Annotated in this window: 49 protein-coding genes and 1 pseudogene (2 of these 50 running past the window's edge); 12 read left to right on the top strand and 38 right to left on the bottom strand. The window is 53.9% G+C overall.

Annotation, left to right across the window (positions count from 1 at the left end):
• The 4 genes from JAO79_RS09685 to JAO79_RS09670 form a co-directional block, all read right to left on the bottom strand.
• Window positions 1–468 carry the 5' portion of a chemotaxis protein gene (locus JAO79_RS09685; protein ID WP_199007046.1) on the bottom strand. The gene continues 1,239 nt to the left of window position 1, outside the view, so 468 of the gene's 1,707 nt are visible here — the first part of the coding sequence; it begins with the start codon at window positions 466–468; its stop codon lies off the left edge, out of view.
• A gap of 154 nt (window positions 469–622) precedes the next feature.
• The gene (gene dnaQ / locus JAO79_RS09680; protein ID WP_199007045.1) at window positions 623–1,333 is read right to left on the bottom strand and encodes a DNA polymerase III subunit epsilon; all 711 of its coding nucleotides are present in this window, start codon (window positions 1,331–1,333) and stop codon (window positions 623–625) included.
• Window positions 1,334–1,372: 39 nt separating this feature from the next.
• Window positions 1,373–1,816: a ribonuclease HI gene (gene rnhA / locus JAO79_RS09675; RefSeq protein ID WP_199007044.1), complete on the bottom strand. Its 444-nt coding sequence runs from the start codon at window positions 1,814–1,816 to the stop codon at window positions 1,373–1,375.
• Complete coding sequence (locus JAO79_RS09670; RefSeq protein ID WP_199007043.1) at window positions 1,816–2,616, bottom strand: class I SAM-dependent methyltransferase; 801 nt, start codon at window positions 2,614–2,616, stop codon at window positions 1,816–1,818. Before JAO79_RS09670 ends, rnhA begins: the two co-directional genes overlap by 1 nt.
• A 102-nt stretch (window positions 2,617–2,718) precedes the next feature.
• Here JAO79_RS09670 and gloB point away from each other — a divergent pair, with 102 nt between their 5' ends.
• The 7 genes from gloB (at window position 2,719) to JAO79_RS09635 (ending at window position 11,837) form a co-directional block, all read left to right on the top strand.
• Window positions 2,719–3,513 carry a hydroxyacylglutathione hydrolase gene (gene gloB, locus JAO79_RS09665; RefSeq protein WP_199007042.1) on the top strand — a complete coding sequence of 265 codons (795 nt, stop codon included), beginning with the start codon at window positions 2,719–2,721 and terminating at the stop codon, window positions 3,511–3,513.
• A gap of 177 nt (window positions 3,514–3,690) precedes the next feature.
• Window positions 3,691–5,385, top strand: a complete 1,695-nt coding sequence (locus JAO79_RS09660; RefSeq protein WP_199007041.1) for a LysM peptidoglycan-binding domain-containing protein — start codon at window positions 3,691–3,693, stop codon at window positions 5,383–5,385.
• Between the two features lie 12 nt (window positions 5,386–5,397).
• Window positions 5,398–7,227, top strand: coding sequence for an extracellular solute-binding protein (locus JAO79_RS09655; protein WP_199007040.1), 1,830 nt, complete (start codon window positions 5,398–5,400; stop codon window positions 7,225–7,227).
• 46 nt (window positions 7,228–7,273) lie between these two features.
• On the top strand, window positions 7,274–8,359 hold the full coding sequence (locus JAO79_RS09650; RefSeq protein ID WP_199007039.1) for a microcin C ABC transporter permease YejB: 1,086 nt from the start codon (window positions 7,274–7,276) through the stop codon (window positions 8,357–8,359).
• Between the two features lie 5 nt (window positions 8,360–8,364).
• Window positions 8,365–9,384, top strand: coding sequence for an ABC transporter permease (locus JAO79_RS09645; RefSeq protein ID WP_320158955.1), 1,020 nt, complete (start codon window positions 8,365–8,367; stop codon window positions 9,382–9,384).
• A gap of 1 nt (window position 9,385) precedes the next feature.
• Window positions 9,386–10,984: an ABC transporter ATP-binding protein gene (locus tag JAO79_RS09640; RefSeq protein ID WP_199007037.1), complete on the top strand. Its 1,599-nt coding sequence runs from the start codon at window positions 9,386–9,388 to the stop codon at window positions 10,982–10,984.
• A gap of 67 nt (window positions 10,985–11,051) precedes the next feature.
• On the top strand, window positions 11,052–11,837 hold the full coding sequence (locus tag JAO79_RS09635) for an enoyl-ACP reductase (protein WP_199007036.1): 786 nt from the start codon (window positions 11,052–11,054) through the stop codon (window positions 11,835–11,837).
• 51 nt (window positions 11,838–11,888) lie between these two features.
• Here JAO79_RS09635 and JAO79_RS09630 read toward each other — a convergent pair whose 3' ends face one another.
• Together JAO79_RS09630 and JAO79_RS09625 are read right to left on the bottom strand one after the other, a co-directional pair.
• On the bottom strand, window positions 11,889–12,302 hold the full coding sequence (locus JAO79_RS09630) for a PilZ domain-containing protein (protein WP_227664486.1): 414 nt from the start codon (window positions 12,300–12,302) through the stop codon (window positions 11,889–11,891).
• An 11-nt stretch (window positions 12,303–12,313) separates the two neighbouring features.
• Complete coding sequence (locus JAO79_RS09625) at window positions 12,314–14,140, bottom strand: DUF1631 family protein (RefSeq protein WP_199007034.1); 1,827 nt, start codon at window positions 14,138–14,140, stop codon at window positions 12,314–12,316.
• A 178-nt stretch (window positions 14,141–14,318) separates the two neighbouring features.
• On the opposite strand from JAO79_RS09625, the gene JAO79_RS09620 reads away from it, so the two are divergent.
• Window positions 14,319–15,392, top strand: a complete 1,074-nt coding sequence (locus JAO79_RS09620; RefSeq protein WP_199007033.1) for a 3-deoxy-7-phosphoheptulonate synthase — start codon at window positions 14,319–14,321, stop codon at window positions 15,390–15,392.
• 60 nt (window positions 15,393–15,452) lie between these two features.
• Here the strand turns inward: JAO79_RS09620 and cobA are convergent.
• The 20 genes and pseudogenes from cobA to leuC all read right to left on the bottom strand — a co-directional run.
• A pseudogene (gene cobA / locus JAO79_RS09615) lies at window positions 15,453–16,205 on the bottom strand (uroporphyrinogen-III C-methyltransferase); the annotation flags it as partial.
• A gap of 92 nt (window positions 16,206–16,297) precedes the next feature.
• Window positions 16,298–17,572 (bottom strand): serine--tRNA ligase, encoded by a 1,275-nt coding sequence (gene serS, locus JAO79_RS09610; RefSeq protein ID WP_199007031.1) that lies wholly within the window; start codon window positions 17,570–17,572, stop codon window positions 16,298–16,300.
• Window positions 17,573–17,683: 111 nt separating this feature from the next.
• Window positions 17,684–19,018, bottom strand: coding sequence for a replication-associated recombination protein A (locus JAO79_RS09605; RefSeq protein ID WP_199007030.1), 1,335 nt, complete (start codon window positions 19,016–19,018; stop codon window positions 17,684–17,686).
• Entirely contained in the window at window positions 19,018–19,665 is a 648-nt protein-coding gene (lolA, locus tag JAO79_RS09600) for an outer membrane lipoprotein chaperone LolA (protein WP_199007029.1), read from the bottom strand. Before lolA ends, JAO79_RS09605 begins: the two co-directional genes overlap by 1 nt.
• Window positions 19,666–19,675: 10 nt before the next feature.
• Window positions 19,676–22,258: a DNA translocase FtsK gene (locus JAO79_RS09595; RefSeq protein ID WP_199007028.1), complete on the bottom strand. Its 2,583-nt coding sequence runs from the start codon at window positions 22,256–22,258 to the stop codon at window positions 19,676–19,678.
• 23 nt (window positions 22,259–22,281) lie between these two features.
• On the bottom strand, window positions 22,282–23,505 hold the full coding sequence (locus JAO79_RS09590) for an O-succinylhomoserine sulfhydrylase (protein ID WP_199007027.1): 1,224 nt from the start codon (window positions 23,503–23,505) through the stop codon (window positions 22,282–22,284).
• 27 nt (window positions 23,506–23,532) lie between these two features.
• On the bottom strand, window positions 23,533–25,074 hold the full coding sequence (gene purF, locus JAO79_RS09585; protein ID WP_199007026.1) for an amidophosphoribosyltransferase: 1,542 nt from the start codon (window positions 25,072–25,074) through the stop codon (window positions 23,533–23,535).
• A gap of 34 nt (window positions 25,075–25,108) precedes the next feature.
• The gene (locus tag JAO79_RS09580) at window positions 25,109–25,678 is read right to left on the bottom strand and encodes a CvpA family protein (protein ID WP_199007025.1); all 570 of its coding nucleotides are present in this window, start codon (window positions 25,676–25,678) and stop codon (window positions 25,109–25,111) included.
• A gap of 93 nt (window positions 25,679–25,771) precedes the next feature.
• Window positions 25,772–26,440, bottom strand: coding sequence for an SPOR domain-containing protein (locus JAO79_RS16435; RefSeq protein WP_199007024.1), 669 nt, complete (start codon window positions 26,438–26,440; stop codon window positions 25,772–25,774).
• Between the two features lie 90 nt (window positions 26,441–26,530).
• Window positions 26,531–27,835, bottom strand: coding sequence for a bifunctional tetrahydrofolate synthase/dihydrofolate synthase (gene folC / locus JAO79_RS09570; RefSeq protein WP_199007154.1), 1,305 nt, complete (start codon window positions 27,833–27,835; stop codon window positions 26,531–26,533).
• Window positions 27,819–28,745 carry an acetyl-CoA carboxylase, carboxyltransferase subunit beta gene (gene accD / locus JAO79_RS09565; protein ID WP_199007023.1) on the bottom strand — a complete coding sequence of 309 codons (927 nt, stop codon included), beginning with the start codon at window positions 28,743–28,745 and terminating at the stop codon, window positions 27,819–27,821. Before accD ends, folC begins: the two co-directional genes overlap by 17 nt.
• A gap of 38 nt (window positions 28,746–28,783) precedes the next feature.
• On the bottom strand, window positions 28,784–29,593 hold the full coding sequence (gene trpA, locus JAO79_RS09560; protein ID WP_199007022.1) for a tryptophan synthase subunit alpha: 810 nt from the start codon (window positions 29,591–29,593) through the stop codon (window positions 28,784–28,786).
• A 17-nt stretch (window positions 29,594–29,610) separates the two neighbouring features.
• Complete coding sequence (trpB, locus tag JAO79_RS09555; protein WP_265091662.1) at window positions 29,611–30,819, bottom strand: tryptophan synthase subunit beta; 1,209 nt, start codon at window positions 30,817–30,819, stop codon at window positions 29,611–29,613.
• Entirely contained in the window at window positions 30,812–31,441 is a 630-nt protein-coding gene (locus JAO79_RS09550) for a phosphoribosylanthranilate isomerase (RefSeq protein ID WP_199007021.1), read from the bottom strand. Before JAO79_RS09550 ends, trpB begins: the two co-directional genes overlap by 8 nt.
• The gene (truA, locus tag JAO79_RS09545; RefSeq protein WP_199007020.1) at window positions 31,438–32,346 is read right to left on the bottom strand and encodes a tRNA pseudouridine(38-40) synthase TruA; all 909 of its coding nucleotides are present in this window, start codon (window positions 32,344–32,346) and stop codon (window positions 31,438–31,440) included. The genes JAO79_RS09550 and truA overlap by 4 nt, the downstream gene beginning before the upstream one ends.
• 86 nt (window positions 32,347–32,432) lie before the next feature.
• Window positions 32,433–35,567 (bottom strand): FimV/HubP family polar landmark protein, encoded by a 3,135-nt coding sequence (locus JAO79_RS09540; protein ID WP_199007019.1) that lies wholly within the window; start codon window positions 35,565–35,567, stop codon window positions 32,433–32,435.
• A gap of 282 nt (window positions 35,568–35,849) precedes the next feature.
• A complete protein-coding gene (gene asd, locus JAO79_RS09535) occupies window positions 35,850–36,965 on the bottom strand; it encodes an aspartate-semialdehyde dehydrogenase (RefSeq protein ID WP_199007018.1) in 1,116 nt (371 codons plus the stop codon).
• Between the two features lie 120 nt (window positions 36,966–37,085).
• Window positions 37,086–38,159, bottom strand: coding sequence for a 3-isopropylmalate dehydrogenase (leuB, locus tag JAO79_RS09530; protein WP_199007017.1), 1,074 nt, complete (start codon window positions 38,157–38,159; stop codon window positions 37,086–37,088).
• 17 nt (window positions 38,160–38,176) lie between these two features.
• A complete protein-coding gene (leuD, locus tag JAO79_RS09525; RefSeq protein WP_199007016.1) occupies window positions 38,177–38,824 on the bottom strand; it encodes a 3-isopropylmalate dehydratase small subunit in 648 nt (215 codons plus the stop codon).
• Window positions 38,825–38,841: 17 nt separating this feature from the next.
• Window positions 38,842–40,260 (bottom strand): 3-isopropylmalate dehydratase large subunit, encoded by a 1,419-nt coding sequence (gene leuC, locus JAO79_RS09520; protein ID WP_199007015.1) that lies wholly within the window; start codon window positions 40,258–40,260, stop codon window positions 38,842–38,844.
• A 498-nt stretch (window positions 40,261–40,758) separates the two neighbouring features.
• Here leuC and JAO79_RS09515 point away from each other — a divergent pair, with 498 nt between their 5' ends.
• Window positions 40,759–41,649 (top strand): LysR family transcriptional regulator, encoded by an 891-nt coding sequence (locus JAO79_RS09515; protein WP_199007014.1) that lies wholly within the window; start codon window positions 40,759–40,761, stop codon window positions 41,647–41,649.
• 14 nt (window positions 41,650–41,663) lie between these two features.
• Complete coding sequence (locus tag JAO79_RS09510) at window positions 41,664–42,827, top strand: PilT/PilU family type 4a pilus ATPase (RefSeq protein WP_199007013.1); 1,164 nt, start codon at window positions 41,664–41,666, stop codon at window positions 42,825–42,827.
• A 10-nt stretch (window positions 42,828–42,837) separates the two neighbouring features.
• On the opposite strand, the gene JAO79_RS09505 is transcribed toward JAO79_RS09510, so the two are convergent.
• The 10 genes from JAO79_RS09505 to JAO79_RS09460 all read right to left on the bottom strand — a co-directional run bounded on the left by JAO79_RS09505 (window position 42,838) and on the right by JAO79_RS09460 (window position 53,766).
• The gene (locus JAO79_RS09505; RefSeq protein ID WP_199007152.1) at window positions 42,838–43,980 is read right to left on the bottom strand and encodes an MFS transporter; all 1,143 of its coding nucleotides are present in this window, start codon (window positions 43,978–43,980) and stop codon (window positions 42,838–42,840) included.
• Window positions 43,981–43,998: 18 nt separating this feature from the next.
• On the bottom strand, window positions 43,999–45,093 hold the full coding sequence (aroC, locus tag JAO79_RS09500) for a chorismate synthase (protein ID WP_199007012.1): 1,095 nt from the start codon (window positions 45,091–45,093) through the stop codon (window positions 43,999–44,001).
• A 36-nt stretch (window positions 45,094–45,129) separates the two neighbouring features.
• On the bottom strand, window positions 45,130–46,035 hold the full coding sequence (prmB, locus tag JAO79_RS09495) for a 50S ribosomal protein L3 N(5)-glutamine methyltransferase (protein ID WP_199007011.1): 906 nt from the start codon (window positions 46,033–46,035) through the stop codon (window positions 45,130–45,132).
• Window positions 46,036–46,112: 77 nt separating this feature from the next.
• On the bottom strand, window positions 46,113–47,333 hold the full coding sequence (locus JAO79_RS09490) for a patatin-like phospholipase family protein (RefSeq protein ID WP_199007010.1): 1,221 nt from the start codon (window positions 47,331–47,333) through the stop codon (window positions 46,113–46,115).
• 2 nt (window positions 47,334–47,335) lie between these two features.
• Entirely contained in the window at window positions 47,336–48,250 is a 915-nt protein-coding gene (locus JAO79_RS09485; protein ID WP_199007009.1) for a DUF4892 domain-containing protein, read from the bottom strand.
• Window positions 48,243–49,163, bottom strand: coding sequence for an alpha/beta fold hydrolase (locus JAO79_RS09480; RefSeq protein ID WP_199007008.1), 921 nt, complete (start codon window positions 49,161–49,163; stop codon window positions 48,243–48,245). Before JAO79_RS09480 ends, JAO79_RS09485 begins: the two co-directional genes overlap by 8 nt.
• Before the next feature lie 10 nt (window positions 49,164–49,173).
• Window positions 49,174–49,524 (bottom strand): PilZ domain-containing protein, encoded by a 351-nt coding sequence (locus tag JAO79_RS09475; RefSeq protein WP_114333655.1) that lies wholly within the window; start codon window positions 49,522–49,524, stop codon window positions 49,174–49,176.
• A 107-nt stretch (window positions 49,525–49,631) separates the two neighbouring features.
• Window positions 49,632–50,663 (bottom strand): DNA polymerase III subunit delta', encoded by a 1,032-nt coding sequence (gene holB, locus JAO79_RS09470; RefSeq protein ID WP_199007007.1) that lies wholly within the window; start codon window positions 50,661–50,663, stop codon window positions 49,632–49,634.
• On the bottom strand, window positions 50,660–52,747 hold the full coding sequence (locus tag JAO79_RS09465) for a DUF3488 and DUF4129 domain-containing transglutaminase family protein (RefSeq protein WP_199007006.1): 2,088 nt from the start codon (window positions 52,745–52,747) through the stop codon (window positions 50,660–50,662). Before JAO79_RS09465 ends, holB begins: the two co-directional genes overlap by 4 nt.
• Window positions 52,744–53,766 (bottom strand): DUF58 domain-containing protein, encoded by a 1,023-nt coding sequence (locus JAO79_RS09460; protein WP_413785053.1) that lies wholly within the window; start codon window positions 53,764–53,766, stop codon window positions 52,744–52,746. Before JAO79_RS09460 ends, JAO79_RS09465 begins: the two co-directional genes overlap by 4 nt.
• A 239-nt stretch (window positions 53,767–54,005) precedes the next feature.
• Here JAO79_RS09460 and JAO79_RS09455 point away from each other — a divergent pair, with 239 nt between their 5' ends.
• Window positions 54,006–54,620, top strand: coding sequence for a hypothetical protein (locus tag JAO79_RS09455; protein WP_199007004.1), 615 nt, complete (start codon window positions 54,006–54,008; stop codon window positions 54,618–54,620).
• Window positions 54,621–54,753: 133 nt separating this feature from the next.
• Here the strand turns inward: JAO79_RS09455 and JAO79_RS09450 are convergent, their stop codons facing one another.
• The gene (locus tag JAO79_RS09450; RefSeq protein ID WP_199007003.1) at window positions 54,754–55,554 is read right to left on the bottom strand and encodes a DUF6160 family protein; all 801 of its coding nucleotides are present in this window, start codon (window positions 55,552–55,554) and stop codon (window positions 54,754–54,756) included.
• A 174-nt stretch (window positions 55,555–55,728) separates the two neighbouring features.
• Window positions 55,729–56,307, bottom strand: a complete 579-nt coding sequence (locus JAO79_RS09445; protein ID WP_199007002.1) for a hypothetical protein — start codon at window positions 56,305–56,307, stop codon at window positions 55,729–55,731.
• Between the two features lie 171 nt (window positions 56,308–56,478).
• On the opposite strand from JAO79_RS09445, the gene pabB reads away from it, so the two are divergent.
• A protein-coding gene (gene pabB / locus JAO79_RS09440; protein ID WP_199007001.1) for an aminodeoxychorismate synthase component I crosses the window boundary here: on the top strand, window positions 56,479–57,671 show its 5' portion. 199 nt of this gene lie beyond the right edge of the window; 1,193 of the gene's 1,392 nt are visible here — the first part of the coding sequence; it begins with the start codon at window positions 56,479–56,481; the stop codon falls past the right edge of the window.

Below are 57,671 nucleotides of genomic sequence, written 5' to 3'. Positions count from 1 at the left end.
GAGATCGCAGCAAAAATCCGGACGTTCTCGCACATCGACGTCAAAAAAACACGATTCCGGATATGGCTTTTCTTTACGGGCTTCGCGTAAGTCATTAATAACGGGGAGCAATAATTCTGGGTGATCAACACGCTGTTGATGGTAATACTCCACATAGCGACGCAAGGTGAACAGCGCGCTATTCAGAGTGGTAAGCAAGATGTTTTTGTCGTCGTTGGCACCCACGGGAACGTCGTTCGCCAGATTCACCGCTTCTTGGCAAATCAGCGTTCCACCGCGAAGTTCTACGAGCAGGAAAATACCGCGTAACTGGTTCAGATAGTCGACACAGTTTTGCAGGTCTTCCCCACTTTCCCGATTTTCCTGAAAGCGTTCAAGGCTCGATTCCGCTTGTTTGATGGTCTGTTCAATTTCACCCTTAACCAGATCAAACGACTGCGATTTCGTCGCAAGAGACGATTGGACCATAAACGCTTCCTGTTACGTTGCGGAGACGACCGCTTCCTGTGCATGAACAATCTCAATTCGCATAAAACCCGCGAACTTATCATTACTTATAACATAAAATTCATGTAGCTCAAGAAAGCTGAAATGTAACAATTAGTACAGTTAGATACAGATCTCACTCTGAAGCATTAAGTTTGCTCCACACGGTCTGCCCCGCCTTTTTCTCGATCCGCTCCATCATTTCATTGTGCGCATTGATCTCATCATTCGTGGCCTCGACAACAGGTAAACGGGCCCGTTCCGACGACAGTCTGCGAACCCCGGTAACACCCCCTTCGTCGCCCGAGCCAGCATCCAGTGACAGCGCGGTTTGGCCACCGGTCATCAACAAATAAACATCCGCGAGGATTTCGGCGTCCAACAGCGCGCCGTGCAGCTCCCGGTTGGAGTTATCTACACCGTATCGTTTGCACAGTGCGTCGAGGTTATTTTTTTGCCCGGGATGCTTCTTACGGGCAATCGCCAGGGTATCGACAATGCCGCAATGATCTGCGGTCTTCCGCACTGGTTTGAGGCGGGAAAATTCCGAATCCATAAAACCGACGTCAAACGCCGCGTTATGAATCACCAGTTCGGCCCCTTCGATAAACGCAAAAAATTCGTCAGCGATGTCTGCGAACTTCGGCTTATCCTGCAAAAACTCGTTTGTAATACCGTGAACGGTAATAGCTTCCGCCTCGACTTCCCGCTCCGGATTTATATAGACGTGGTAATTTCGCCCGGTCAATTTGCGCTCAACCACTTCAACACACCCGATCTCGATAATCCGGTGCCCTGCGCTGGGATCAATACCCGTTGTTTCTGTATCCAGTACAATCTGTCTCATGCATTACCTTTCAGAGAACATCAATTGGCAGCTACTACTTTAGCGCCTCATCACGGTTTCGACACCCAAGTTCGCAAGCTCATCTGCCAACTCGTTACCCGGATCTCCGGCGTGCCCCTTAACCCAGTGCCAATTTACATTGTGCCGGGCCGATTCCGCGTCCAGCTCTTTCCATAAATCCGAATTCTTGACCGGCTTCTTCGCCGAGGTTTTCCAGCCATTGCGTTTCCAACCCGCCATCCACTCTGTGATGCCTTTACGGACGTACTGAGAGTCTGTATACAACTCGACATCGCAGGTGCGATTCAATGCTTTCAGGCCCTGAATAGCGGCCATCAGCTCCATCCGGTTATTGGTTGTTTCTGGCTCGCCGCCGTGCATTTTTTTCTCGGCTCCGCCGTAGCGCAAAACAACCCCCCAGCCACCCGGGCCCGGGTTACCTTTACACGCGCCATCGGTGTACATTACTACTTTGCCTGCCATTAGATCTCCGATGAATGGTTGCTGGTATCGAAACGCCGGGGCACCCGGTTCGTGCAACCCCTGGATGCACCGACTGCGCCGGGGAGCGTGATCACCTTGGTTTTGCGCCAGTTTACTCCGCGCTGAATAGGGGCCGGCACACGCTTGCGCGCAAGGATACAGTAATAGGCCCCGACAGGAACAATATTGGCTTTCCCCGAAGGTTCTCGGGTAGTAGTTGAGCCCTGCCGTTTCTGGATCGGTAACCGGCAAAAATAAGTAGCCGAAGACTCCACCGTAAAGCCGAGCAACCGAAGCCAGTCCTCCATGCGCGAGCGCATCAAAAACCGCCCGCCCCATGGCCCTTGGTGATGCCGGGAAAGCAGTTTGCGCGCCCCCCACAACCCAAGCGGATTGAAACCAACCAGAGCCATAACTCCCTCACCTCGCAAAACCCTTGCGGCTTCTCTGAGCACCTGATGAGGATCCTGCGAGAAATCTGCAGCATGGTGCAAAATGGCCAGATCGATAGAATCGGTCGGGAACGGCAGTTCATCCGAATCACATACTGCCACGCCATCCGGCATATTCGGACTCCAGCTCGGCGTGGTAATAATCCTCTGCACGAAGTCGGTACCCGTGGCCAACGGCAACCTGTGGCTCAATCCGACTTGCAGCTGCCGGGCACCGGTCAGGCTGCCCAACTCTCTATCAAGCACACAGCGCTGGCTGGCCAACAAAGCTCGCCCTAGCGGGCTCTGAAACCAGACTTCAAAGCTTTCATGTCGTGCTGAAAAATCGATCGGCCTAGAGTCGTTCACTGTTTATTCCCCTGCTCATGCGACCCTGACATCCGACACCTTGGGATAGGCGCTCTGTTGCTTTATCATAACAGTCACATCCATTAAGCACATGTGGTCAAGATGTTTCGCATTTACCCTATTCCGGCGTTTTCAGACAACTACATCTGGTGCCTTTCAGATAGCTCATGCGGTAAAGCCCTTGTGGTGGACCCAGGGCAGGCGCAACCGGTCGAGGAGTATCTGGAACGGTCGGGCCTGACGCTCGATACGATCCTGGTTACCCATCATCATCCCGACCATGTGGGTGGGATTGCCGAGCTTCGCAAATCGCACCCGGATGTCCGGATTGTTGGCCCGAAAGGCTCACCGTTCACCAATGTGACAGAATCGGTTAGCCACGGCGATCACGTTGAATGGCAATCAATTCGGTTTTCGGTAATGGCAACCCCTGGCCACACCCTGGATCACATTGTCTATTTTACCGAGACCCAGGTGAATAACGCCCCTGTTTTGTTCAGTGGTGACACCCTGTTTATCGGCGGTTGCGGGCGCTTATTTGAGGGCACTCCCGAACAAATGCACCGTTCCCTGAACGCTTTACTGAATCTTCCAGACGACACTGCAATATACTGTGCCCACGAATACACCCTTGCAAACCTTCATTTTGCACGCCATTGGCTGCCCGACGATGCGGGGTTGATCGAGTTCGAGCACAAGTGCAACCAGCTGCGCCAAGCCGGCAAACCCACTGTGCCCTCCAGCCTGAAAAGCGAGAAATCCCTGAACCTGTTTTTGCGCTGGGATGACCCTGCCGTGATCAAAGCCGCCGAAGCTTATGGCGCCGAAAACGGGTTGCCGGTCACCAATCCAACGGAAGTCTTTGCAGCCGTCCGGCATGGTAAAGATCATTTTTAATCCCAAAGGCAATAAAGGCGGTGGTAACAATACCTCTCAAAGCCGTAACATCACGTGCCTTGACCGCCTTAAAACCCGTCCCATAGAATCTCGCTCGAACTGTGTTTGAAGCATTGCATTTATCTTTACGCCGGATCTGGTTACTGACATCCGGCGCAACCTCCCGGAAGCCTAGTTATGCCGGTTAATCGCCTCTCATTGGTCTTGCTCACCACATCCTTAACCGCTGGCTGCAGCAGCAATCCATTATTCGAAAACTGGCACAGCAGCCCGCTCGAGTCTGAACGCATTGTGGTGGCCCAGGGCGACGACGAGCTGATCGCGGCTATCGATTCCGACAAAGATTTATCAGCGAATGCACCGTTGGACGATGCCATTTCAGCAGACCTGAAAGCCAAAGCGAAAGCCGCCCGTAAAAAGCTCGACGAACCCAAGTCCTCCGGGCCAGATGAACTTGTGCAAACAGATCTGTGGAGTCGCATGCGTGCCGGGTTCAAAATGGATCATTCGGTTGATAATCGAAGGATGCAGGCCCAGCTGGATTGGTATGCTCGCAACCCCCGTTATATTCAGCGCGTAACAGAAAGGGGTGCGCGATACCTGCACCACATTCTGAGCGAAGCTGAAGCTCGCGGCCTCCCCACAGAGCTGGCCTTGCTGCCGGTAGTAGAAAGCGCCTTTGATCCCTTTGCATACTCCCACGGGCGCGCAGCCGGGCTTTGGCAGTTTATCCCGTCAACGGGCAAATACTTCGGCCTGACACAGAGCTGGTGGCATGATGATCGTCGCGACGTGCTGACCTCGACCGACGCAGCACTCACCTATCTCGAGCGCCTGGCCAATCGCTTCGACGGTGATTTCACCCTGGCGCTGGCGGCCTACAACTCCGGCGGTGGCACCGTCTCCAGCGCCATGCGTCGCAACAGAAAGGCAGGCAAACCAACGGACTATTGGTCTCTGAGCCTCCCAAAAGAAACCCGGCACTACGTACCGAAACTCCTGGCACTGGCCAAGGTTATCGACAACCCGGACGCCTTTGGCATTCAACTGCCGGAACTGAAAAACGAACCCTATTTCGAAGTGGTCGAGACCGGCTCACAGCTGGATCTTGCGCAGGCCGCCAAACTTGCAGGTGTCGATATCGATGAAATTTACCTGCTCAACCCATCGTACAACCGCTGGGCGACTAATCCAGACGGCCCGCACCGGTTGCTGGTACCTGCACAAAATGCTGATACATTCCGTGCTGCGTTGGCAAATTTCCCCGCCGACCAACGGGTTTCCTGGAAAAACTACAAGGTAACGAAGGGTGATAATCTGGGTAGTATCGCTCGCCGGTTTTCCACCACTACATCGGTTATCCGTCAGGTAAACAAGCTGAACAGCGACATGATCCGGATCGGTCAGCAGCTTCTGATTCCGTCCTCCACCAAAGGCTCTGACGCTTATGCCTTGAGCCAGTCTCAAAGAATTGAGCGCAAGCAGGAGCGGAAACGTTCCGGCAATAAGGTGCGCTACACCGTGCGCCGGGGTGATACCTTCTGGGACATCGCCCGGGAGCACCGGGTAAGCGTGCGAGAGGTGGCCGCATGGAACGGCATGGCGCCAGGCGACCCTCTGCACCCCGGCCGGAAACTGGTGATCTGGAGCAAGGTCAAGCAACCTAAAACCGTCGCCAGCAATGCCAGAAGCAAAGCCATGGTGCGCAAGGTTGGGTATCGCGTACGCAAAGGCGATTCCTTATCGACGATCGCCTCCCGTTTCTCCGTGAATGTGCGCGATATCGCATCATGGAACGATCTTAATACCAACCGTTATCTGCAACCCGGCCAAAGTCTGGTACTCTACGTTGACATAAGAAACAGCCCATAACGTGCGAGAACTATGACAAAAATACGTAAAGCACCGAGCCTCACCGGACTGGTTACGTCACTGGCTCTGGTGGTCACTTCTTTTGTTTCATACGCAGACAATCACTCCCCGGAAGCGCCCGCGCCGATGCACGGCATCGCCATGCACGGGGAGGTGAAATACCCGTCGGATTTCGATCATTTCGATTACGTAAATCCAGAAGCCCCCAAGGGCGGCCACCTAAAACTGAGTGCCGTCGCCAACGGTTTTGATAGCTTTAACCCGTTTGTAGTCCGAGGCGTTGCCGCAGCGGGCATCAGTACCTATGTTTACGACACCCTGATGGTGCCTTCCGACGATGAGCCTTTCTCGGCTTACGGGTTGATCGCAGAAAGCCTGGAAGTACCCGATGACCGAAGCTACGTTATTTTCAATTTACGAAAAGAAGCTCGGTTTCAGGACGGCGAACCCATTACCGCTGAAGACGTTGCCTTTTCCTTCCGCATCCTGACCACGGAAGGCCATCCTTTCTATCGCAATTATTACTCCGATATCGAAAGTGTATCGGTCGAAAGTGATCACCGCGTTCGGTTTGAATTTGGTGATACCGAAAACCGCGAGCTTCCCCTGATCATCGGGCAGATGCCGATTTTACCGGCCCACTATTGGCAAGACCGGGAGTTCGAGGGCAATGGTTTGAATGTGCCGGTGGGGAGTGGCCCCTATCGTATCGGCTCGTTCGATGCAGGCCGCACCGTGACATTCGAACGTTTACCTGATTACTGGGCAGCTGACCTCCCGGTTCGCATCGGTCGCTTTAATTTCGACAAAATCACCTACGAGTATTACAGCGACGATACTGTTGCTCTCGAGTCGTTCAAAGCCGGCAATTTCGACTTCCGGCAGGAAACCTCAGCAAAAAACTGGGCTACGGCCTACACCGGAACACCGTTCGAGAAAGGTTTGATCACCAAAGTCGCAATCGAGCATCACCGTCCGACTGGCATGCAAGGCTTTGTTTTCAATACCCGAAAAGCGGTTTTCAAAGACCCCAAAGTCCGTGAAGCTTTGGCCTACGGATTCGACTTCGAATGGGCAAACCGCAATCTGTTCTATGGCCAATACAGCCGCACAGACAGTTTCTTCGAAAACAGTGAACTCGCGTCTGAAGGCTTGCCTTCCGGGCGCACACTGGAGATTCTGGAACCGTTTCGGAATCATTTGAGCGCTGACGTTTTTAGTAAGGTGTACACACCACCTGACACCGGCAAAAGCCGGACCGTTCGTGACAACCTTAAACAGGCACTGAAGCTGCTGACCGAAGCCGGTTATCGCATTCAAGGCGGTAAGATGGTTCACACAGAATCCGGAAAGCCACTTAAGTTCGAAGTTCTGCTGGCACAGAAAAGCTTCGAGCGTGTGGTGCTTCCGTTCACCCAGAACCTCAAAAAGCTGGGCATTGATGTCACGGTGCGCCTTGTTGACACCAGCCAGTATATTCGGCGAGTTCGCAGTTTCGATTTCGATATGATCACTCAGGTACTGCCGCAATCCGACTCACCCGGTAATGAGCAGCGTGATTATTGGCATTCGTCGAATGTGGATGTACAAGGTTCGCGTAATACGATCGGGGTGAACGACCCAGTCGTCGATGAACTCGTCAATATGGTGATTCAAGCACCGGACAGAGACGAGTTGGTACATAGGGTGCGCGCCCTGGATCACGTGTTGCTGCACGGCCATTACGTCATACCTCACTGGCACCTGAGCAAAGACAGAGTGGCCTACTGGAACCATCTTGAACGGCCGGACGTTACCCCTAAAAGCGGTATCGATCTTAACAACTGGTGGGTTGCCCGCTAAGGAACCCACTCCGAACCAAGCCGTTACGCAAGGATTCCTTCCCTAGATGGGTACATACATACTTCGTCGATTGGCGCTGATCATTCCGACTTTGGTCGGCATCATGTTGCTCAACTTCATCATCGTTCAGGCTGCGCCGGGTGGTCCTATTGAGCAGCTGATAGCCGAAATGGAAGGCCTTGGCGGCAATGCACTAGCCCGAGCCGGTGGCGGCGACATGGGCGGCGAAGTATCGACAGCTTCGAGCGAAAGTCGGGGTGCCCGGGGCTTGCCACCGGAACTGCTGGCCGAAATGGAAACCCGCTACGGTTTCGACAAGCCCGCCCACGAACGCTTTCTGGGAATGCTGAAGGATTACGCCACGTTTGACTTCGGGAACTCCTTTTTTCGAGACCGTTCTGTAGTCGAACTGGTTATTGATAAGATGCCGGTATCCATTTCGCTTGGGCTTTGGTCAACGCTCGTTATCTATCTGATTTCCATTCCACTCGGGATCCGAAAAGCCGTTAAAGACGGCTCCCGTTTCGATGTCTGGACCAGCTCCGCCATTGTCGTCGGCTATGCTATTCCCGGGTTCCTTTTTGCGATCCTGTTGATCGTTCTGTTTGCCGGTGGTAGTTACTTCGACTGGTTCCCGTTGCGAGGCCTTACCTCACCCGATTTTGACTCTTTGAATTGGTACCAGAAGATTGGTGACTATTTCTGGCATCTGGCACTTCCGGTTACCGCCAACGTCATTGGCGGTTTTGCCACCCTCACGTTGCTGACCAAAAATTCGTTTCTCGATGAAATCGGCAAGCAATATGTCGTCACCGCCAGAGCCAAGGGCCTGGATGAAAAACAGGTTCTTTATGGCCACGTGTTCCGCAACGCCATGTTGATTGTCATTGCCAGCTTGCCCGGCGTGCTTGTGTCTTTGTTCTTCACTGGCTCTCTGCTGATCGAGGTCATTTTCTCACTCGACGGCCTTGGTTTGCTTGGGTTTGAAGCCGCTCTGAACAGGGATTACCCCGTCATTTTCGGCACCCTGTATATCTTCACACTTATGGGGCTGCTGCTGAAACTCATCAGCGACATCACCTACGTGCTGGTTGATCCACGCATCGACTTTGAAAGCAGAGAGGGCGCTTAATTGTGATCAAACTCTCTCCCATTCAACAACGCCGACTACGCAACTTTCGAAACAATCGACGCGGGTATTGGTCGCTCTGGCTGTTCCTGCTGATATTCGGCATCAGCCTTGCTGCCGAATTGCTAGCAAACGACAAGCCTTTGGTCGTGTCCTACCAAGGTGACTGGTATTTCCCGGTCGTGCAGACCATTCCAGAGGAAACCTTTGGTGGATTCCTGCCCACGGAAACCGACTACCGGGACAGCTTCATTGCCGACGAAATCAACGCCAATGGCTGGATGATCTGGCCCCCGATACCGTTCAGCTACAACACCATCAACTACGATCTGGATGTGCCTTCACCGGCCCCACCCAGCTCCGTCAACTGGCTTGGTACCGACGATCAGGGGCGCGATGTTGCTGCCAGAGTGATCTACGGATTCCGTATTTCGGTGGTGTTCGGCCTGACACTGACCCTGGTCAGCTGCCTTATCGGAGTCGCAGTAGGTGCCATTCAAGGCTACTTCGGTGGCAAAATTGACCTTCTTGGCCAGCGCTTTCTGGAGATTTGGTCAGGGCTGCCGATGCTCTATTTGCTCATCATCCTGTCGGCCATTGTGCAGCCGAATTTCTGGTGGCTGCTGGGTATTATGTTGCTGTTCAGCTGGATGGGGCTTGTGGATGTGGTTCGGGCGGAGTTTCTCCGGGCCCGAAACTTTGAGTACGTGCGGGCAGCAAGAGCCCTGGGCCTGGAGAACCGGCATATTATGTTCCGCCATGTGCTGCCAAACGCCATGGTGGCCACCCTCACCTTCTTACCTTTTATCCTCGCGGGTGCCATTACCAGCCTCACCTCCCTGGATTTTCTGGGATTCGGCCTGCCTTCTGGTTCGCCCTCTCTCGGCGAGTTGATTGCCCAGGGTAAAGCCAATTTGCACGCGCCCTGGCTGGGCATTTCAGCCTTTGTTTCCTTGTCGCTCATGCTGACTTTGCTGGTTTTTACCGGAGAAGCGGTACGTGATGCGTTTGACCCGAGAAAGAATTGATATGAGTGATTTATTAACCATCTCGGATCTATCCATCCAATTCGATCACGGCCCTCTCGCCGTGCAACACCTTTCGTTGTCGATTGGTAAGGGCGAAACTTTGGCGGTGGTCGGTGAAAGCGGCTCCGGAAAATCGGTTTCGGCGCTTTCGGTGCTTCGCCTGCTGGATGAGCGGCATGTAAGTTACCCCTCCGGCGAAATTCTGTTTGAGGGCATAAATGTGCTTAACGCCCCTGAAAAGGTCATGAAAACCATTCGTGGCCGGAAAATCAGTATGATTTTTCAGGAGCCAATGACATCTCTCAATCCATTGCACACTGTTGAGAAGCAGATTTCAGAAACCTTGCAGGTCCATCTGGGCATGAGAGGCCCACAGGCGCGAACGCGCTGTATCGAACTGCTTGATCTGGTTGGCATCCCGAACCCGGAACAACGCTTGGCGAGCTACCCACATCAGCTATCGGGCGGCCAAAAACAACGGGTGATGATCGCCATGGCCCTGGCCAACGAGCCGGAGCTGCTCATCGCCGACGAACCAACCACTGCGCTGGATGTAACGGTTCAGAAGCAAGTTCTGGAGCTGCTTCAGTCGCTTCAGAAAAAGCTCGGAATGGCCATGCTGCTGATCACTCACGATCTTAGCCTCGTGAGGCGTTACGCCGACCGGGTACTGGTTATGGAAAAAGGCAGCAAAGTTGAGGAAGCGGAAACCGATCGCTTGTTTTCAGCGCCTGAACACCCGTATACGCGCACGCTGATTGATGCAGAACCACCGGAAGAACCTTTAGCTCCGCCTGCAAAAACAAAGGCTTTACTAGAGGTTTCCGGGCTAAACGTATCATTTACTTTGAAAAAAAACCTTCTGGGCAAAGTCACCAAGAGCTTTCATGCGGTAAAAGACGTCAGCCTGCAACTGAGCCAAGGCGAAACGTTGGGCATCGTTGGCGAGAGCGGCAGTGGCAAAACAACCATCGGCCATGCACTACTCAAACTCACGACCAGCACCGGCTCCGTTCGGCTTGATGACACCGAATTAGCGTCTCTTTCCCAAAAGCAGTTCCGACCCTGGCGCCGCCGCATCCAGATTGTGTTCCAGGACCCCTTTGGCAGCTTAAGCCCGCGAATGTCGGTAGCGGAGATCATCAAAGAAGGGCTTTTGATTCACGACCAAGCTAATAACGATCAACACGACGCCAAGGTTATTCAGGCATTGAAGGATGTCGGGCTCGACCCCGCGGCCCGCGACCGCTACCCGCACGAGTTTTCAGGCGGTCAGCGCCAGCGCATTGCGATAGCCCGGGCACTGGTCTTGCAACCCGAAGTCATCATTCTTGACGAGCCCACTTCTGCGCTCGATCGCACGGTTCAGAAGCAAGTAATTGAGTTGCTGCAAAAACTTCAGGCTCAGTATGGGCTAAGCTATATTTTTATAAGCCACGATCTGAATGTCGTGAGAGCTCTGAGCCACAAATTACTGGTGTTACAACAGGGCGAGATTGTTGAATACGGAGACGCGGAAAGAATCTTCCGGGAACCCAGGGAAACCTACACCAAAGAGCTGCTGAACGCGGCATTTTTCTATAGCACTACGACCAATTGACATTAGCCCCTTCGACTCGGGTCGGGGATAATGCGCCAAAATCAAGGAACATAGGGAGTCGATACCCATGGGTATTCTCAGTGGTAAAAAAGCACTGATTGTTGGTGTTGCCAGTAAACATTCCATCGCTTACGGCATTGCAGAAGCCTTTGCTCGCGAAGGCGCGGAACTGGCGTTCACGTATCAGAACGAAAAACTTCAGTCACGCGTGGAGAAATTTGCCGAGCAATGGGGAAGCAAGATCACCATTCCCTGCGACGTTGCCAGCGACGAAGAGATCGAGAACGTATTCACTGAGCTAGGCAAGCACTGGGACAACATCGATATCATCATTCACGCTGTTGGTTTCGCGCCCGGCCATGAGCTGGATGGTAATTACGTTGATGTGACCACCCGTGACGGGTTCCGCATCGCCCATGACATCAGCTCTTACAGCTTTGTTGCCCTGGCAAAAGGCGCCCGTAAGATGATGCACGACGGCAGCAGCTTGCTGACACTCAGTTACCTGGGTGCCGAGAAGGTTCTTCAGAACTACAACGTGATGGGCCTCGCGAAAGCCTCTCTGGAGGCAAACGTTCGATACATGGCTGCAAGCCTGGGCAAAGAAGGCATCCGCGTGAACGGCATCTCTGCCGGCCCCATAAAGACTTTGGCGGCGTCCGGCATCAAAAGCTTCCGGCGTATGCTGGCAGAGAACGCCAAACGTGCACCATTGCGCCGTAACGTGACAACCGAAGAAGTGGGTAATGCGGCTGCGTTCATGTGCTCGAACCTGGCATCCGGTATTACCGGCGAGATTCTGTACGTTGACGGTGGTTTCAACATCACCGGTATGGGCGAGCTGGAAGACTAAGGTCATTAACAGCCCTACCCCATTACAAAGCCGACTCTCTGTCGGCTTTGTTTATTCTGATCCCGCAAATGCTTCGGCGACCGCATCAAGCCAGTGCAGATAATCGGTTTCGTCGGACTCGAACACCCGCAAGCCGATCAAATATCGCTTACCCTCTTCTTTACTCCATACCACTTCCACCATAAGCCTTAACGATTCCTCGCGTCCGGACAAATGGATTTCAGCGGCTAACAACGACCCTATCCGCAAGGCTTCAGCGCTCACCAGGCTCATCCCGCTGGCCGAAAGATCCCGCACTTCGCAGGTTCGAACCGAACCTTCCAGCAACTCTCCGCCAAGCTCGAGTGGTTCCGTTGATTCAACCTGGAGCCGGGCTGTCGCCCGTGCTGACAAACGGTAATCCGCCCGTTTATCGGCCCCATCAGGAACCGGGGATTCCTCACCGAAACGGTAATCTTTATCCATCACAATCCCCCTTAGTTCCGGCTGCCACGGATTCGGCCCACAACACGACTGAGCGTATCGTCAAAGGCTGCCCCGCCTCCAAGAATTCTTATCGTTCCACCGACAATACCCGCTACCAATTCGTCCCGCATCATTTGATGCCGGTTGAGCCCCAGGCGATCGACAAAGACAAATTTGCCGGTAGCCGCAATTTTGACGGCCAATTTCAATCGCAAGGGTGTGTCTTCGGCCTGTTCAGACTCGAGCACTATCCACCCTTCAAGTTCGAGCTGGTCAACTTGGCGAGCAGCATCGGCTTCGGCCTCACGAGCCAACCGTTCCAGCTCCAGTTTTTCATCAGCCATCCTTTGCTGCTCGGCCTCCGCACGCTGCCTTGCCAGCGTGGCTTCATGAGCCGCTTTTCGCTCTTCAGCCAGACGCTGTGCCTCTGCTTTTTCACGGCGCAACGCCTCTGCTCTTGCTCGAACTTCGCGGGCGGCTTGCTCTCGCTGCTGCTGCTGTTTCTGACAGACCTTCACCAACACATTTACCGTTTCTTCCAGGACCTCGCCAAACGGTTTCAACTCAGGTAAAAGCCGCAACGTTTGTTGATTCAGTTCCCGCTGGAACTCGGACCAATCCTGCAACCCGAGTTTTACCCCGGCACCGTTGGTCCAGACGATCTCCTGGCTATCCGGCAACAACGCAAAGAAAAACCGCCGCTGCTCATCGACACCCTCGCCGCTCACAAACCAGCGCTCCGTGTAGGGTTCAACATCACGGGTGCTCAGGGCCGTTCGCTCGAGCCAGCCGGCGTCAAACGCGAACTCGCCGTTCGCCGGTAGAGCGGGTTCCGGAGCGGTGCTTTCACCTTTAATCCGGTCAACAATAACCGCATTGATCGCCTCAATTTTTGCCACAGGTATGTCTCGCCCCATGGCACGGCGCCACACATCGTGAACAAGGTCTCCGAGCTGTTCACCCACTCGGTACAGCTTGCTTCGATCTTTATCAGACAAGGCCGGGTCGCCCGCCCACACCAACCATTCCAGAATTTTATTCGCGTGCCGATGCAATTCGCTTTGTTCACCGTCGGCCAATACGCTTTGCTTCAGCACGCCAATCCAATCGTTCAACACGAAGCCCGAAATAACACTTGGCAATTGCCGCCCCCTTAGCGCTCGCCCCACCAAGGCTTTTGATATCTGCTCGGCCTGACGTTGCCGTGACAGACCCAATTCGGTGTCATACAACCGACGCCGAAGCCGATCCACCTGCCCCAGCCTCTTCAAACTGTCATCAAGCCACTGCTGACAATAAACTTCTACCGGCTCTGTCGAACCCTGTTCGAAACTAGCTGCCACAGCAACAACCAGGCTATCGAGCAAATCCAGCAGTACACGAGACGAGCGCCCGCCGGTATCACTCCATCCACGCCATTCCTGCAGATGGTCGAGCCAATCCAGCACAACCTGCGGGAAACCTTTGCCGCCGTCTTCATCCAGCCGCCAGGCACACCAGAATCTAAGCCGGGCAACGCGACTGACCAGCGAAGCGTGAAGCCCACTGGTATTCAGGAAGACATCCATAATCCGATCAGCAAGATAAGCCGCATTGACCTGGCGGACGCTCCAGTCAATCTGCACTGAGCGTAAAACATGGGTAACCCGTTCATCCCGTTGTTCGGACCAACAGGATGAAAGCAGAGGCCTCCAGTCCGGCACGGTCTCTGGTACAGAGTTACCGGTGGGATATGGCAGGTCCGGTACACGAATGCCGGTGAGAACCTGATTAATTCGGGCAGCAACCTCTTTACGGGAAATTGGCTCTACCTCTGGCTGCTTTGCCTTAGGGAACATCCGGTGCCTGTTGTCTGGAATCGTTGAAATGGACCTTCAAATAACGCAGTATAACCAACTCGCCGGGGTTTGCTGCAACCGTGTACCGGCGCCATTCGTGTTTATCTTCAATCACCGGGCAAAGCGACACGGCGTTGTTTCGGTGACGTAACGATTTGAGTCGGGGAACTACAACAAGATGTCGGGCAAGAAACTGGAAAACCTGAACGTGGCCAGCCAGGAACAACTGATCACTCCTGAAGCCTTAAAAGACGAACTGCCACTGTCAGACAAGGCAGCAAATACTGTCGCGTCAGGCCGTCAGGCTATTTACGACATCATGGACGGCAAGGATAAGCGGCTGTTTATCGTTGTTGGCCCCTGCTCCATCCATGATCCCGAAGCAGCACGAGATTATGCCACCCGGCTGAAGAAGCTCGCCGATGAGGTCAGCGACACTCTGCTGATCGTGATGCGCGTTTACTTCGAAAAGCCCCGGACTACCGTGGGCTGGAAGGGCCTGATCAACGATCCACATCTGAACGATACGTTCGATATTGAGCAAGGCCTGCACATTGGCCGCCGCTTGCTGCTGGACATCAATGAAATGGGCTTGCCGGCTGCTACCGAAGCACTTGATCCGATCTCACCCCAGTACCTGCAAGACACCATTGCCTGGTCAGCGATCGGCGCACGAACAACTGAATCCCAGACCCACCGTGAGATGAGCAGCGGTCTGTCGATGGCTATCGGTTTCAAAAACGGCACAGACGGTAATCTGGACGTTGCAGTGAATGCGATGAACTCGGTTTCACACCCTCACAGCTTTTTGGGAATTGACCAGCAGGGTCGCGGCGCCATTATCCGGACCAAGGGCAACAACTACGGCCACGTTGTTCTGCGCGGCGGCGGCGGTAAGCCGAACTACGATTCAGTCAATGTCGCTTTGTGCGAGCGTGCCCTGGAAAAAGCCGGCCTGCGCAAATCCATCATGGTGGATTGCAGCCACGCCAATTCCAACAAAGATCCTGGCATCCAACCGCTGGTCATGCAGGATGTCACCCGCCAGATCATTGAAGGTAATGAGTCGATTCAGAGCTTGATGGTGGAAAGCAACATCAACTGGGGTAACCAGTCGATCCCTGACAATCTCGACGATCTGAAGTACGGCGTGTCCATTACTGATGCGTGTATTGACTGGGAAACCACAGAAAGCGCGATTCGTGAAATGCGCGACAAGCTGAAGGATGTGCTTCCAAAGCGCGGCGAGTAAAACAAAAAAAGGCCCGGAACCTGAACAGCTCCGGGCCTTTTTGTTTGATCAATCAAGTGCTCAAATAACCGACTCACACCCCAGCCAGTCCAACTTCCCTCTCAAACTGACCACGTGACCAATGATCACAATGGTTGGAGCCTGAACGCCACTGCTTTGAACCAAAGAGGCAATGTTCTCCAAAGTGCCAGTCACAACCTTTTGATCCGGTGTCGTACCCTTGGACACCAGTGCTACCGGCATATTCGAATCCATACCATGAGCAATCAGTTCCCGACAGATGATTGGCAATCCCACCAACCCCATATAGAACACCAGCGTCTGGTTATTCTGTACAAAGTCCGTCCACGGCAAATTGCAGGTATCATCTTTTAAGTGGCCGGTGACAAAACGAACGGATTGAGCGTGATCACGATGAGTAAGCGGAATACCAGAATAAGCGGCACAACCTGATGCAGCGGTAATCCCGGGCACCACTTGAAAGCGAATTCCAGCGGCCGCGAGAGTTTCAATTTCTTCCCCGCCACGACCAAAAATGAACGGATCCCCCCCTTTCAGGCGGACAACCCGATATCCTTCCTTGGCGAGCTCTACCAAACGCTGGTTAATTTGCCCTTGAGGTAACGTGTGATTCGCGCGTTTCTTGCCAACGTGGATCTTCTCGACCTGCTCGGGAACCAACGCCATAATCTCAGGCGACACCAAGCTGTCGTACAGCACCACTTCTGCCGCCTGAATCAGTCGCCATGCTTTAAGCGTCAACAGTTCAGGATCACCGGGGCCGGCCCCGACCAAAGCCACATCACCGGCGGAATTGTTCGGATTTTCCGTGACCGGATTCGGTTTGAAGCGGACCGGGCCTGCTCCAACCTTCACACCTTTCCCTGGCACCTCGGTTTGTCGACTCATTGGATGCGCTCTACGCCTCCCATATAGGGCTTCAGAACGTCAGGCACAACGATGCTGCCGTCGGCCTGCTGATAATTTTCCATAACCGCAATCATGGCCCGACCAACCGCCAAGCCTGATCCATTTAGTGTGTGCACCGGCTCTGGCTTACCGGTTTCCGGGTTACGCCAGCGAGCCTGCATACGGCGCGCCTGGAAATCACGGGTATTGGAGCACGAAGAAATCTCACGATACTTGCCCTGCCCCGGCAGCCACACTTCAAGGTCATATGTCTTAACCGCGGAGAAGCCCATATCGCCGCCACACAACGTGACCATCCGGTACGGCAACTCAAGCAATTGCAGTACTTTTTCCGCGTGACCTGTAAGCTGCTCGAGCGCCTCACCGGACTCCTCCGGACGCACCACCTGAACCAACTCCACCTTGTCGAACTGATGCTGGCGAATCATGCCCCGCACGTCGCGACCGTATGAACCCGCCTCACTACGGAAGCACGGCGTGTGGGCGACCATGCGCAGAGGCAATTCCGAATCGTCCAGGATGCTGTCGGCGACCAGATTGGTTACCGGCACTTCCGCAGTCGGAATCAGGTACAAAGGATTGTCGCCGTCCATCCGGAACAGGTCTTCTTCGAACTTCGGTAGCTGACCAGTGCCAAACAGTGCATTGCCGTTCACCAGGTAAGGTACATAAGTCTCTGTGTAACCGTGCTCGGTGGTGTGCAGGTCGAGCATAAACTGAGCCAGAGCCCGATGCAGACGGGCCAATGGGCCACGCATCACGGCAAAACGGGAATGGGCAAGATTGGTCGCCTTCTCGAAATCGAGACCGTTAATGGCTTCACCCAGGGCGACGTGATCTTTCGGCTCGAAATCGAATTCGCGAGGCGTTCCCCAAACACGGGTTTCAACGTTGTCATCTTCGCTTTTACCGGGGGGTACATCTTCGTCCGGGACGTTCGGAATGCCGGCAAAGAATGCGTTCAAAGCTTCCTGCACGGACCGTAGTTCGTCTTCCGCTTCGCTACGCTGTTGCTTCAAGCTTTCAACTTCATCCAACAGCGGCTTGATGTCTTCACCGGCCGCCTTGGCTTTACCAATCGACTTGGAACGTTTGTTCTGCTCGCTCTGCAGGGTCTCGGTACGAACCTGAATGGCTCGGCGGCGCTCTTCCAGCTGCTCGAAAGTGGCTACGTCGAGCTCAAAATTTTTAATAGCCAGCCGGCGGGCGATCTCTTCAGTCTGTGAACGGACACGTTTGGGATCGAGCATGGTGTTCCTGAATTATCCAGTTAACGAATGGGTGAATAGGCGAACATTATACCCGCCATGAGTTTGCTGGCCAGCATTGACCTGAGCCACAAAGCAGACCGGCCGAACCAATCAATAGCGCTTTAGAGTGCTTTGTTGGTCGAGTGTGTCCAGACGTTGACGCTTTTCGGCGAGTTTGATTTCCAGGCCCCGCATCACCGGCTCGTAGTAACGGCGCTGATGTATGGCTTCTGGCAGATAGTTTTCACCTGCCGCATAGGCATCGGGCTCGTCGTGCGCGTAACGATACTCTTCGCCGTGCCCCATGCTCTTAAGCAATTTAGTGGGTGCGTTACGCAAATGCACTGGCACTTCATAGTCGGGATCGCTCTTGATATCAGCCATGCATCGATTGAACGCGGCGTAGACTGCGTTACTTTTGGGCGCCATGGCCAAATAGGTCGCTGCCTGCGCAAGAGCCAACTCCCCTTCCGGAGAGCCTAAGCGCTCCTGCGCATCCCACGCCTGCATGGCCAATTGCAGCGCTCTCGGATCTGCATTGCCTATGTCTTCACTGGCAATCCTGACAAGCCTTCGTGCAACGTAGAGTGGATCACAGCCACCATCGAGCATTCTGCATAGCCAGTAAAGTGCACCGTCTGAGCTGGACCCCCTGATCGACTTATGCAAGGCCGAAATCTGGTCGTAGAAAACATCACCGCCCTTATCAAACCGGCGCAGGCTGGTTTGCAGGACTTGTTCCAGTGTTGACGGCAGTACCCGATTGTTTCCTTGTTCGTCTGGTTCTGCCAAATCCGCAGCAACTTCGAGAATATTCAATGCCCGACGCGCGTCCCCGCCTGACGCGGAAGCCATGGTATCCAGTACTGAAGGATCAACCTTCAGCGAACCCGCAAAACCGTCCTCACTGGAAAGTGCTCGGTTTAGCAGAGTCAAAATGTCATCAGCTTCGAGGTTTTTGAGGACATACACCCGGGTGCGGGACAACAGAGCGCTGTTGAGTTCAAAGGAAGGATTTTCGGTAGTTGCTCCGACAAAGATGAACGTCCCATCTTCGATATGAGGCAGAAAAGCATCCTGCTGGCTTTTATTAAACCGGTGAACCTCATCAACGAAAAGCAAGGTGTCGCGGCCCTGGGCCTGCTTTCGGTGTTTAGCACGATCCACGACTTCGCGGATCTCTTTGACACCGCTAAGCACCGCCGACAAGGTTTCAAACGTCAACTCACCGACATTGGCGAGTAATTGCGCGAATGTGGTTTTTCCAACCCCGGGCGGCCCCCATAAAATCATGGAGTGCAACTGGCCCTGTTCAACAGCCCGTCGGAGCGGTTTCCCTTCTCCCACCAGATGGGCTTGCCCTACGTAGTCGGCCAGGGTTTTAGGGCGCATTTTGGCTGCAAGCGGCTGAAACCCAACCTCTTGCTGAAACAGGTTGTCCTGCATCAAGCACCGTCCCGAATAACGTCAACCTCCTCGGGATACTCCAGCGTGAAGGCTTTTTGATCTACATCCTTGTTCAGTTTAATGGAATCAAAGCTAAGAATGCTGATTTGAGCCAGCGAATCTTCCATTCTCATTTCTTGCAATTCACCGTCGAAAAAGCTCAGACGCAGTGAAACGAACAAAGAGTCAGCCCCTTTGGGGATCAGCGTAAATTCTTGCGTCAATTCGCCGATTCTGCGCTGGCTGACCTCGTAGGTTTCGTCCAGATTATCGACCTCACCGCTGAGCAACAGCGCGGGCGTGCTTTGGACGCGATCGTCCAGCTTGTGGATCGTCACCTGCTCGAGATCCGGGTCGTACACTTCAACGGTTTCGCCATCACTTACAATGAATTGCGACAAGGGAGCAGCCGTTTCCCAGTAGAACAATCCAGGCCTCTTGGCCTTGAGAGAACCGCGAGTTTCTTGTACCCGCCCGCCGTTTTCACCTACCACAATCTGAATAAAATCAGCCTGATAGGTTTCATAACTTCGCAGGATTGATGAAAGCTCTTCGGCAGCGCCGGAGGAAGCCTCTTCGGCATGGCTAAACCCCGCTGTAAAAACAAGCAGCAGGCTCATGATCAAAGAATTCAAAAATCGATTCATACTAACGCTCCTAGTCTCTTGGGGGCGGCGGTGCCAGAACTTCTCTGGCGCCATTATGACCCGCCGCACTGACAACACCCGCTGCTTCCATTGCATCCACCAGGTTGGCGGCGCGGTTGTAGCCAATCTTGAATTTTCGTTGAACCGAGGATATCGACACTCGTCGATTTTCGGTGACGAACGCGACGGCTTCATCGAACAGCGCGTCGCCTTCGTCGCCACCACCGCCTTCCGTCAGGGTAGGCACTCCGGGCAAATGCTCTCCTTCGGCACCACTGAGCACGTCATCAACGTATTCCGGCTCGCCCCGAGCCTTCCACGCACTGACCACCCGATGCACTTCATCATCGTCCACAAAGGCACCGTGCACACGAACAGGCAAACCCGACCCCGGCGGCAGATACAACATATCCCCGTGCCCCAGGAGCTGTTCTGCCCCGCCCTGATCCAGCACCGTTCTGGAATCAATTTTGGAGGAAACCTGAAACGAGATCCGGGTCGGAATGTTGGCTTTGATCAAGCCGGTGATCACGTCAACCGAAGGCCTCTGAGTAGCGAGGATCAAGTGGATACCCGCAGCACGGGCTTTCTGGGCAATTCGGGCAATAAGCTCTTCCACTTTCTTGCCGACGATCATCATCATGTCGGCAAATTCATCGATTACGACAACAATGAACGGCAAGGTTTCCAGCTCCGGGCGCTCCTGCTCATCGTTCGCAAGATGATCATCCGGTTTCCAGAGCGGGTCCAGCAGAGGTTCACCTTCCGCCCGGGCATCTTTCACCTTTTTGTTATAGCCGGCCAGATTACGCACGCCCAAGCTCGCCATCAGGCGATACCGGCGTTCCATTTCAGCGACACACCAACGCAGTGCATTGGCAGCTTCTTTCATGTCGGTGACCACGGGTGCCAACAAATGCGGAATACCATCGTAGATGCTCAGTTCAAGCATCTTCGGATCCACCATAATGAAGCGCACATCGTCCGGCCCGGCCTTCAGCAACATGCTCAACAGCATCGCGTTAACGCCCACGGATTTACCGGAACCGGTGGTACCCGCAACCAGCAGATGCGGCATCTTCGCCAGATTGGCCACCATCGGGTTACCGCCGATGTCGTTACCCAAGGCCAGCGTGATCGGCGATGACGATTCGGTAAATACTCGAGCTCCCAACACCTCACTCAGCCGAACGATCTCTCGGGTTTCATTCGGGATTTCGATACCAACCACCGACTTTCCGGGTATCACCTCGACAACCCGAACACTGAGTACCGCCAACGAGCGAGCAAGGTCTTTGGCCAGATTTGATATTTTGCTGACCTTCACCCCTGCCGCCGGCTTAATTTCGAAACGGGTAATAACGGGACCAGGGTTGACTTCAACCACTTCCACCGAGACACCGAAATCCGCCAGCTTTTCTTCCAGCAACCGGGACATGTGCTCGAGGGATTCTTCGGAATAGCCGCTTTCTTTGTGCTCTTCGGGCGGATCTAGCAGTGTAATCGGCGGAATCGGGCTCTCGATGTCTTCAAGCAAAGAGCCCTGCTTATTGCTGCTCTTTTTCGTGTCAGAAGCGCCTTGATCCTCTTTCTTGAAAGGCGCGATCTTCAGCGCCCGGCTCAAAGGTTTTTCTGCTTTTTTCGCGGTCGGTTTCGGTACTACGGGTTCAACGTCGCGCGAACTGAAGCTTTCAACTTCCGCCGGTTCCGGGTCAGCTGTCGTTCTCCCTTCCAGAGCCGGTTCTTTACGCAAGTTCTGCGGCTTTGGCTCCGGATTCCCTTTCGGCGTTCTGTCTTTCTTGGCAAATAGACGGCGCCACCAGGGCGTCTTCACTGCGGAAGCCGGCTTGGCATCAGAGGCGGTTGCCCGAGGCGCACTACGAACCACGGGCGGTTCTGGTTCGTCCTTGGTTAAAGGCGATTCAGATCGTGCCGCTTTCGAGGTCTGCTTTTTGAAGAACGCTGTAACGGCCAACGCCGCCTTGAGGGTCAAGCCACCCACCCGATCCATCAAACGGAACCACGACAGGCCAATCGTAACGGTGAGCGCAAACAGGAAAATCGCAATCAACAACAGTGTCGTTGCTGGCAGGTTGAAAAATCGAACCATCGACTCAGACACCGCCTTGCCCAGCACGCCACCGGAAGACATGCCCAGACCGAACAAGGAATACAACGACAGCAAACTCGTTGCGGATAGGAGAATCAGAATGAAGCCACCGAATCGGACCATGAACAGCGGCCAATGCAAATCCAGGGGCTGATGGCGAAGCCGAATGAGCATGAAGGCATAGCCTGCCACCATGACCGGGAAAAGCCAGGACACATGTCCGAAAAAGTCCATTAACAGACTGGCCAACCAGGCCCCGGTGCGGCCCGCGTAGTTTTCTACATTGGTTTCATGGCCAATACTGGCCCAGCCGGGATCCGTGTGACTGAAGGTAAAAAGCGCCATGGCCAGATAGATGCACAGCACGATGAGGCCCAGAACAGCACCCTCACGGGCGCCCTGGGCCATCAACAGGCGAAAGCGCTTTTGTTTGTCTGTGAGTTCCGTGGGTACAGATTTTTTCGCTTTAGCGGATTCCGCCATGAATACTCGAACCGTATGTAAGTTTAGTCTTCCAGCGCCTGAAAACCCCTTGCGAGATCGGTTTTCAAGTCATCAATGGCTTCAATGCCAACTGACAGCCGGATCAGATTTTCAGTGATACCTGCCTTTGCTTTATCTTCAGGCGCCAAACGCCCGTGCGTTGTCGTTGCCGGGTGGGTGATGGTGGTCTTCACATCCCCTAAATTGGCCGTGATTGAAATCATCCGTGTGCCATCAATGAAACGCCAGGCCTGTTCCCTGCCGCCCTTTACCATGAACGACACCATGCCACCGAACCCGCTTTGCTGCTGTTTAGCCAGCTCATGCTGAGGGTGGCTTTCCAGCCCCGCGTAAAACACTTTTTCTACGGAGGGCTGTGATTCCAACCACTTAGCCAACTCTAACGCATTGTCACAGTGAGCTCGCATACGAATCGGTAAGGTTTCGAGACCTTTCTGAAAAACCCAGGCATTGAACGGGCTCATGGTGGGCCCGGCAGAACGAATGAAGCCATAAACTTCATCCAGATACTTGGCCGGCCCAACCACGACACCGCCAACGCAACGACCCTGCCCATCGAGGTACTTGGTTGCAGAGTGGATAACCAGATCAGCACCTAATTCCAACGGGCGCTGGAGAATAGGGGTGCAAAAACAGTTATCAACCACAAGCAGCGCGTCGTTTCCATGTGCCAGAGCAGCCAACGCTTTTACATCAGCCACCTCACACAAAGGATTCGATGGGGTCTCGATGAACAACATCCGGGTTTCGGGACGAATGGCCGCCTGCCACTCATCAACCTCGGTAAGACTGACAAACGTGGTTTCCACGCCGAATCGCGCCATGTACTTTTGGAACAGCACGTTCGTGGTTCCGAAAACGCCGCGGGAGCAGACCACGTGATCACCGGTTTTCAGCAACGACATACAGGTGCTGAGAATGGCCGCCATGCCCGAAGCCGTCGCGACGGCCTTTTCTCCGCCTTCCATTGCGGCAATGCGCCCTTCAAATGCCTGAACCGTCGGGTTGGTGAAACGAGAATAGATGTTTCCCGCTTCTTCCCCGCCAAATCGAGCGGCTGCCTGCGCTGCACTTCCATAGACGAAGCTCGATGTCGGGAAAATTGCATCGCTATGTTCGAGCTGTCCTGTTCGAATCTGCCCTGCCCTGACCGACAGCGTATCTACTGACATCCCGTCCAAGTCGGATTCGGGAATCCAGAGGTGTTCTTCACGCGAGTGGCTCATGGCATTCTCCTGGCTATTCGGCGACGCTCAGTCTTCGTCATTGTGGAGGTCTATATTGTCGTTATCCGAATCGGAATCGGAGTCAACATCCGTCACGTTTGTCGTCGCAGTGCTGCTGTCTTTACGACGATTTTCAAGACGCGTCAGATACTCTTTATCGATGTCTCCGGTGATGTAATCGCCGCTGAACACAGAGCATTCCCAGCCATCGATATCTTCATTGACATCGCTGACACAGGTAATCAGGTCGTCCAGATCCTGATAGACCAGCCAATCTGTTCCGATCAGTTCCCCGACCTCTTCAACCGTGCGGTCATGAGCGATCAATTCAGACGCAGAGGGCATGTCGATGCCGTACACGTTCGGATAACGCACTGGGGGAGCTGCTGACGCAAAGTAAACGTTACGCGCACCGGCATCCCGCGCCATTTGAACGATTTCTTTACACGTGGTGCCGCGCACAATGGAGTCGTCTACCAGCATTACGTTCTTGCCGCGAAACTCCAGATCGATAGGATTGAGTTTCTGGCGTACCGACTTTTTCCGCATTTTCTGGCCTGGCATGATGAACGTCCGGCCGATATAACGGTTCTTGATAAAACCTTCACGGTATTTTACGCCAAGCTGATAGGCCATCTGCATGGCAGATGTGCGACTGGTGTCCGGAATCGGGATCACAACATCAATATCGTGATCCGGGCGCTCGCGCAGCACCTTATCCGCCAACACTTCACCCATGCGAAGACGGGCTTTGTAAACAGAAACGCCGTCCATGATGGAGTCAGGGCGGGCAAAATACACGTGTTCAAAAATGCACGGGTAAAGCTTCGGTGATTCAGCACATTGTTCAGAATACAGCGTGCCGTCTGTTTCAATGTACACCGCTTCACCGGGTTCAATATCACGAACCAATGTAAAGCCGGCAGCATTAAGAGCCACGCTTTCGGATGCAATCATGTACTCTTTCTGGCCGTTCTCACCGTCTCGAATACCGTAACAGGCCGGGCGAATGCCGTTAGGATCACGGAAACCAACAATGCCGTGACCGGTGATCATGGCAATCACTCCGTAAGCCCCCCGGCAACGTTGATGAACGGCGCGTACCGCAGCAAAAATTTCATCCTTGGTCGGGTTCAGCTTTCCGAGCTTCTGCAGTTCATGTGCAAACACATTCAACAGGACTTCCGAATCGGAATTGGTATTGATGTGTCGCAGATCTGTGCGGAATAAATCACTGCTCAGTTCGTCGGCATTGGTCAGGTTACCGTTATGGGCAAGCGTGATACCGTATGGGCTGTTCACGTAAAACGGTTGGGCTTCGGCCGAGCTGGAGCTGCCGGCGGTCGGGTAACGAACATGCCCGATACCGACATTGCCTACCAAACGGCGCATGTGGCGAGTGTGGAACACGTCTCTGACCAAACCATTATCTTTACGCAAAAAGAAACGGTCATCCTGGAAGGTAACAATACCCGCCGCATCCTGGCCACGGTGCTGTAGAACGGTCAATGCGTCATAAAGCATCTGATTGACGTTAGAAGTACTGACAATACCGACAATGCCACACATGGCTGGACGATTCTCCGAGAGTTAGAACTGAATGTTAGCGAGAGGCCGACGTGGGTTCCACGCCTTCCGGTTCACTGGGTACTTGGGTGTTACCCGAACTGCTATCTGCCGGCCCCAGGAAGCGGGCAAATTCATCACCAAAGGTGCGTCGAGACCAATCTTCAACCACCGCCAGACGGTCAATCATCACAGACGATTGCCACCAGGTGTCTTGTGCAAGGGGCGTATAGCGCGTGAAGGCTATAGCAACAATGACAACGACTACGCCACGAAGCAGGCCAAAGCCCATGCCTAAAACCCGATCGGTGGCGGAAAGCCCGGTCGCGCGAACCAGATGCCCAATAAGATTGTTAACGATGGCACCTACAATCAAAGTGCCGAAAAACAGAATGGCGAATGCAGCAACCAAACGAACCAAGGGGGTTTCGACGGATGATTCAAGCAGCCCCTGCATTTGCGGGTGGAACGTGCGGGCGATAATGAATGCACCGATCCAGGTCACCAATGAAAGAGCTTCGCGAACGAACCCCCGCTTCAAACTGATGAGCGTGGAAACAGAAATGAGGGCAATGATGACCCAGTCAATCCAGATCAGCGATTCCATGAACAACCCGGTGGAGAAAACGAAGGAGGAATTCTAACAGGAAACGAGAGCGCACCAAACTCTCGCCTTAAGAATATTGAGGTTCCGGCGGAATTATTTTCCGCCTTTGGTCACAAGACTTTTTAAACCGAACTTTTTATCCAGTTTGACCTTGGCCTGGTCAGCATCCGCCCGATTCACAAAAGGGCCGCTGAACACACGAGTTAAGGTTTTGTCGCCGCTGGAAAACTGCTGCAAATGGGCTCCAAATCCCATCTCAATCACGTTGTCCCGCAGTCGCCGCGCATTGGATTCGTTACCAAAGCTGCCCAACTGGACAACCCAGGCCCCTTCCAGAGTGCGTGAGAATTCGGCCTTCTCGTCCTCTTCGACTGCTTTGGGTGCCGGGTCTTCTTGCTGCGAAGTTTGCGACACATCAGGTTCTGAGACCTTAGCCTGCTCAGCCGGAGCCATTTGTGAGGGTTGTGCTGACTCGCTTGCGACCGCATTTTGTGGCCGCTCATCTTCGACAATGCGGAATCCCGGGCTCTGCTTGGTTTCTTCGGCACCCGCCGCACCAGTGTCCGAGGAGAGCTGGTACCCCACCGAATCACCGGAAGGCTCGTCAGGCATTTCTACTTCTGGAAACGGCGGCTCTTCCGGGATGGTGATCGATGTGGTCTTGCGTTGAGAATGCGGCTCGTCAAAGATCATCGGCACGAAGATGACAGCCAGGGAGATCAAGACCAAAGCACCAATGATTCGCTGTTTTAATCCGTCCACCTGAAAGAACTCCCTATGCCAACCTATTTGAGTTCGATAGTAACTGGGTGAAAAACAGAACTGAAGTCATATCCCGCCAATGAACAAAGTTTAAGGCGCATCATCCAAGAGCAACTCGCGAGCTTCTGCGACAGTAAAGAATGAGCCAAAAACCACCACACAGTCGGCAGGCTCGACAGCCATTCCCTTAGCATCATCTAAAGCCTCTGCGATGGTGGCGCTTGAACCAACGCTGGCAACCTCACCTACACGCGCCTGAAGCTCCCCAACCGACAACCCTCTGGGCACACTCAGACCCGCGAGGCACCAGTGATCCACGACAGGCGCCATGGCAGACACCACACCTTCAATGTCTTTATCACCAAGCGCAGCATAGACCGCAACAACACGCCCACGGTTTTGTTGCTTCAATTCATAGAGCCGGCTTGCCAACCAACGTGCTGCATGGGGGTTATGCCCTACATCGGCAATGACCAGAGGCGTGTTGCTGAGCCGTTCAAACCGTCCGGGCAAGTTGACGGAATGCGCAGCCTCTCCCAGCCGCTCAAGCCCGGCTTCCGGAACAAGCTGTGCGGCCATGACCGTAGCCGCCGCCACACTTTCAATGGGCAGTGGTCCAGCCGGCAGCGCCACACGCCCTTCGGCCATTACTAACTCAATGATGTCACAGCCATAAGTGCGAGGCTCAAGCCGGTAGTCACGCCCGGTTAGCCTCAGATCAACTTTCTGCGCGGTTGCCTGCTGCAAAACCGAAGCCGGTGGCACGGGATCGGCGCAAACAGCGGTAATTCCCGGGCGCAGAATGCCTGCTTTTTCGAACCCAATGACTTCCCGGTTGTCACCCAGGAAACCAATGTGGTCAATGTCAATCGACGTAATGATCGCAAAGTCGGCGTCCAGAACATTGACAGCATCGAGCCGGCCACCCAAACCTACTTCGAGCACCCAATCCTGAACCCCTGCCTGCTCGAGGGCCACAAATGCGGCCAAGGTGCCAAACTCAAAGTAGGTCAACGAGACATGCCCCCGAGCTTCTTCTACCTTTTCGAAGGCAGTCACCAGGGCTGCATCGGAAATGATGTTGCCGTCAATACGGATACGCTCGTTATAACGCTGAAGATGAGGAGACGTGTAGGCACCGGTGGTTCTGCCGGCCGCCAGTAACTGACGCTCAAGCGTTGCAACTGTGGAGCCTTTGCCATTGGTGCCAGCGACGGTGATGATTCGGGCATTGGGCTTTTTCGGAAACAAGCGGCGAAGCACCACCAGAACACGATCAAGCCCCATATCGATTTCTGTCGGATGGATAGCCTCTAACCACTGAAGCCATTCATTAACAGTCGCACCGTTCGCCGGGCTCTTTACTGCCTTTTCGGGACTACTCGACAGATTCATCAGCACCCGGCTTTTCAGAGATTTCAAACTCGATCGGAGCCTCGGTACCCGGTTTCTCCTGACCGGTAAACTTTGCAAGTACGTGGGCAATCCGTTCACGCATCTGGTGACGATGCAGAATCATATCTATCGCACCATGCTCCAACAAAAACTCGCTGCGCTGGAAACCTTCTGGCAATTTCTCTCGCACGGTCTGCTCGATTACCCTGGGGCCGGCGAAACCGATCAAGGCGTAGGGTTCAGCAATGTTCAGGTCGCCCAGCATAGCCAAGCTTGCAGACACACCACCAAATACCGGGTCGGTCATCACCGAAATGTAAGGAATACCTTCTTCCTTCATGCGCTCAAGAACCGCGGCGGTTTTCGCCATCTGCATCAACGACAGAATGGCTTCCTGCATACGTGCACCACCACTCGCCGAGAAGCATACCAGCGGTATCCTTCGCTCAAGGGCTACGTTTGCGGCCTGAACAAATTTCTCACCCACAACCTGCCCCATGGAGCCGCCGAGGAAATTAAATTCAAAGGCACAAGCCACCAAAGGCACACCCAAAGCACTGCCACTCATCGCTACCAAAGCGTCCTTTTCGCCGGTCGCTTTCTGGGCGGCCGCCAAACGGTCTTTATAGCGCTTGGTGTCTTTAAACTTGAGACGGTCATTCGGTTCGAGATCGGCTGCAATCTCTTCGCGCCCGTCTTTATCTAAAAAGATTTCAAGGCGACGCCGAGCGGACACACGCAAATGGTGATTGCACTTTGGGCAAACATCCAGATTCTTTTCCAACTCTGGCTTATACAGAAATGCACCACATTTCGGACACTTCTTCCAGAGCCCTTCCGGGACACCGGTGCGTTGTCTTGATTCCGAGCGAATCTTGCTCGGCATGATCTTGTCCAGCCAGTTACTCATGCTAAGGTCCTGTCCTTTTGTGCCTGGATGCTCACTTATCAGGCAAGGCTATCCAGTGCTTCGCGCATTGGGTACAACAGATCGTGTAACGCTTGATTCAATGCGTCAGAATCTGATTGATTTCGGGCTATTGTATCCACCAGTACGCTACCCACAATTACACCATCGGATACTTTGCCGATCGCTCCGGCGGTTTCCGCATCCCGGATTCCAAAGCCCACGCCTACAGGAAGTGCGGTTAACTCGTGGATGTGAGCCACTTTCGCTGCAACTTCATCAACATTGATGGTTGCCGAGCCGGTTACACCCTTGATAGAAACATAGTACACATAGCCAGAAGAGTGTTTGCTAATGGCTTTAATTCGCTCATCCGTCGTAGTGGGCGCCAACAAGAAGATAGGGTCGATGTTACGCTCGGCAAAGAGAGGCGCAACATCTCCAGCTTCTTCCGGTGGCAGATCGACCGTTAAAACGCCATCGATTCCGGCGTTTGCCGCTGCATCGGCGAAAACCTCATACCCCATTGCCTCCACCGGGTTGAGGTACCCCATCAATACGACAGGAGTGTCGGCGTCCGTTTTTCGGAACTCTTCAACCATGCCAATCACCTGCCGCAACGAGGTGTTATGCTTCAACGCCCGCTCACAGGCCAATTGGATAACCGGCCCATCGGCCATCGGGTCGGAAAAGGGAACCCCGAGTTCGATGATATCCGCACCGGCTTTTACCAGTGTGTGCATCAGACCAACTGTTTGCTCAGGATGAGGATCACCCGCAGTAATATAGGGGATCAACGCCTTACGCCCCTGTTCTTTCAAGGACTTCAATACACCTTCAATACGACTCATGCCTGCTCCTGGTACCTTCAGATCTCGATGCCATCCAACTGGGCGATGGTGTGAATGTCTTTATCACCACGACCTGACACGTTAATGACCACAACCTTGTCTTTATCCATCGTCGCCGCCAGTTTCAACGCGTAGGCTACGGCATGAGACGACTCCAGCGCCGGCATAATGCCTTCGACCTGGGTCAGTGTGCGGAAACCTGCCAAAGCTTCTTCATCGGTCACGGACACGTACTGGGCCCGACCAATGTCCTTCAACCAGGAATGCTCGGGGCCAACGCCTGGATAATCCAGCCCGGCACTGACCGAATGGGTTCCGGAGATCTGGCCGTTCTCGTCCTCCATCAGGTACGTGCGATTACCGTGCAAAACACCCGGGCGACCTGCGCACAGAGGCGCGGCGTGCTCGCCGGTTTCGATCCCCAAGCCACCGGCCTCAACACCGTACAGGTCAACGGACTCATCGGTCAGGAAGGGATAGAACATACCAATAGCATTGGAGCCGCCGCCGACACAGGCAACCAATGCATCAGGAAGCCTACCCATCTTCTGCATAGACTGTTCGCGCAGCTCACGGCCAATCACGGATTGGAAATCGCGCACCAACAGCGGGTATGGGTGCGGCCCGGCAACGGTGCCGATGATATAGAAGGTGTCGTCTACATTAGCCACCCAGTCACGCATGGCATCGTTCATTGCGTCTTTAAGCGTCTTGGTACCACTCTCTACGGAATGAACTGTAGCACCAAGCAGTTTCATGCGGTAAACGTTCAAAGACTGGCGCTGAACGTCTTCAGAACCCATAAAAATATGACATTCCAGGCCCAGTCGCGCACAAACCGTGGCTGTGGCCACACCGTGCTGGCCTGCACCGGTCTCGGCAATAATGCGTTTTTTACCCAGAAAGCTTGCAAGAAGCGCTTGGCCGATGGTGTTGTTCACCTTATGGGCACCGGTATGATTGAGATCTTCGCGCTTCAACCAGATTTGCGCACCACCGGTTTCACGGGTCAGACGCTCTGCAAAATACAGCGGGCTGGGCCGGCCCACGTAATCGGCCAGATCCTTGTCGAACTTGGCCTGAAATTCCGGATCTTCTTTCAGCTGGAGGTATTCTTTCTCCAGTGTCATCAAGGAATCCATCAGGGTTTCGGAAACAAACCGGCCACCGAAGTCTCCAAAGTGACCTCTGGAATCCGGGAGTGCCTTCAACATTTCATCAGTCAGTTTTACGGACACTGTGCACCTCTTTGAAGAAATCAGATAATTTGGTGGCGTCTTTAATACCCTTGCTGAGCTCAACCCCTCCGCTGACATCAACGGCCCAGGGGCGAACCTCTTCGATGGCGCGGGCTACGTTAGCAGATGACAAGCCCCCGGCCAATATCAAGGGAACAGGTCGCTGCTCAGGTATCAGTTGCCAGTTAAAGGATTGGCCTGTTCCGCCATAACGATCAGGGTCCCAGGCATCCACAAGCAACCCCACCGCTCTGTTATACGTAGAAAAAGCTTCCGAGATCTGTTCTGAGCTTTGAACTCTGATGGCTTTGATCCATCTTCGTTCGAACGCATCGCAAAACTCAGGCGTTTCGTCGCCGTGAAATTGCAACAGGTCCAGCGGTACAGCATTAAGGACCGACTTCACGAAATCCGCGCCAGGATTCACGAACAAGCCTGTCACCGTGACAAACGCCGGAATGGCCGATGCCAATTCTTGCGCCTGCTCGATCGTTACCGCGCGGGGGCTAGGATCATAAAACACCAGGCCTATCGAATCCGCACCGTTCTCTACAGCTGCCCTTACATCCTCCACTCTCGTGAGGCCGCAAATCTTTACACGCGTTGTCATGGTTCGGTGACCGGCTGTTTAGGGTGAATATGGCTTGGCACGATGGGCAAATTGTCTTCTCGCGAAAACCAGGGTGCCACGAAGGCCGGTCCACATAGTGCTTCAGGAATACCGAAGTGTTCAGGATACCCTACATCTACCAGGTAAAGCCCGTATGGCGGCGCTGTAACACCCGCCAATTTTCTATCCCGAGCGGCAAGAACCTCGCCGACCCACGATACCGACTGCTCTCCCGAACCAACGGCCATGAGTGCGCCAGCGATATTACGAACCATATGATGCAAGAATGCATTGGCCTGCACATCAATCACCACATAATCCCCAGACCGAGTGACCGAAATACGCTCCAAGAACCGAACCGGTGTTCGAGACTGGCAGCCCGCAGCGCGGAACGACGAAAAGTCATGCTCGCCGGTGAGCGCTTGAGCAGCTTCGTTCATCTTATTGGCATCCAGCGGTCGGAAGTTCCAGCTCACCTGACCGCGCTGGATACCCGGTCTGACCGGATTATTAAAAATAACGTAGCGATAACGCCGATAGGTTGCCGAGAACCGAGCATGGAAATCCCCAACCCCGTTGCCCGCCCAATGCACCGCTATATCGTCAGGTAACGCCGTATTAATGCCCATAACCCAAGACCGAAGCGGGCGCACCACCTTGGTATCGAAATGGACAATCTGAAAACTTGCATGAACCCCAGCGTCTGTCCGGCCGGCGCAAACCAGTTCGACCGGATGGTTAGCAACCTTGCTGACTGCTTTGGCCAACTCCGCCTGAACCGACCGCACGCCACTTTTCTGCTGCTGCCAACCATGGAATGCCTGCCCGTCATATTCGAAAGAAATCACAACCCGACCATCTCCGATCGAATTGTTCGTAGTTAGAGGCTGCGGCTGAAGAAACAATGGAGCGTCCAGTTTTACAGGTTCAGAAAAACAAAGCGCCGGCACAAAGGCCGGCGCTGTTGCCGTTATAAAGTGATTATAACGAATCAGGAGAGATTTTTAAGAAGCTCTTGCGCTTCAGCCTTCTGTTCTTCGTTACCTTCCAGTGCGACTTCCTCCAGAATATCCCTGGCACCGTCGCCGTCGCCCATCTCAACGTAAGCTCGGGCCAGATCAAGCTTGGTCGCCGCTTCGTCTGTGCCTGCAAGGAAATCGAAATCGTCATCGTCACCCAGGTCGGCGTCTTCGATGTCGAGTCCAGCTAAAACGTCGTTCTCACTTTCCTGTACATCCACCTCTGAATCCAGGGATGGTACGTCCTCGGCATCGCCCTGCCCCAATTCCTCGAGAGCGCTCTCAAGGTCTTGCTCTTCATCGACAGGACTTTCAGACGTTTCTGGCACGTCGGCCGTATCGAGCTCCGAGAACTCATCCATCAGGGCCAGGTCATCCTCAGAAACATCCAGCTCAAGATCATCCAAGCCTGTTTCGCTCAGATCCAGGGCTTCGGCCTCGCTGTCATCCTCAACCTTGTCGAGCTCGGCATCAAGTTCGTCAAGGAAAGATTCATCAAGACCGGAATCATCGCCCGCCTGCTCGAACAATGAAGCCGGCTCGCTTTCTTTATCGGCATTGTCGTCCGAGTCGCCGGTTAGCGCACCCAAATCATCCAACTCGCCTTCAAGATCCAGACTCTCAGCCAAGTCCAGCTCCGGATCAAGCGCATCCTCGGTTTCGCCTGCACCGAATACGGCTTCGTCTTCTTCGCTGAGCTCGAAATCCAGACTGAATTCGTCTTCACCCAAAACATCGTCCGGCTTATCGACTTGAGAATCCGCCTCTACATCCATTTCGAAGGACGAGAAATCGGACTCCTCTTCAGCCGCGTCCGCCGATTCATCTGACTTATCCAGCGCGGCAATGCCGGAAAGATCGTATTCAATTGGATCGTCGGGCGAACCAGTGCGCATCTTCTCGTCGTCAAACTCATCCCCAAGATCCAGCTCGCCGACATTATCCTCCGAAGGCGTTGCGGACACTTCCGGTTCGTTTTCGTCGGCGTAAGCTTCCGAAGCGAATCCGGCCAGCGAATCGGAACGGAGTTCGTTTTCGAGATCGTCTATGCTCGGCATGGATTCAGTTTCTTCAAGCTGCTGCTTGAGAACCGCCGCTTTTGCCAGAGCTTCGTCATCTCCCAAAGCCTCTACTTCACCGAACTGCTTATCGAAAGACTGATAATCCTGGCCATCGGCATAAGTTTCCAGCAACTTCAGACGAAGATCCGTTCGACTGGGTTCGCGAGAAATCGCGGTTTCAAGAACCTCGGCCGCCTTGTCATGCTGCCCATACGCGATGTAGCTATTCGCTTCCGCCAAGACTTCATCACCCGAAGACGCGGCCGTCGCCTGGCTTGGTTCTTCCGCCGGAGTCAGCTCAAAACCTTCCGCATCGCCATCATCTTCAGCGTTCAGCTGATCATAAAACGCTTTCTCACGATTTGCGTTCCTGCGAGCCACCAGCAGAAGAAGGAGAAGAAGAAGGATCAACCCGCCGCCCAGGGCAAGCTGGTACATCGGATTCCCGACGACCGAATCCATAAACTGACCCAACCAACCTTTCTTGGAGGCTTCCTCGGAATCGTTTGCGGCTGGCTGCTGAGTCTGAGACTGTTCCGGAGTACCGGTGCTTGCCACGGGGTCAGACATCACACTTGAGTCGGCTGACTCGCCTTCTGCGGCATCACGAGTTTGCTCGCCGGCAACGTCCGCAGCCTCGGCTACGGAATCGTCCAGCTGCGCCGCCTCTGTTTCCTGTTGACTGATGGCAGTGGGCGAAGAGGAGCTCTGTTCGTCAGCTTCTTCTGCATCAACCGGGGTTTCCGTAACAGCTCCGTTGGCTGATTCAGCTTCTTCAGACACCACCTCGTCGCTCTCTACGACATTCGTTTCGGAAGAACTTGCGTCCACAGACAGGGCTTCATCAACACCCTCTTCGGAGACACCGCCCTCACTCAGCTCGGAGTCACCGGGAACAGCAGCAGGCTCCTCGGAAACTGCACCCTGCATTTCCGCAAGCTGGGTATTTTTCAGTTCAAGCAGGCGCTGCAATGTTTCAATTTGCGACTGCATGTCTTCAAGACGGGAATTCAGCTCTTCATTTTCACGGCGAGTCGCTTCCAGCTCTTCCATGGCCACAGCTGACCCTGCGTCTACACCACCGTCAGAGGTGCCATCTCCACCTGCTGAACCGCCCTGCTCTTCCGTACGAGCTTCGGCTTCATCTGCAGCAATGAGGCGCAGCTCAGCTCCGGTTTCTGCTGAATCTGGGGCTGTACTTGACTCAGGAGCCGCTTGGGCCGTTTTCGTCGCATCCACAGGCCGCGGTGATTTGAGCTCTTCGTTCTGTCTGGCAACAACCCGGGAGGCCTCGGCCTGACTACGAACTTGAATGTCGGCAAGACTCGGTGCCCGAAGCACTTGCCCACGTTTCAGACGATTGATATTGCCACCGATAAAGGCATCAGGGTTTTTATCCTGGATTGCCAGCATCACCTGCTGCATCGACACAGAATTGTTCGGACGCATGCGCTGCGCAATGGTCCAAAGCGTATCGGAAGGCCCGGTAGGACCAAAACTATCAGCACTGTACCCGGACGAGCGGGAACTCTGCACAGCAGCCTGTCGACGAACGGACTCGGCACTGCGACTGGCGCGAGCAGAGGTGCTGCGCTGCGGCGCCGAAGTGGGCGCTGCCACCTGCTCCCGAACACCCGACTCTTCTGCATAAACGGGAGGATCGACAAGTACCGCGTACTCGCGCATCAGGCGACCATTCGGCCAGGTCAGTTCAAGAAGGAAATTCAGGTAAGGTTCGCGGAAAGGTTCTCGTGAGGATACGTTGATCACGAGATTGCCGTCGGCCTCGGTTACTACTTCAAATTTCAGTTTGCTCAGAAACTGATGACGCTCTAATCCGACTCGTTGGTAAGCAGCTTCAGGAGCCACGTTAACGAAGACATCACCGGGATCAACTCCACGACTTTGTCGCAACGAAATTTCAGCATCCAGTGGCTGATTCAGCCACGACTGCATTTCAATTTCACCCAGCCCCAGGGCCTGAGCCATGCCCGAGCCGAGCCCTCCCGCTAACGCCAGGGCAACCGCAAGCTTGCGTACCTTCATGCTTTTTCCTTTCCAGTCTCCGTTATTCTTTGACTGCTGAATTTCAACAGAATCGGACGAGGTTGGATGACTTTCGTCTTTTTATAGTTTGGGAGTATTGTTGATAAAACCTCTTTTATCAATCAATCAGCCGCAATCCTTGCACCATTAGTTCACCACTCCCACGGAACTCATTAGTGTCCCTGAAAATAACAGGGGCGGGCACTGAAATCAGCACCCGCCCCGAACCGGCTTATGAAAAACCGGACACAGTTGGCATTAATGACCAACCTGTAACATTTTTTAACGTTCCTGCAGGATTCTCAGCATTCTGCGAAGCGGCTCTGCCGCGCCCCACAACAACTGGTCACCCACGGTGAACGCGGAAATGTATTCCGGGCCCATGGCCAGCTTTCGAATACGTCCGATGGGCACACTCAATGTACCCGTCACCTTGGTTGGGGTCAGCTCCTGCATGGTCGCATCGCGATCATTCGGGATGACTTTCACCCAATCGTTGCCTTTTGCCAAAATACTTTCGATTTCGGAAACCGGCAGATCTTTCTTAAGCTTGATGGTCAGCGCCTGACTGTGGGAGCGCATCGCGCCAACGCGTACACAGATGCCATCAATAGGAATTGGGTTGCCGCTGCGACCAAGAATCTTGTTGGTCTCGACACCCGCCTTCCATTCTTCCTTGCTCATGCCGTTATCAAGCTGCTTGTCGATGAACGGAATCAAGCTACCCGCCAGCGGCACACCGAAGTGTTCGGTCGGAAAATCGCCAGAACGCATGGTGTCAGTCACCTTGCGATCAATTTCGAGAATCGCTGATGATGTGTCTTCCAGTTCGGTTTTGACACTGTCATTCAATGCGCCCATCTGATTCAGCAGCTCACGCATATTCTGTGCACCGGAACCAGAAGCCGCCTGATAGGTCATCGGGGAAACCCACTCGATCAAATCCTGCTCGAGCAGCCCGCCCAGAGCCAGCATCATCAGGCTTACAGTGCAGTTCCCACCGACATAATCCTTCACGCCCTTTTCAAGCGCTTCATCAATCACGTTGCGGTTAACAGGGTCCAGTACAATGACGGAATGATCCGCCATGCGCAGCGTAGACGCTGCGTCAATCCAATAACCCTGCCAACCCGCGTCACGCAGCTTCTCGTATACCGCCGAGGTGTAATCGCCACCCTGACAGGTAACAATCACATCCATCGTCTTCAGGATGTCGATATCAAATGCGTCCTGAAGTGCTGGCACACCCTCTTTCCCGACATCCGGGGCCGGCTTACCCGCCTGGGATGTGGTAAAAAACACCGGATCGATGTCAGCAAAATCGTTTTCTTCGCGCATGCGCTGCATGAGGACAGACCCCACCATGCCACGCCAACCTACAAGTCCAACTCGCTTCATGTGCGACCTTTGAATCTCACATTATGCCCACCCACTACCGTTATCGCTGGCAGGGACAGGATGGATGATCCCGCAGCGGCTGCATCCCGCCGCCGTCGGGCCTCGGTTTCTGAACCTGAGTTAAAGTGCGTTTAGAACAGCTTCGCCCATCTCACGGGTCGACACTTTCTGACCGCCTTCAGACATAATGTCGGCGGTACGCAAACCTTGGTCCAGCACCTTGCTGACCGCGGCTTCAATCGCTGCTGCCGCTTCGTCTTCATTGAGACTATAGCGCAGCATCATCGCCGCACTAATAATCGTGGCCAGCGGATTCGCAATGCCCTGCCCGGCGATATCCGGCGCCGAACCGTGGCAAGGCTCATACATACCTTGCTTCTCGGAGTTCAGCGAAGCGGACGGCAACATACCAATTGAGCCGGTTAGCATTGCAGCTTCGTCAGAAAGAATATCACCAAACATGTTGCCAGTCACAATCACGTCGAACTGCTTGGGCGCTTTCACCAGCTGCATGGCGGCGTTATCGACGTACATATGCGACAACTCCACATCCGGATATTCGCTCTTTAGCTCTTCCATGATCTCGCGCCACAGCACGGTCACTTCCAGCACGTTTGCTTTATCCACGGAGCACAGTTTCTTGCCGCGCTGCTGGGCGGCTTCAAAAGCCACACGGCCGATACGGCGAATTTCAGACTCGGTGTACTGGTAGGTGTTGTATCCCTGTCGCTCACCATTTTCCAGCTGACGAACGCCGCGTGGCTGACCGAAGTAAATGCCACCGGTCAGTTCACGTACAATCAGAATATCCAGACCGGAAACCACTTCAGGCTTGAGCGAAGAAGCAGAAGCCAGTTGCGGGTAAAGAATGGCCGGGCGCAAGTTCGCAAACAACTCCAGATTGGAGCGCAACCCCAGCAGCCCTTTTTCTGGGCGGTTTGACATAGGCAGGCTGTCCCATTTGGGACCACCTACTGCGCCAAGCAGGATCGCATCGGCCTTACGGGCCTTATCCAGAGTATCGGCTGGCAACGGAGTATCTTCGGCGTCAAGCGCCGCGCCACCTACGAGCGCGGTATCGAATGATAAACCCAAGGAAAACTTATCGTTCACCTTGTGCAGAACCTTCTCCGCTTCTGCCACAATTTCGGGGCCAATGCCGTCACCCGGCAACAACAAAACACTACGAGACATATCAGAATCCTTTTTAATCAATTTCCAGCGTTAAACAACCAGGGAGCGGTTTGACGACGCGCATCTTCATAAGCCTTGATGGCATCCGCATCTTCCAAGGTAACGCCAATGTCGTCCAGACCATTCAGCAGGCAATGGCGACGGAAGTTATCGACATCAAAGCTGAAGGACTCCCCTTCAGGTGTCGTAACCGTTTGAGCTTCCAGATCAACCGTCAGCTGATAGCCTTCATTCGCCTCAACACTCTCAAACAATTTATCGACAACCTCTTCTTCAAGAACAATGGGTAACAAGCCATTCTTAAAGCAGTTGTTGTAGAAAATATCGGCAAAGCTCGGCGCGATAATGACCCGAAAACCAAAATCATCGAGGGCCCAGGGAGCGTGCTCCCGGCTGGAACCACAGCCAAAGTTGGCCCGGGCCAGCAACACGCTGGCATTCTTGTAACGATCCTGGTTCAACACGAAATCAGGATTCAGAGGGCGCCCCGCGCAATCCTGATCCGGCTTACCTTCATCCAGATAGCGCAGCTCATCAAACAGATTCGGGCCAAAGCCGGTGCGCTTGATCGACTTCAAAAACTGCTTCGGAATAATCATGTCCGTATCCACATTGGACCGGTCCATGGGGGCAACAATGCCCTGATGTTGCGTAAATGCTCGCATGGTGTCTCTCCTGTGGATCAGTTCATCAACTCACGGACATCAACAAAGTGCCCGGTCACCGCTGCTGCGGCCGCCATTGCCGGGCTCACCAAATGGGTGCGCCCACCAAAACCCTGACGACCTTCGAAGTTACGGTTCGAAGTAGAGGCGCAATGCTCGCCCTGCCCCAACTTGTCAGCGTTCATCGCCAGACACATGGAGCAGCCCGGATCACGCCACTCAAGACCCGCTTCAATAAAGATCTTGTCCAGACCTTCTTTCTCAGCTTGCTCTTTCACGAGTCCGGAGCCGGGAACCACCATCGCCTGCTTCAAGCCAGAAGCAACTTTGCGGCCCTTAACGACTGCAGCAGCCTCGCGCAGATCCTCAATCCGGCTGTTGGTGCAAGAACCAATAAACACCCGATCAAGCTTGATGTCGGTAATCTTCTGATTCGGCTCCAAACCCATATATTTCAACGCACGAACAATGCCTTCACGCTTGATAGGATCTTCTTCTTTGGCAGGATCAGGCACGTTAGCTCCTACATCTGCCACCATCTCAGGTGAAGTACCCCAGCTCACCTGTGGCTGTATCTTGGTGCCATCAATTTCGACAACTTTGTCGAAAACTGCGTCGACATCACTGTGCAACGTGCGCCAGTACTCAACAGCCTTATCCCAAGTCTCGCCTTTCGGCGCAAACGGGCGACCTTTAACGTATTCGATTGTGGTGTCATCTACCGCCACCATGCCAACGCGCGCGCCGCCTTCGATGGCCATGTTACAAATGGTCATCCGGCCTTCCATGCTCAAACCACGGATAGCCTCACCGCCAAACTCAATCGCGTAACCCGTACCGCCGGCCGTACCGATCTTGCCGATGATCGCCAGAACCACATCTTTACCGGTTACACCCGCGCCCAGTTTACCGGTCACCTTGACCAGCATGTTCTTCATCTTCTTCTGAACCAGACACTGAGTGGCGAGCACGTGCTCAACCTCAGAGGTGCCGATACCGTGCGCCAAACAGCCGAAAGCGCCGTGGGTGGAGGTATGGGAGTCACCGCACACAATACTCATACCCGGCAAAGTCGCGCCTTGCTCCGGCCCGATAACGTGAACAATCCCCTGGCGGATGTCTTTGATCTTGAATTCGAGAATGCCGAACTCATCGCAGTTCTTACCCAAGGTTTCGACCTGCGTGCGTGACACGGGATCAACAATACCATCGATACCTTTGTCACGGTCGGTGGTCGGTACGTTGTGATCCGGGGTTGCGAGGTTGGCATCAATACGCCACGGCTTACGGTTAGCCAACCGAAGCCCTTCAAACGCCTGCGGCGATGTAACTTCGTGCAGCAACTGGCGATCGATATAGATCAATGCTGAACCGTCATCGCGCTGTTTGACCAAATGGTCATCCCACAACTTGTCGTATAAGGTCTTGCCCGCCATGGTTCTCTCTCACTCTCTGGGGGTTTCTGTTTCTTTCTTAAGTGCAACCATCATACTATCTTGACTCCAATAACCCCAATTCATGTTTTTCATTCATTGCATTCCAGCTGGTTATCGATGATAGTTTTGGCCTGATTGGGCATCACTTTGGGTGCAGGTCACTACCGATACGGGTTGGCTTTTCAAAACACGCCTACGAGTACGTCCCTGTAGGCTCGTTTCGGGCCGTCCATGGCCCTCAACGGTTTTGAAAAGCCAACCCGTATCGATAGCGCCCCATCGCCCATCAGGGAATTCGCTTCCACAGACCAAATTAAACACTCAACGGCATACAGAAATGTACCGGTAGCGGCTTCAGTACCCCCTCCCAAAAATTTCGTAGGCCATGGATGGCCGGAGAGAAGCGCACATGGATGTGCTCGTAGCGTTTTTTGGGAGGGGGTACTGAAGCCGCGACACTCTCACAAGGCACAGTTCGAGACAGGCGGAACCTCATAAATGGACGCAAACTCACTAAAAGCATTCCTGACAATCGTAGACCAAGGCTCTTTCTCCGACGCCGCAGAAACACTGCACCTAACCCAGCCGGCCGTCAGCAAACGCCTGGCCACCTTGGAACAGCAACTCAACGCCAAACTCGTCGATCGCGGCCACCGGGAAATCCGTCTGACAGAAGCCGGCGCGAGGTTACTTCCTCACGCCCGCCAGATACTCGACGACATCCACAACGCCAAAGCCGCTCTAACCTCCGATGACGGCACCATAACCGGCGAACTCAACATTATCGCCAGCCACCACATCGGCCTGCACCACCTGCCAAACTGGCTGCGACGCTTCGCAAAACAGTATCCGGAGGTTTCCATAAACCTGCAATTCATGGAGTCCGACGCAGCCTACAGCCAAATGTTAAAACGCAACGCAGAGCTCGCGTTCGTCACCCTCAGCGACAGCATGGAAAGCCAGTTCAGGGTATACCAACAATGGCCCGACCCCATGGCATTTGTCACCGGCACAGATCATGAGTTGACTGCCGAAAAAACGACTACACTTAAAGAGCTGGCAAAGTATCCCGCACTATTGCCGGACACGACAACAGCCACCTATCGCACCGTAAGCCGTTTGTTCCTGGAGGCCAATCTTCCGCTCAAACAACAAATACCCACTAACTATCTTGAGACCATCAAGATGATGACCAGTGTTGGATTGGGCTGGAGCGTGTTGCCGCTGAGCATGGTGGACCAAAGCCTGCACACTTTGCACACCGGCTTTTCGGTCAGCCGGGTGCTGGGAGCCGTTGGTTTATCCGGGCGGCAATTAAGCCTGGCCGCCAAAGCCCTGCTCGATATTGTCAGGGAAGAAGAAGTGAGCTGTGCAAACTACATCAAATGATTACAGGAGTTTTCATGGGCTTCGACGATTACCTCCAAATTCTGGCCAAACACGATGGATCCGACCTTTACCTGAGCACCGGCGCCCCGCCCTGCGCGAAATTTCACGGAACCCTGAAGCCCATTGATCGAACACCTCTCGCACCCGGCGCCATCAAAGACATCGCATGGTCGATCATGGACGAGGACCAACGGGCCGAATTCGAGCAAGAAATGGAGATGAACCTTGCCTACAGCATTCGCAACGTAGGCCGCTTCAGAATTAACATCTTTCGGCAGCGCCATGAAATCTCCATTGTTGCCCGCAATATCGTTACCGACATTCCCAATGTTGACGCCTTAGGCCTGCCACCGATTCTCAAAGACGTCGTCATGGCCAAGCGAGGACTGGTGTTGTTTGTGGGCGCCACCGGTTCAGGCAAATCAACTTCCCTGGCCGCGCTCCTCGACCACCGGAACACCCATTCGGCCGGGCACATCATTACCATTGAAGATCCGGTTGAATACATACACCGGCACAAAAAGAGCATTGTCAATCAGCGCGAAGTTGGTGTGGATACTCGCAGCTTTCAGCAAGCACTCAAGAACACCCTGCGCCAGGCACCAGACGTGATCCTTATTGGCGAGATTCGTGATAGAGAAACAATGGAGCACGCTCTTGCGTTCGCCGAAACCGGCCATCTATGCATCTCCACGCTGCATGCCAATAACTCCAACCAAGCTTTGGACCGGATCATTAACTTTTTCCCGGAAGAACGTCGTCACCAGTTGCTAATGGATCTTTCGATGAATCTGCGGGCCTTTGTGTCACAACGCCTCGTTCCGACTGTAGACAAAAAACGCTGTGCAGCCATCGAGATTCTTCTGGGTACGCCGACCATCAGTGAACTGATTCTTCGCGGCGAAATAGACGGCATAAAGGAGATCATGGAGAAATCCGCCAACCTTGGCATGCAAACTTTTGATCTCGCACTTTTCAATCTTTGGATGGAGGGGAGAATCAGCGAAGAAGAAGCGTTGAAGAATGCGGACTCGGCGAACAACTTACGCCTCAAGATCAAACTTCATGGCCGGACGGCACCAAAAGCGCCTAGCGCAGCGCCGCCCTCATCTTCAAACTCGGAGGGAATCGGGTTATCGCTGCAATTGGAAGAGCAAGAGGAAGACCCAGAGCCCTAGCCCGGGCAACTCAACTCTGTTCGGGAGGGGGCCTCAACCCCCACCAGGTCACGCCAATGGCTACCGCCATAGCGCCTGCGCCACCCCAGAACGCGGCGGTCGTGCTATAGCCATCCACAAGAAAGCCCGACATCCACGCACCCAACGCACCACCGGCACCGAAGGTCAGGCCACTGTAAAGCGCCTGACCTTGACCATGATGGTGCTTGCCAAAGAACCCCTGAACGTACTGCACCGAAACTGCATGCAGCACACCATATGATGCGGCATGCAACAACTGAGCAAAGATCAAAACCGGAACCACCGCAGTCAATTCGGCAATCAGTGCCCAGCGCATCATGGTGAGAATCAATGCCCCAAGCACAACCTGACGCACCGACAGCCGGCGGGTCAGCTGGTGTAAAAACAAGAACAACACGATTTCCGCAATCACACCGAGTGACCAAAGCATGCCGATGGATAACTTGCCATAGCCATGCTGCTCAAGGTGAATACTGAAGAAGGTGTAATAGGCTCCATGGGATACCTGGAGCAGAAAATTCATCGCAAAGAAGGCAATCACCGCTGGATGGGTGACAATCGCCTTCAAGCTACCTTTGGGCGCACGCTGCTTAAGCTCACCACGATCGGACGGCACCAAAAACGCCGAAACGGCGATACCGGCAAAAACAGGTAAAAGTAGCCACGGAAGGTATTCAATCGGAAACCATTCCAACAGCGCCCCAACCAAAGCAACCGCTCCTATGAACCCCACCGAGCCCCACAAACGAACTTTGCCGTACTTGTCTTTCTGAGACCCTAAAACCCGCAAAGTGATCACTTCGTATAGCGGAAGAATGGCGTTCCAGAAAAAGGTGAATACCAACATGACCAGCAGCAGGCCGTAAAAGCCAGGCTCCAGAAACACACCGGCAAAGAACAATGAGCCCGTGATGGCGCCAAAGCGAACCAGGCGCACACGCTGCCCGGTTCGGTCTCCGAGCCAACCCCACAGACTGGGCGCTACAATTTTGGTTAACTGGATGGTCGCCATGAGCGTGGCGATTTGCAGATAGGTAAAGCCCTGCCCCTCCAGATAGAGGGACCAGTAAGGCAAAAGCCCTCCCAAGAGGGCAAAAAACCAGAAGTAGAGGTTAGACAGCCGCCAGTAGATGGTGTCGCCTCCTTTGGATCAGAGCTGACCGATAACCGGGGTGGATACCTCAACGTCGCCATTTTGAGCACGGTGACGCAGATAATGATCCAGAAGAACAATGGCCATCATAGCTTCAGCGATCGGAGTGGCCCGAATACCGACACACGGATCGTGACGACCGGTTGTAATCACCTCAACCGGATTGCCATGCACATCAATGCCCCGCCCCGGCAATCGCAAACTGGATGTCGGCTTCAATGCAATGCTGGCTAAAATCGGCTGTCCGGATGAGATACCTCCGAGCACACCGCCAGCCTCGTTAGACAGGAACCCCTCCGGGGTCATCTCATCTCTGTGCTCAGTGCCTTTTTGCTCGATACTTCCGAAACCTGCACCAATCTCAACACCCTTAACAGCGTTGATGCTCATCAAAGCATGCGCCAGATCGGCGTCCAAGCGGTCAAAGATCGGCTCGCCAAGCCCTGGTGGCACCCCTTCAGCGACAACATTGATGCGCGCACCGATCGAATCTCCTTCTTTGCGCAGAGCATCCATGTAGGCTTCCATTTCCGGAACTTTGTCCGCGTCCGGGCAGAAAAACGGGTTCTGATGGACCTGCTCCCAATCCAGCTTTTCAGCTTTGATCGGTCCTAACTGAGACAGATACCCGCGAATTCGAATGCCAAGACGTTGCTCAAGAAACTTGCGAGCCACAGCACCGGCTGCCACACGCATGGCCGTTTCCCGGGCTGACGAACGACCGCCGCCACGGTAATCCCGGTTACCATACTTGTGGTGGTACGTGTAATCAGCATGGGCTGGACGGAATTGCTCAGAAATTTTGGAATAATCTTTGGAGCGCTGATCGGTGTTTTCGATAATCAAACCTATTGGCGTGCCAGTAGTTTTACCCTCAAACACACCCGAGAGGATCCGGACCTCATCCGCCTCACGACGCTGAGTGGTATGACGAGAGGTACCCGGTTTGCGGCGATCAAGATCCGCCTGCATATCCGCTTCCGACAGCTCTAGCCCCGGAGGACATCCATCTATAATGCAGCCCAATGCAGCGCCGTGGCTTTCACCAAACGTGGTGACTGTAAACAGCTTTCCGAAAGTATTTCCCGACATATTTCAGCACTTTATGTAAGTTTTATAAAAACAGTTTTAAGACTTTTTAGCCTGCCATTGGCGTAGATCCCGAGCGGTGACCAGGAATACACCATCGCCACCACTTTCAAACTCTAGCCAGGTCAATGGCAGATCCGGATAGGCATCATCCATAGCACCCCAGGAATTGCCAACTTCAACGATCAACAAACCGTCTTCGGTCAAATGGTCAGCGGCCTTTGCAATGATTCGGTGCGCGATGTCCAGCCCGTCGTGTCCGGCAGCCAGGCCCAGCTCCGGCTCATGGCGATACTCTTCTGGCATGTCTGCCATATCTTCGGCATCCACATAAGGCGGGTTACTCAGAATCACGTCGTAACGACCGTCAATGCTGTCGAATACATCCGAGCAAACCGCCTGCACCCGCCCCTGAAGGCCATGCAGTTCAATGTTCGATTCCGCTACCGCCAGCGCATCTTCAGAAATATCAGACAGTGTGACCTCGGCTTCATCGAATACCGTGGCGGCTCCTATGCCAATACAACCGCTACCCGTGCAAAGGTCTAGCACACGTTGAACGTAAGTGTCTCCCAACCATGGCTGCAAGCCGTTTTCGAGCAACTCGCCCAGCGGCGATCGTGGCACTAAAACACGCTCATCAACATTGAACGGCATTCCCATAAACCAGCCCTCGCCCAACAGATAGGCAATGGGCACACGCTCATTGATACGACGTTCGATACGGTTAAGGATCAGATCCCTTTCCGAGCGGGTTAGCCGCGCATCCAGAAATATGTTGTTGTTTTCCAGCGGCAGATGAACGCTGCGCAGCACCAACTGAACCGCCTCATCCCAAACGTTGTCGGTACCATGGCCAAAATAAAGTGGCGATGCGGCAAAGCGTGAAGCGGCATACCGCAAAAGATCACGAATGGTATGCAGATCATCAACGGGACTAGTCACAAATAAACATTCCTGCTCAGGCATTTTAGCGCCGCATTATACGCAGATTCGCCGCGTAACTGCAGCATTCATGGGGGTTAAAGCGCGAGTGGCCCCGAGCTGCTTCGACTTTCTTCAAACCGATCCAGCGCCGCCGTCATGCGCTCCCGCCCCAGGCGGATAAGCTCAGGCGCTTTATGGTAGTCGTAGCTACGGCTCGCATTTTTGGGAATGTTTACCAGCAAATCAGGCGGGTAACCCGCAATTTTGTACTGAACCAAAGCGCTTTGCATGGTTTCAATGGTCAGGTTCATCACATCAAACTTACCAATGCCCAGCTTGTCCCAATCAATGGTCGGGTGCTCTTCTTTTTGCTTTGCCTTGTTCTGGCTTCGCTCTTCCTCTTTTGCCATTAGCTCGTGTTTTTTATTTTCCTCAGCGGTCTTCTTGGCAATTTCCCGGCTTATCTTATCCTCTGGCGATTCATCGCTGCTTGAGCTCCGGGTGGTCAGCGATTTAAGCGCATCCCAGTCAAACCAGCGTGAGGCTTTATCGCGAACTGCTCCGACCCACTCTTCGATGTCTCGACCTTCGTCGTTGTCAGACGAGAATGCCGCGTCGGGAATTCGCCGGTGCTGGTCGTCCTCACCGCTCAGGTTGACCGCCATTACAAGATCCGCATGCGCAGATATCGTTGGAATAATCGGAAGCGGGTTCAAAAGCGCACCATCCACCAAAACCCTGCCATTCAGCACCAGAGGCGTAACCACACTAGGAATGGCGATAGACGCCCGAATAGCCTGATCTAAAGGGCCTTCCTGAAACCAAATCTCTTTGTGGGCCAGCAGATCGGTTGCAACAGCCGTATAAGACATCGGCAGATCTTCGATTCGGGTATCTCCAAGAATTTCACGTACGACCGAAAAGACCTTTTCTCCCCGAATAGCACCGATGGAGGTAAACGTAACATCGAGCAGCTTAAGCACGTCAAACTGCCCCAAACCAGTAACCCAGTCTTTATATTCCTGAAGTTTGCCGGCAGCATACATGCCACCAACCAAAGCACCCATTGAACAACCGGATACGGCTATGATCTTGTAACCTCGCTCATGCAGTACTTCAATGGCGCCAATATGGGCGTACCCTCTGGCCCCGCCACTGCCCAGAGTCAGAGCAACGGTTTTACCGTTACCCGTCTGCCTGACCACAGGTGATGCTGGCGACACATCCGAACTTTCGACCACGGCACTCACACCATCCTGTACCGGTTGCTCCGAAGCTGCGCTGTTACCCGATTCCGGATTATCCTTATCTGCCATAGTTAAGGCCTCTTGATGACGACAACTTCGAGTCGATTGCCTTGACGACTCGGACCGGCCTGTTGAACCGCAGGCCCTACCGGCAGGATACGTATTTGAGAACGTGACACTCCGATTTTACTGAGCAGATCGGCAAACGATTGTGCTGCACTGTCCGATCGCTCGATTGCAGCCTCGAAGGTTTCATCGTCGCTCAGCTCGGAAAATGCCACAAGGACCACATCAGAGCTATCCTTTTCACTCCAGGCCAGCAGCTTGCGCCTGTCACTGGCGGTAAAATCAAACCGGTAGGTGATACCGCCCTGCCAAGGCACAACAAGAGGGCCTTGAACACGCCCGTTGCCGGCTTCAAAGCCCGGGACAACCGCTTCCTGTGCAACGTTCAAATGCTCGACCCAAACATACTCACGCAAGTTGCCGCGGGTAACGGTATACACCAAGGTCAACCACTGCTGCCCCTGTTCATCCAGCCCAGCAACCACAAAGTAATCTTGCTCGGTATCCCGGCCTAACAATTTAGGCTGTTCAAAAACCTGATTTGCCCAAACGTTGCTGCGCCCACAGTTTATGCCGGAACATTCAAAAAGTAGCTGGGCGCCCCGGGCCTGCAGGCGCTTCAAGTAATGATCCCGGGCCTCATGACGACTGGCATCGCGATCTAGCTCGAACAACTGACCTTCGCCACTCACGGGCAGGCGAGCCAAAACTTTTGAACGGATTTCATTGCGCACCTCCCGGATCGGACTAAACAACACCAGATGACCAGAAGATTCGATGGGCTTGGTTAGCTGTAACCGGGATTGCGGGAAGGCATCTGGTGCCGTTCGCAAGGATTCTGCGCCAGAGTTAAGCGAAAACCCGATCAGGACAAAAAGCGTAAGACTTTGCAGAAAACGAAATCGCGCGGCATCAAGCATCAAAAAGAAACCCTTTTATAGCGGAGGCGACAGGGGCAGTATCACCATCCAGGTGGCAATGATGTCCCCCCGGCACATCCACGATGGTCAAGTCAGAGATCAACGCCAACCGCTCATCAATTCCCTTACGATTCGCCAGCAGTCCGCCTTGGGCCCGGACGAACAAAGTCGGAACCGACAACTCAGACAAAGAGGCGTGCACCTGTTCTTCTGTCATCATAAGCGCCGTTGGGTGCCGCAAGCGAGCATCCGTTCTCCAGACAAACCCGTCAGGATGCTCTCGCATATTGCGAGGCACCAAGGTGGCCGCCGCTTCCGGGCTCAATGGGCTAAGGCCGCCTTCCCGGATCTTTGCCGCCGTTTCTATCGATGAGTAAACCGCCGGCGGCGCCGAACCGCTTCGCTTTTTTAGCAAGGCCCGGCGGAGTTGAGGCACGGTTTCTCTCGCCGGACGGCTTAATGCGCCGATACTGTCGATCATGACCAATCGCCTGACCCGTTCGGGAAAAGCTGCAGCGTAGAGCGCACAGACAATGCCACCCAAAGAGTGGCCAATCAGATCCAGCGGTTGTTCGCCGCCATGGCTGAAGTGAACATCGATGAGTTCACAGAGGTCGGCAACATAGTCGGTTAACCAGTAGCCGTATCCGGGAGGGCGATGCTGGGAATGGCCATGCCCGGCCATATCAATGCCATAAACATCCGCTACTTCCGAAATGGCAGGGGCCAAACGGGCAAAGGTCATGGCATTGTCCAGCCAGCCATGCACCATAAGGATGGGAGGGTGAGATTTCGAACCGTTCTTAGCGGGCCAGTTAAGACCCGACAGTTCAATGTTTTGCAGGGGCCAGTGTGCTTCCCGGCAACCGGCCGGATTCGCGAGCCTGCTGCCAGCTAACACGGCATCGTTCATCTAGAAAATCCTACATCGTGTGCGTGGGGCGATCCGAGCTAAGTGAACCCGCAAGGTACGACTCAATTTTGGTGCGCGCCGTTTCATCATCACCGTTAAACTGAACACCTATACCGGCAGCCCGGTTGCCCTGAGCGCCTTTTGGGGTAATCCACACTACTTTGCCGGCGACCGGAATTTTCTCTGGTTCATCCATCAGATTGAGCAACAGGAAGACTTCGTCTCCCAGCTGATACTGCTTTTGGGTGGGTATGAACAACCCGCCTTGTCGGATGTACGGCATGTAGGCAGCGTAAAGTACCGCCTTATCTTTGATGGTCAGGGTCAGTATACCGCTGCGTGCTCCGAATCCGGGGCCCATATCAAACACCTTTGAATGCTAAAAGTTTCGTGACGCTATTTTATGCTATTTTTTCGCCAAGAATTTCCCGATATTTCACAATCATAGCAGCTGAACTTAAACAAAGCTCAACTTGCTTTGCGCCGCACGGGCATCAACGATCGCCAGGCGATCAATAGCTGGCTGGCTTCCAGTTCAGGACTGGCGTTGTAAACCGCCGCGCTTCGGCTCTCTTTCACTTTATCCAACAACTCATGGGCGCGCCAAGCCGGATTGCTTCGGGCAAGGTAACCAAACATGTCAGCGGTTTCAGGATCAGACACATCCCCACCTGCACAGCAACGGGCGAGATCAGCCGCCCAACTCTCAAATAGCCAAAGCGCATCATCAACGCCCAAGGCTTTGAATTTCTTGGCAGCTTCACCAACCCCGACCTGCCCCTTCATGAACTGACGAAATGCGTCGAAAGCGGCATCCCGAAGTGACAAAAACTCTCCGGTGGCGTATTCAAGCGCCAATCGAGGCGCATTGCCTGAGAGCAACAAGCTCCGGGCAAGATCCCGATCCGATGGCCGGGCATCCTCATCCAGACTGGCCACTTTCGTGGCGAGCCACTGGCTTGCTTGTTCGACGGTGGGCAAAGGTAATGCAAGAGCCTGGCAGCGTGAGCGGATTGTCGGCAAGATCGGCCGGCCGCTCTCCTGCAACAACAATAAGGTGACATCTGGCTGCGGCTCTTCCAACGTTTTCAACAATGCGTTGGCAGCGTTGATATTGAGCTGGTCGGCGCGGTCTATTATGGCAACCTTATGTTGCGCTACCTGAGCCGACGACACCGCAAAAGAGGTCAACGCACGAATCTGGTCAACTCTGATCATCCTCGACTTTTCGGGAGCGTAAACTCGCAAATCCGGATGCGTGCCAGCAGCCATCAGCTCACACTGTTTGCAGGATCCACAAGCCAGGGGCGCTCCGTTTCCCAGTCCACTTGGCGAGTCACACAGAAGAAGCGCACCAACGGCTTTCGCCCAGGCCTGCTTACCTACCCCTCGTTCGCCTCCCACCAACAACGCGTGCGGTAAGCGTTTCTGGGTCAAGCGCTGTTGAATGCTTTGCCAGTGATTGGCAAGCCAAGGCATGTCCTGTGCTATATCCGTCATTTAACCGTGCCTGTGGAACTTTGTTGGCCATCCTGTCGAAGCTGGCGTTTGATGGCTTTCAATAATCGTTGGAGGCGCTGCAAATCTTCGCCGCGGTGCGATGATAATCCCTGCCTATAGTAATGGCTGTTCACCGCCCGGGCAAAAGTCCTTGCAGATTCGGCCACTGCAGGCCGGGCAGTGGCTAATCGTTCCGCCTGAACCATCGGGGTTTCCCCGCTGCGTACCGGAACACCTGCCTGCTGACAAAGTCGCCGCCAGCTTTCCAGCGCCCTTCCGTAACCGTCTCGCCGTTCGCCGGTTCTTAAGCTCAAGCCGGACACAATACCTGCAATAAGCAGGGCGAATCCGACAATCCCTGCGGAAATATAACCCAGTTCCTTCAACCCCATCCCGCCGGGCAAGCGAGACATGAGGTCTAACTGGCTTTGGCCTTGATACCCAACCACCCAGCGTTGCCATTGGTAGTTAATCCGGTCGAGTTGTAGCCCCAGCCACTGCAGCGCTGCAAAATCCTGATAGCGCTGAAGCGATGTAAAGTCATTTTCAAGAAACGAACCTTCTTCCGCTACTGCGTCTCTAAGCCCGGATTCTATTCGGCTCGGCGCAATAGCCGCCGTGGGATCAACTCTCACCCAGCCGCGGTTTTCTATCCAGACTTCTACCCAGGCGTGTGCGTCGTATTGGCGCACGATCAGATACTCGCCTGCCGCACCCGGGTCACCACCCTGATAACCCACAACAACCCGAGCCGGAATACCGGCCGCTCTGAACAAGAAGGTTGAGGCCCCTGCGTAATGGGCGCAAAAGCCCCGTTTGTTATCAAACAGCAAAGCGTCTACCCCATCCTCGGGCATCGCGGGTGGGCGTAGCGTGTAGTAATAAGCCTGCTCCCGGAACCTGCGCATGAGCGCATCCACCAACTCTGCGGGCTGTAGGTCAGCGGCCATGGTTTCAGCAAGCGCACGGGTTTTGGGATTACCACTGCGAGGTAGTTGCAGATAGCGGTTTCGTTGAACAGGGTTGAGCTCCAATGTCGGCGCGCCCGGTGCTTCCGCCAAGGCCATCCGGTACCGTACCGGACTGTCTGCCGGCCGCTCAAAACGAAACAAATCTTCTCCGGCCGCAAACACATTGCTTGAAGCCGCCACGGAATTCTCAAGGGTAAAGGCCCAGCGCTGATCTGTTGGCTCCATCAAAACATCGTATTCGTTCTCGGCAAGTGAGCCAGCTCCGCCGTCGGTCGCAACCCGACCCAGTCGCCGAAAAGGTTCGTTGTCTCGCTGGCGCCAGGTTTCGCCATCCAGATAATCAAGGATCAGTCCGCGCCAATAACGATCCCTGTAATCCGGATTCTCTCCGCCAAACGTTACGCGAAAGGCTCTTTCGCTACTTTGAGCCAGATTCGAAATATCACCGGGGCGCATGGTATCCGAGATTCCGCTGCGGGCCTGTCCCGAGACCAGCGGCACACTCCACAACGGCGCCATTCGCGGGAAAAACACGAAGAGCAAAATAACAATTGGCAGGGTTTTCAGTAACAATAAGCCTAACCGTTTCCAACCTGCGCGGACGTGCCCCGGCAACGCCGGTGCATTCAAAATTTGCAGCCCCACCAGCAGACACCCGATGGCCGAAAAGGTTATCAACGCCCAAATAATGCTTTGTTGGAACAGAAAATTGACAGCCGCGAGATAAACCAAAATAAAAAACAAAACATAGAAATCCCGTGCTGTTCGGGTTTCCAGCCATTTCAAACCCACGGCAAGCACAAAAAACGATGCTGCGGTATCAACGGTAAAGCGGCCTTGCACCGTAGCTACATACACCGCAACCAACACCAACATCACGCCGGTCTTCAGCCACCGGCCGGGTAGTCGAAATCTTCCTTGTTGTGCCAACCAACGCCACACCGCCAAAACCGCACATGCGGCTACCAACCACAAAGGCAAACGATCCCACTGGGGAGCGAGCAGCAAGGCAAAGGCCCCAATCAACCAAAGCAAGGCGCCTGCAGGAATAGCCTGCATCGCGCTGCCGCCATCGTGGTTCTGGCTCAAGCTGAAACGGCTCAACACGCTCATTCCGATGCCCCCGAATAACCCGCATCCAACGATTTTCGCGTGCCATACGACAATGCATCCTGATCTCTCGGCGGCTTTTCACCCCAGGCGGCAAGCGCGCGGAGGCAGCGCTCCCCATGTGCGGAACCTGAATCCGGCTCAATGATTTCGCCCGGAAGATTGAGGCCGAATCGAGCCCCCTGCTGAACGCGATCAGCCACAAGCCAGGCCAAATAACTTAAACGAAGCTCGGCATCGGCCCCCGGAAAGGCGTTGAAGTCCAGCCAATGGGGACTGCCCTGTTCGCCCTGCCAATCTGCGACCACCATCTGGCCCGAGCGCGCGAACCGCTTCCACATTACCCGCTGACTGAGGTCACCCTCACGGAATGGCCGCAAATCCGCATTGTCCTGCCCTATCACCGGCTTAGCGGCCGTTGCTTCAGCGCCGTCGTCAACCTGACTTCCCGCTTCCGGTGCCACCAAAGGGCGCGGATACGCCAGCGCGGCCGATGACGGTCGCAGCCAGGACCATGCCTTTAACAAACCAAAGGGAAAACGTGTTTCTATACGAATCCTATCCGGACGCACATACCCTCGATGTGCAGATGGAACTGGCAACACCACGTCTTTGGTTGCGCCTGCGGGAATATGAAGCTGCTCAAGCACCGAATCTTCCACTGACACCTGAATCGCCACGGCCTGATCTTTGCCGGCCGTCAGCCTTAGATAAAAAGGAATATCGTCGCCGGCGGTTCCTTCGCCAGTTCGGGTAACCGACAGAGTCAATCCCGACAAATTTCGGTGGGTTTGGTGCATCGCACCGATAAACACGGTACCCAACACAAACGTCATCAGGTAAATGAGGCTATTCTGGTAGTTGATACCGGTAATCAGCATGATTAGCAGCAGAATGCCAAACACCACCCCTGCCCCGGTGGGCAAAATGAAGAGGTTCTTTTGGCTAAACATCTGACTATCGGAACGGGGAATCCGTCGATTGATCCAGCCCCGCCATCGCTGCAAAAAACCTTGCCTCAACACGCCCTCCAAGTCCCCGCGACTATTTATTCTCACCCGATTCGGTGCTCATCAAACCACAGTTTGGCACCTCAGACACAACTATACTGATTAACTGTGGCTTCTGATCACACCTAGGGCACTTTCTGATTGAAAAAGTGTCTGACAACCAGAATACTCCGAATAGGGAGCGTATCGGCTGAACATAGCATTCTCAGCGGCAGCTCTGAACAGACACGGTAACGCACGAGGCACGGATTATGACTCGCCCATCACTGCTTGCAGCAACCATTGCAGCAACTTTGGCCAGCCCCGCTTGGGCCGGCGTACAAACCATGAGCTCTGATGAGATGGTTGATACCTACGTTGAAGACTCGGCGGTTATCGTCGTGCCCAGAAATCAGCAGAAATCTGAGGCCGATCGACAGAGGATCATCCGCGCCTTGACGATTTCCCCGGGAGAGCCGGTGGTTACCGAAGCGGAGGAAGAGGCCTATCGGGAAGCGTTGCAGCGTTATATTGAAGATGGGCGAAAAGATGCGCTTACCGATGCTGAAGAGGAGTTTGTACGTAAAGCGCTTTTGCTGCCTATCGACGAATTAGCCAACGCACAACCGCCAGCGGATTTTACGCCTAGGACGCTGCCTTTGATTTTTGGCCAGCAGCCCGACATTCCGGACGAGCCTTTCACGCAAACGTTTATGAACGATCAGCTAGGGCTTGGTTTCGACGGGCAGAATCTGAATTTCAGCATTGGCAACCCGCCGGGGTTAAACCAGATACAGGTGCCGCAAGGAATTAATGAAGGGCCGGTTACCCTGACACCTCGGCCAGGTGGTGGATTTGATTTGTCGATTGCGGTGCCGGATCGGTGATCGTTTAGACACATCACTACACGTAAAACGGCAACTCTCGGGTTGCCGTTTTTGTTTTCATGATTTTATTTCAGGCATAGAAAACGCCCCGCAGTGCGGGGCGCTTCTTCACCAATTAAGCGATCAGGTCAGATTAGTGACCGTATACTGCCAGCTTGGTGTTAGAGATGGTCAGGTTATCAAGAGCAACCGAACCAATAGAGGTACCGCCAATCTCGATCGCACCGATGTTCATGTCCATGGTGATGTCGTTGATGTCGATACGCAGAACGTCGGTCGCAGTGGATGCACCCAGACCGGCGCCTTTGTAGACATTTACATCAGCAACTGCAAACAGCGCTGGCAGGCCACCAGCAGGTCCATCCTCAAAGAACCGACCACCCATGATCGACATGTCACGGATACCAACGCCCAAGAATTCAACGTCGAAGTCCATATCTACAACGTTGAACGCTACGTCCAGTTGCAGTTGGTCAGTCGCGGTATCAACACGGATGTCTAACTGTGCCAAGTTACCATGGCCGGCCAGGTTAGAAACCAGAGTCGTGCTTTGACTTCCGTCAGCAGCAACCAACGACATAGAGTTAGCGGTCATACCCCAGTCGATTGGAGCGCCAGAAAGTGAGTGAACAGAAATAAATGCGTCGCCATCGGCTTCAACGTCGATATCGATGTACAAATCATCCAAAAGGTTAGTGCCAGCACCGCCAGCCAAACCAGAACCACCAATCTGAATACCGTTTACAGTAAAGGAGCCTTCATCCGTATACACGAAGGAACCAATGCTTACTTGGGTTTCCAGCTCGATGGTCACACCAGCCTGACCGGTGATGTCACCCATCATGGCGTCGTCCATCGCTTTCAGATCAGCGTTCGCCGCGAAAGGTGCAGCAGCGATAGCGGTTACCAGAGCAATTTTTTTCAGGCCTTTCATTTTATTCCCCTTATGAAACTCATTTTGTTTTTATCTGAGTTTTTGTTTGGCGTGGAGTTCGATGCCCCACAACTCCATTTAAGATTGTTTTACACTCTGAATCTGTGACCGCACGCACAAACCGCTACCTTTCGATTACATTCAGAAACAAACAACGATGAGTTCACATTTCAATCAGGAGGCGCCTTCTTTAGCGTCGTAAAACCACTGGAACGGTTTTGTTTGGGTTACAGGCGCAGCCCACGCAATATCCCCGCCGTCTACCTTGTATCCAATCACTTTATTTCCTGAAACTCCAAGTCGGTGTTCATGCTCTATCACCAACACCTCAGTGTCGCTCTGTTCACTCAGGCGCCCGGTGTACAGAATTGCTGCAGCGTTAATTTCGCCCTTCCTCGCTACGGACTTGAATGCAGCCCTGTACACTCTGATTTTCGCGGCGGCGGGCATGCCTTCAACCTGACCATCCAGATTGAGCCGTTTTACCGTTTTACCGTCTTTCATGAGCATCCATGCAGAAGGCATGGCTTGGTCAGCGTTCAGGATTGCTTGCTGGTACTCTTCTGTTGCTGCATCAGACAGCCGAATCAGTTGTTGCTGGGCTGTTGCAAGAATGCCTGCCAACTCTTCTTCAGAAATTTTGCCATCTGCCAGTGGCCCGCTTGCGGGAAGCTCTTGGGCTAATGAAACGGTGGCCCCCATCGTAAAAAGAGAGAAGGTTGCGACAAGCACGTGCTTTCTAATTCCGAGCATAGTGATACTTCCATTATTGTTATGCAGATTTCCGGCCCAGACGCTTAAAAACGGGTAAAATACCGAGCAGCCTGAACAGTAACGCCATCTATTAAATCAGCGCGCAGCCTTAGCAGACAACGCAGATAGTGTGCAGCACGTATCATTCTTCCAATTTTTAACGGAGGTAACTTGGCTCTTCCTCTTTGTCAGCCGCTATCCCGAAAACAGTACGAAACACTCTGTAGCCGTGCCTCATGCCAAAACGATTTCGTGTTTCTGGGCAGTCCGGCCAACGATGGAGAGCGCGGTTCTGCCCAAGGGTTTTCAAGCAATGCTGCAGAGCAGGTCGTGCTGAACGCCACAAAAGGGGCAGGAATCGATACTCGGGTTGTGGCTGATCGCATGAATGCTCTTCAAGCGCCTTACGCCACAATCCACTTGGACGAGCCCGAACACACTAGCCCGTTCACGGGGGGCTGGGTTGGCCACATCGCTTACGAGTTTGGCTACGCTCGGGAACCACGCCTGAATCAACTGCAACCAGAGGGACAATTCCCGTTGCTCTTTGCTGGCCTCTATCTATGGTTTGCCAGTGAAGACCTGGAAACCGGCAACTGTTACCTATGGGTTCACCCAACGCTTTGCGGCGCCCAGCAAGAAAGGCTGGCTAGCTGGTTAAAGGATGAAGACAGTTCGAATCACCAAGGCTCCTGGGCCATCAAGCAAACCTTCAAGGCCACTCAAAGCGCAGACTCATTCCGCAACAAAGTGCAGCAAGTTCGAGATTACATTGAAGCCGGCGATTGTTATCAGGCCAACCTGTCGCAGTCATTCGAAGGTCAGTACCAAGGCAAACCTTGGGCGGGTTTCAGCGCCTTAAGCAAAGCGAACCCCACGCCTTATGCAGCCTTCCTGAAGCACCGGAACAGTACGATCGTATCTGTATCGCCCGAGCGTTTTTTAGATATCCGAGGGCGCCGAGTGACCACCAGCCCCATAAAAGGCACCCGCCCCCGCGGCACCACACGCGAGCAAGATGCAGCACTGGCTCAGGAACTGCTCGCCTCCGAGAAAGACCGAGCTGAAAACCTGATGATTGTCGATTTGCTCCGGAACGACCTCAGCGTCAACGCCAAACCCGGCTCGGTAAAAGTTGACGAATTGTTTGCACTGGAAAGCTACGAAAACGTTCACCATTTGGTCAGTCACATCAGAGCTGAACTGAAAGACGGCGTGTCTCCATTACAGGCGCTGTTCGATGCCTTCCCCGGCGGCTCCATTACCGGTGCGCCTAAAATTCGTGCGATGGAAATTATCCGTGAATTAGAACCCCACTGGCGCGGACCCTATTGCGGTTCGGTGTTCTATTACGGGTTAGACGG

This window comes from Marinobacter litoralis, assembly GCF_016427555.1.
Taxonomy (GTDB): domain Bacteria; phylum Pseudomonadota; class Gammaproteobacteria; order Pseudomonadales; family Oleiphilaceae; genus Marinobacter; species Marinobacter litoralis_A.
The sequence above is the reverse complement of the archived record's forward strand: the minus strand, read 5'-3'. Positions and strand labels throughout refer to the sequence as shown.

Bases quoted from the DNA above. Each gene is read 5' to 3' on its own strand.
- aroC (WP_199007012.1), bottom strand. From the start codon at position 45,093: ATGTCGGGAAATACTTTCGGAAAGCTGTTTACAGTCACCACGTTTGGT.
- JAO79_RS09515 (WP_199007014.1), top strand. From the start codon at position 40,759: ATGGACGCAAACTCACTAAAAGCATTCCTGACAATCGTAGACCAAGGC.
- rnhA (WP_199007044.1), bottom strand. From the start codon at position 1,816: ATGGCAGGCAAAGTAGTAATGTACACCGATGGCGCGTGTAAAGGTAAC.
- JAO79_RS09445 (WP_199007002.1), bottom strand. From the start codon at position 56,307: ATGCTCGGAATTAGAAAGCACGTGCTTGTCGCAACCTTCTCTCTTTTT.
- JAO79_RS09510 (WP_199007013.1), top strand. From the start codon at position 41,664: ATGGGCTTCGACGATTACCTCCAAATTCTGGCCAAACACGATGGATCC.
- leuD (WP_199007016.1), bottom strand. From the start codon at position 38,824: ATGCGAGCATTTACGCAACATCAGGGCATTGTTGCCCCCATGGACCGG.
- JAO79_RS09590 (WP_199007027.1), bottom strand. From the start codon at position 23,505: ATGAGCCACTCGCGTGAAGAACACCTCTGGATTCCCGAATCCGACTTG.
- JAO79_RS09465 (WP_199007006.1), bottom strand. From the start codon at position 52,747: ATGAGCGTGTTGAGCCGTTTCAGCTTGAGCCAGAACCACGATGGCGGC.
- accD (WP_199007023.1), bottom strand. From the start codon at position 28,745: ATGAGTAACTGGCTGGACAAGATCATGCCGAGCAAGATTCGCTCGGAA.
- leuC (WP_199007015.1), bottom strand. From the start codon at position 40,260: ATGGCGGGCAAGACCTTATACGACAAGTTGTGGGATGACCATTTGGTC.
- JAO79_RS09655 (WP_199007040.1), top strand. From the start codon at position 5,398: ATGACAAAAATACGTAAAGCACCGAGCCTCACCGGACTGGTTACGTCA.
- JAO79_RS09640 (WP_199007037.1), top strand. From the start codon at position 9,386: ATGAGTGATTTATTAACCATCTCGGATCTATCCATCCAATTCGATCAC.
- dnaQ (WP_199007045.1), bottom strand. From the start codon at position 1,333: ATGAGACAGATTGTACTGGATACAGAAACAACGGGTATTGATCCCAGC.
- JAO79_RS09605 (WP_199007030.1), bottom strand. From the start codon at position 19,018: ATGCAGGACAACCTGTTTCAGCAAGAGGTTGGGTTTCAGCCGCTTGCA.
- asd (WP_199007018.1), bottom strand. From the start codon at position 36,965: ATGAAGCGAGTTGGACTTGTAGGTTGGCGTGGCATGGTGGGGTCTGTC.
- JAO79_RS09650 (WP_199007039.1), top strand. From the start codon at position 7,274: ATGGGTACATACATACTTCGTCGATTGGCGCTGATCATTCCGACTTTG.
- lolA (WP_199007029.1), bottom strand. From the start codon at position 19,665: ATGAATCGATTTTTGAATTCTTTGATCATGAGCCTGCTGCTTGTTTTT.
- JAO79_RS09475 (WP_114333655.1), bottom strand. From the start codon at position 49,524: ATGGGCCCCGGATTCGGAGCACGCAGCGGTATACTGACCCTGACCATC.
- leuB (WP_199007017.1), bottom strand. From the start codon at position 38,159: ATGTCTCGTAGTGTTTTGTTGTTGCCGGGTGACGGCATTGGCCCCGAA.
- JAO79_RS09455 (WP_199007004.1), top strand. From the start codon at position 54,006: ATGACTCGCCCATCACTGCTTGCAGCAACCATTGCAGCAACTTTGGCC.
- holB (WP_199007007.1), bottom strand. From the start codon at position 50,663: ATGACGGATATAGCACAGGACATGCCTTGGCTTGCCAATCACTGGCAA.
- JAO79_RS09490 (WP_199007010.1), bottom strand. From the start codon at position 47,333: ATGGCAGATAAGGATAATCCGGAATCGGGTAACAGCGCAGCTTCGGAG.
- trpA (WP_199007022.1), bottom strand. From the start codon at position 29,593: ATGAGTCGTATTGAAGGTGTATTGAAGTCCTTGAAAGAACAGGGGCGT.
- purF (WP_199007026.1), bottom strand. From the start codon at position 25,074: ATGTGTGGCATTGTCGGTATTGTCAGTACTTCTAACGTCAATCAGATG.
- JAO79_RS09625 (WP_199007034.1), bottom strand. From the start codon at position 14,140: ATGTTCCCTAAGGCAAAGCAGCCAGAGGTAGAGCCAATTTCCCGTAAA.
- serS (WP_199007031.1), bottom strand. From the start codon at position 17,572: ATGCTCGATCCCAAACGTGTCCGTTCACAGACTGAAGAGATCGCCCGC.
- gloB (WP_199007042.1), top strand. From the start codon at position 2,719: ATGTTTCGCATTTACCCTATTCCGGCGTTTTCAGACAACTACATCTGG.
- JAO79_RS09540 (WP_199007019.1), bottom strand. From the start codon at position 35,567: ATGAAGGTACGCAAGCTTGCGGTTGCCCTGGCGTTAGCGGGAGGGCTC.
- JAO79_RS09620 (WP_199007033.1), top strand. From the start codon at position 14,319: ATGTCGGGCAAGAAACTGGAAAACCTGAACGTGGCCAGCCAGGAACAA.
- JAO79_RS09630 (WP_227664486.1), bottom strand. From the start codon at position 12,302: ATGGATAAAGATTACCGTTTCGGTGAGGAATCCCCGGTTCCTGATGGG.
- JAO79_RS09485 (WP_199007009.1), bottom strand. From the start codon at position 48,250: ATGCTTGATGCCGCGCGATTTCGTTTTCTGCAAAGTCTTACGCTTTTT.
- folC (WP_199007154.1), bottom strand. From the start codon at position 27,835: ATGAATCTGTCGAGTAGTCCCGAAAAGGCAGTAAAGAGCCCGGCGAAC.
- JAO79_RS09580 (WP_199007025.1), bottom strand. From the start codon at position 25,678: ATGGAATCGCTGATCTGGATTGACTGGGTCATCATTGCCCTCATTTCT.
- JAO79_RS09450 (WP_199007003.1), bottom strand. From the start codon at position 55,554: ATGAAAGGCCTGAAAAAAATTGCTCTGGTAACCGCTATCGCTGCTGCA.
- JAO79_RS09480 (WP_199007008.1), bottom strand. From the start codon at position 49,163: ATGAACGATGCCGTGTTAGCTGGCAGCAGGCTCGCGAATCCGGCCGGT.
- JAO79_RS09660 (WP_199007041.1), top strand. From the start codon at position 3,691: ATGCCGGTTAATCGCCTCTCATTGGTCTTGCTCACCACATCCTTAACC.
- JAO79_RS09595 (WP_199007028.1), bottom strand. From the start codon at position 22,258: ATGGCGGAATCCGCTAAAGCGAAAAAATCTGTACCCACGGAACTCACA.
- JAO79_RS09635 (WP_199007036.1), top strand. From the start codon at position 11,052: ATGGGTATTCTCAGTGGTAAAAAAGCACTGATTGTTGGTGTTGCCAGT.
- JAO79_RS09550 (WP_199007021.1), bottom strand. From the start codon at position 31,441: ATGACAACGCGTGTAAAGATTTGCGGCCTCACGAGAGTGGAGGATGTA.